This is a genomic window from Flavobacterium gelatinilyticum (assembly GCF_027111295.1).
Classification (GTDB): domain Bacteria; phylum Bacteroidota; class Bacteroidia; order Flavobacteriales; family Flavobacteriaceae; genus Flavobacterium; species Flavobacterium gelatinilyticum.
The window spans coordinates 2,537,545-2,595,215 of the sequence record NZ_CP114287.1; the positions used below are offsets into that span (position 1 = coordinate 2,537,545).

Here is a 57,671-nt window from a genome sequence, read left to right on the forward strand (position 1 = left end):
AACATGATAACAATTCTAAAAAGGTAAAATTATGATTAAAGTATGTCTTGCAGACAATCATCCTGTGACTCACTTTGGCGTTAAGTCTTATTTCAAAGACCACGATCAAATTTCAATTGTTGCTAACGTAGGCAATTTTTCAATGGTTAGAGATATCCTTCAAACAAAGGAGATCGACATCCTAATTTTAGATCTGGAATTAGAAGGTCTTTCAAGTATCTTTGAGGTTAAATCAATCTTGAAAAATTTCCCAAAAACAAAAATTGTAATTTTCAGTGATCTTGCTGAGCAAATGTACGCTCCAAATGCTATTAAAGCAGGAGTATCCGGGTATGTACACAAAACAGAAAAACTTGAAACTTTAGGTCTTTCTATTATTAAAGTACACGAAGGAAAAATTATCATCAACGAAACTGTACGTAAAAACATGGCGCTTATCGCTAAACAAAGCAAAAGCGAGCGTTTGTACAGAAAATTATCTAACCGTGAAATCGAGGTTTTACGTTATTTAAGTGATGGTAAGAAAAACAATGAAATTTCTAAGATCTTAAGTCTGAACGAAAAAACGATCAGTACTTACAAACTAAGGTTATTAACGAAATTAAATGTTACTAACTTAGTTGACTTAGTAAATAAAGCTAAGACTTTAGAAATTATTTAATTTGATGGTATCCTGATTTGTTCAACAGATCATCAACCATAAAAAAAGCTCTATATTGTAATCAGTATAGAGCTTTTTGATTTATTAGTGATAAGGAACTACTACCCTGCCCAGCTTTTTCGAGAAGTTATTCAGCAGTTTCGAATAATCTACAACCATAGACAGGACTTCTGAATTGTCGTCCTGCGGATCAGTCATCAAAGAATTTTTTAATTCGTGAATGATTTTAGAAACCAAAAACCATCTCATAGAAAATATCGTATCTGAAACATTTTGTTCGATTGTTACATTTTTATGTTTTGGAAAAATATTCTGCCCTTCCCAGTTATGAATGGTCAATCTTTCGTCTTCCATTAAAATATTGGTAACTTCCTGAGCAAATTCAGGTTCTAAATGCATTAAATATTTATCTAAACTAAATGTCTCATTCTGATTATAAAAATCAATAATATTATTATAAATGTTTTGAAATAAAGCATTAGACAATTCTACCTCATCTTCCTGAAGGCTTAAATATACTTTTTCGAATACTTTATATTCTCTTTTTTCTGACACTTCTTTTACATTTCCTTCTTCATCTGCTTTCAGGAAAACATCTTCAAAATTTTCAACTACACTGCCGTACAATAACAATATCTCAATAACTTTTCTTTCAAAGCCATATAAAATATCTACTTTTTGATTTTGTTCTTGCGGATAATATCCCGGATCTCCCGGATAATCATCCGGAGGTCCTGTTCTTGGGTCTTCCGGATCTCCGCCTGAAAACGTTCCTGCTTGCGGAGGCTGGTTCCTAACTACTTCAAAAGGTCTTTGTTCCTGTTTCTGCTTTTTATTCGCGTCAGCTATATCTTTCTGAATCAGCTGTGCTAAAGTACTCACCAAAACCTGCTCGGAAATATCCATAATACGGGCACATTCCTGAATATATACTTCACGCTGAATACGATCCGGTATTTTAGAAATACTCGTAACCATATCGCGAATCAGATCGGCTTTTTTGATTGGATCGTTTTTGGCTTCGTTCATCAAAATCGAAGCTTTAAACTGTATGAAATCTTTACTGTTGTTTTCTAAATACGCAACCAGATCATCATGCGAATTTTTTCGGGCGAAACTGTCCGGATCTTCTCCATCAGGAAAATTACAGACTCTTACATTCATGCCTTCTTCAAGAATCAAATCGATTCCGCGGATAGAAGCACGAAGTCCGGCCGCATCTCCATCAAAAAGAACGGTAATATTTCGTGTCAGACGGTTTATCAAACGAATCTGGTCCGGCGTTAAGGCAGTTCCGGATGAAGCTACAACATTCTCGATTCCGGCCTGATGAAACTGAATAACATCTGTATATCCTTCGACCAAATAACAGTTGTTTTGCTTGGCAATCGACTGTTTGGCATGATAGATTCCGTAAAGCACTTTACTTTTATGGTAAATATCACTTTCGGGAGAGTTTAAATATTTTGCCGCTTTTTTATCATTAGTTAAAATACGTCCTCCAAAGCCTAAAACCCTTCCGGACATACTTTGAATAGGAAACATGACACGACCTTTAAAACGGTCAAAAGGACGGTCCTCTCTGGCAATAGTTAAACCTGTACTTTCTAAAAATTCTAATTTATATCCTTTTCCCAGTGCTTCTTTGGTCAGGGCATCCCAGGTTTCGGGAGAATATCCTAAATTAAATTTTTTAATGGTTTCGAGAGTAAATCCTCTTTCTTTAAAATATGACAAACCAATTGCTTTTCCTTCTTCTGAATTTATAAGCACATCCTGAAAGTATTTTGCAGCAAACTCCGATACGAGATACATACTTTCCCGAACATCTGTCATTGCTTTTTCGGCATCTGTCTGCTCGGTTTCTTCGATTTCGATATTGTATTTTTTAGCCAGATAACGAATGGCTTCTGGATAGGTAAAATGAGAATGCTCCATTAAAAAGGCAACCGAGTTCCCTCCTTTTCCGGAGCTGAAATCTTTCCAGATTCCTTTGGCAGGCGAAACCATAAACGACGGCGAACGTTCATCTGAAAACGGACTCAGTCCTTTAAAGTTACTTCCGGCACGTTTTAAATTGACAAAATCACCAATAACCTCCTCGACACGAGCAGTTTCAAAAACAGCGTCTATTGTAGTTTGTGAAATCAAAACGTAAATTGTTTTTTTTAAAAATTAGAGCCTGTAAAAGTACACAAATCAAATCTTAATTTACAAAAAAAAGTACTCCTTTCGAAGCACTTTTTCTACTAACTAAACTTAAACTTTATTCTCAATTTATATCAAGACGTAATCCTAATGAAACATTGTTTTCTTTGATTAAATTATCCTGAAACAATGGATTCAAATCGTATTTAAAATACAAACTCAACTCTCTGTAACCTATATAGGAACTCAAACCGTATATAAAGTTATTTACATTGTAATCGCCTTTTATGGTGGTTTTGTATTTCAAATCTTCTTCTTCAAATTTTAAAATCTGTTTCGATTTTAAGTTGATTCCGGCATAACCTCCCACTCCAAAACGAAAACTTTTATGGGTTTTGAAATATCTTTTTCCGTTGTTTTCCTGCGGTTTTGTAAAATCAAATTCTAAATGCACAGGAAGCACCAGATATACATTTCTAAAGCGGGATTCGTTTAAATGAATGGGATTTACTTCCAGATTGGTCTGATCGCCGTTTACAACAAAACTTCTGTTTTCTGTGGGACGGATATTGTTGTACATTAACGAAAGTCCGTACTTGGCATGAAGCAGATTGTCGTTTTTCATTAATCTTGAATTATAGGTAAAACCCCATTCGTAGAAATGCGAACCTATAAAACTATAGTTGGAATCCTGCAGTTTTCCGTCAGCCATCATATTGTTTAGCCCCATGGCAAAAACAAACTGCGAAGTGGTCCTTTTCTCGCCGTGTATAGAATCTTTATCGCGTCTTTTATGATTAAAACGAATCATATAAACACGAGAGGAATCTTCCTTAATTTTACCGTCAACTTTTTGCTGTACAAGATCATTAAGTTCGTTTTGTGCCAAAGTCACTTTTTCTTCTATAATTACCGCCCTGGCCTCTGCAAGCTCTTTTTTGCGTTTGTCTGCCTGTTCCTGAGTAATTTTCCCTTCAGACAACTGAACGTTTATAACTTCTATTTCTTCTTTTAAAGCTGCTTTTTCTTCTTTGGTTATTTTTTCGATTTTATTGGCTATTCCTTTCGCCCTTGATTCGAAAGTTTCCTGTCCTAAAACCTTACTGACAAATAAGAAAACGAGGATTACGAGATAAATGGTAAAGTTTTTCATGATTGATTTTTTAATTGATTGTTGATTGATGATGATTTTTAAAATTTGCGAATTGTTATTTCTTTTCTTCCTGATTTCTGTTGGACAAAGCCACTTTAACCTCCTGAAGATTTTTGTTCACTTTTGTAATGACTTTTTCTCTAAAAGAAAGTTCCAATTCGCCATCGACCTGATTTAGTAAATCGGCTGCATTTATTCTTACTCTGGCTTTTTTGGTCTTCATTGAATTTTCGGCGATAACTTTATTCTCGGCAGTTTCTAATAATTGATCGGTGTTTTCTTTTTTTGGATTTTCGGTAATTACCGGCTGATTGGTTGTTGATTGATTTTCGGGATTGTTTTTGATGATGACTGAAGACTCCGCTATTGAATTGGATTTATTTTGAATGGTTTTATTTGAGATCTGGTTCTGATTTTCTTTTTTATTTGAAGTTTCTTTTGAAGAATTTTCTGAAACCGCGATTTGAGTTTTTACTGAATCAGCAATATTTCTAATTGTTTTTTCAACAGAATCTTTTCTGATTTCTTTTTCTGTCACAACATTTTCAGGTGATTCGATTGTATTTTCTTTTTGATTAAAAAAGAAAGTTCCTGCCAACAGAAAACCTATGAAACTTGCTGCGATATACAGCCATTTTCTGTTTTTCTTTGGTTTCTTTTCTTCGGCAACACTCAGCATAGCATCCAATCGATCCCAGGCTCTGCTGCTGGGCTCAATTTCTCGCTGATTTAGTTTTTCACGGAAATCCTTTTCAAAATTATTCGGTTCCATTCTCTTGTTTTTTTAAAATAGTAATTTGTGTTTGCAGCATCTTTCTGGCGTGCGATAACTGCGATTTCGATGTTCCTTCATTAATTCCTAACATCCTGGCAATTTCATTATGTTTGTATCCTTCTATTGCATATAAATTGAAAACCATTTTGTATCCGTCAGGCAAGGCATCAATTAAATATTGAATCTGTTCTACAGTAAACTGACTGTCGATTTCATTAAAGCTTTCTTCTGAAAAAAATTCATCTTCAGTAAATTGTACTTTCTTCTGAACTCTTAAATACGAAATGCATTCGTTTACCATAATTCGGCGGATCCAGCCTTCAAAACTTCCTTTGTGTTCAAATTTGCTCAGATTGGTAAATACTTTCATGAAAGCGGTTATCATTACATCTTCTGCCAGCTGAATGTCCTTTATATATTGACGGCATACGCTTAACATTTTCGAAGAATACTTACCATAAATCTGCTGCTGCGCCTGACGATTGTTCTCGACAGCCAGCTTTATGATTTTGGTTTCTTCCTGATGTAACTGAATAATTTTCATTAATAAGCGTTCGGTTTTGGTTTTAGAAACAGACTTCTATCAGCATAGACGATTGTCGATTCGAAATGGTTGCATGAACTTAAAAAAAATCCATTTTTTTTAATTCCAAACTTCAAAACACAGAAATACATAACTGATTTACAACAAAGTAAATCAATTACCTAATTAACAAATTTTCTAATTATTTAATTAAAGAAATTATTTCTTTCTCTCAATAACATAATTTACCATTAAGGTAAGCGCTGCCTTGAAATCAGAATCCGGGTAATTCTCTAAAAGAGAAAGGGCTTCCTGCTGGAATTCGACCATTTTGTTTTCGGCGTAAGCCAGACCATTGTTGTTTTTTACAAAGGCAATAACTTCTTTTACGCGTTTTTTATCTTTGTTGTGGTTTTTAATGGAGTTTATGAGCCACTTTTTTTCTTGCGGAGTACAAGTATTTAAAACGTGAATTAAAGGCAGAGTCATTTTTTGCTCTTTAATATCGATTCCGGTTGGTTTACCAATTGCTTCATCACTGTAATCGAATAAATCGTCTTTGATCTGGAAAGCCATTCCGATAAGTTCTCCAAATTTACGCATGTTTTCTACCTGCGTATCATCTTCGATTACGGCTTTCGCACCAAGCGCGCAACAAGCGGCAATAAGCGTTGCTGTTTTCTTTCTGATGATTTCGTAGTATACATCTTCGGTAATATCAAGTCGGCGGGCTTTTTCTATTTGAAGTAATTCGCCTTCGCTCATTTCGCGAACGGCTACCGAAATGATTCTTAAAAGGTCAAAATCGCCATTATCAATCGATAAAAGCAATCCTTTTGAAAGTAAATAATCTCCAACTAAAACGGCAATCTTATTTTTCCAGAGCGCATTGATAGAGAAGAATCCGCGGCGGCGATTACTGTCATCTACCACATCGTCGTGTACCAAAGTTGCTGTATGAATTAATTCGATTACCGAAGCGCCACGATAGGTCCTCTCGTTTACAGTACCGCCGGAAACCATTTTGGCCGTAAGAAATACAAACATCGGACGCATTTGTTTTCCTTTACGGTTTACAATATAATAGGTAATCCTGTTCAGTAATGCAACCTTAGAGGTCATCGATTCATGGAACTTTTTTTCAAAAAGTTCCATCTCGGCAATAATGGGCTGTTTTATTTGTGAAGTAATATTCATTTCGATTCCAAATATACTATTTTAAATAAAAAAACGTTGTCTATTTTATGTTAGTATATCAACAATTTCAATACTAATTAAAAAAATCCATCCAAAAACACCTCAATCTAATACTAATTTGAATTCAATAATTAAAAGTAAAACCAAAAAAACTATTTATTATGAAAACAAAATTTTTATTAATGGGAACGTGCATCGCTTTATCATTTTTTACAAGCTGTAATTCTGATGAAAGCACAAATGATGAAACTAGTAAAGTAATTACTAATGATGAGATAATTGCAAATGCTAAGATAGATGCTTCAATAGATGATGTTACAAATATCGCCGAAGACCAATTTAATTCACAATTAAACATAAACAGCAAACATTCAGGACCTGTAAAACACTTTTTACCAAGCTGCGCTGTTATTACAACTGTTTTAACCAATAATACTTTTACCAAAACAATAGATTTTGGTGTTGACGGCTGTACACTTGATAACGGAAATACAGTAAAAGGAAAAATGATGGTTTCTTTCGCCAATGACTTTTCGGCTTCTACTCAAACCATCAGTTATACTTTTGAAGGGTTTTATCATAATGGTAAAAAACTGCAGGGAAGTAAAAGCATCGAAAGAACAGTAAAAGCGACTGATTTATTAGCAGAAGAACATCCAGTTTCGACTGCTGCAATTGATCTGACCATTACTTTTGACGACGGGAGTGTGTACTCAAGAAAAGGTTCTCTTGTAAAAGAAATGACTGCAGGTTATGATACCTGGTTTAATTGGGAAGATAATGTATTTGTGGTTACCGGAAGCGGTTCTACAACTTTACCTAACGGAGATACTTTCGCTGCAAACATTACGACACCTTTAGAATTTAAAGCTTCATGCCGAAAATCTTTTGCTGTAAAAGGTGTTGTATCGATAACTAAAAACGGAGCTTCGGCTATTATTGATTATGGCAATGGAGATTGCGACACTCTGGCTTCTGTAACCAAAGACGGCGTAACGGAAGAAATAGACCTAAAAAAATAGAGTCCCTTTTTGCCCGAAAAAAAAGCATTAATAACAAGATTTCACCCTTGTTTTTAATGCTTTTTTGTTAGGATTCAATGTTCCTCCGGAACACTCCTCCTCCGGAGTATTTTTACGAAATCTTACGCTTCCTTATTCGCTAATTGTCCGCATGCGGCATCAATATCCTTGCCTCGGCTTCGTCTTACCTTAACCACAACACCAATATTCTCCAATGCTTTTATGTATGCCATAATCGATTCTTCTGAAGCCTGCTGGAACTCACCGTCATCAATTGGATTGTATTCGATTAAATTAACTTTACACGGCACATATTTGCAAAACTTTACCAACGCATCAACCGAAGCTTTATCGTCGTTTATTCCTTTCCATACCACATACTCGTATGAGATTTTACTTTTCGTTTTTCTGTACCAGTATTCTAATGCTTCTCTTAAATCTTTCAAAGGAAAGTTTTTGCTGAAAGGCATGATCTTCGCACGGATTTCATCAATTGCCGAATGCAGGGAAACAGCCAGTTTGAATTTCACATCATCATCGGCCATTTTTTTGATCATTTTCGGGATTCCCGATGTTGAGACCATAATACGTTTTGGAGACATTCCTAACCCTTCAGGCGAAGTAATCATATCGATTGCTTTAATGACATTATTATAGTTCATTAAAGGTTCGCCCATCCCCATAAAAACAATATTCGAAAGCGGATGATTGTAATATAAACGGCTTTCCTTATCAATAGCCAGAATCTGATCGTAGATTTCGCCCGGTTCCAGATTTCGCATACGCTTTAATCGGGCAGTAGCACAGAAATTACAATCTAAACTGCAGCCAACCTGACTGGACACGCAGGCGGTTGTTCTGGTTTCGGTAGGAATCAAAACCGATTCTACCACTAAACCATCATGCAGACGTACGGCATTTTTCACTGTTCCGTCACTGCTGCGCTGCATGGTATCTACCTTAATATGATTGATAACAAAATTTTCTTCAAGCATAGACCGTGTTGATTTCGCAACATTGGTCATATCATCAAAACTATGCGCCCCTTTATTCCATAGCCATTCATAAACCTGATTACCGCGAAATGCTTTGTCGTTGTTTGCGACAAAAAAATCACGTAACTGATCTTTTGATAAGGCTCTTATGTCTTTTTTCTCAATTTGCATGCTGCAAAGTTAATCACTTTTGTCATTTTTTTTATTTTTTACCTCTATTCTTAGATTAAAACCAAAAAAATCGAAAAAAAATATCGCGAATATTTCAACTTAGGGTATTGTTTAAATGCTTTGGATTCTGTTTTTTCAGATTTTTCAAACAAATTTAAAGTCTCAGTAAAAAAGAAATAACAAACTAACTTACAAATACTTAACACCGCCTATTTCTTGTCCTGAAACAATATTCGAAGCCTTTTTCGCTGACTTTTCTTTAATATATAACAATTTAATAAAACTTTCGCTATGATTTTTATCATCCCTGTTCCAGAGTGTGCAAAGTAATTTTGCTTCAGGAAATAGAGCCTGATAATTCTACCGACTAATCGAATTTTCAAACTGCCTATTTTAATGATTAACCTTTACTACATTCTTACCATGAAAACAATTAACTCAATTTTACTGACAGTGATTTTTACAACTATGTCATTACAGACAAATGCACAGAGAAACTACATTGTAAGCAGCAATTCGACTTTTGAAGTAGCAGGAACTTCTACAGTGCATGATTGGGTAATGAAATCGACAGAAGGAACAGGCAGTGCTAACTTAACCGTTAAAGATTCTAAGCTTGCCGGTATAAACAGTTTAAACATTACATTATTAGCCGAAAGTTTAAAAAGCTACAAAACAAGTATGGACCAGGTGGCTTATGAAGCCATGGATACTGAAAAAAACAAAAACATTGGATATGTATTAAAATCTGCTGAAAGGATAGACGACAATACCTGGTCGCTTACCGGAACTTTTACTATTGCAGGTGTAAGCAAAGAATATGTAACTCAGGTAAAAGTAACCTCTAATAAAGGTGCTTTTATTTTACAGGGTTCTAATCAGATTACTTTTGGTGATTTTGAGATGGCGCCTCCAAAAGCCGCTCTTGGTGTTGTAAAAGCCGGAAAAGATTTAACTATATTTTTTAACATCACTTTAAGTTAACAAAAACAATTGCGCGATTATGTGCAGCTTTTATTTTTTTTTTTGAAGAGGGACTTGCTAAGTCCCTTTTTTGTTTTATCCCCAGTAAAACTAAAAACCTGGATTTCATCCTGAATAAATACTTCTCAAAACAGCAATTTTAACAGTATTCCTACGCGCTCCTTTTATCAAAAGTTCAATATTTCGGGCAATAAATACGAAATGAAATAAAAAAAGTTAGAAATATAACAATTTGATAAAAAACAGGTGTCTTTTTTGCCATAATGACGATTTGACCCCAAAATGAAAACGTTATAGTAAATAAATAGCAATTTAATAAAATTTTAACAATGACTTTTATCATGTAACAAACTGATTTATAGGAGGACCTTTGATACAAGTTAAAACAACAATCTTAGTACTAAAAAATTGAATTAGCCGATTATCAACTTTTTATTAAAAACAAAAACATTACAAAAATGAAAGCCACAAAATTTAGATTATTCGCATTTGTAATTACATTCCTAGGTATTACCTCATTTGCTGTTGCACAAAAAACGTACACTTTAGATAACAAATCTACCTTTTCAGTTGCAGGTACTTCAACACTGCATGACTGGGAAATGAAATCAGCATCTGGAGCAGGAACAGCAAATTTAACGATAGCCAATTCTAAGCTTACTGATATCGAAGCATTGTCAATTACTCTTTTAGTTGAAACTATTAAAAGCGAGAAAAAAAGCATGGATAAAGTAGCTTACGAAACTTTAAAAACAGATAAAAACAAAAACATTAAATACGTTCTAAAATCTGCCGAAAAAGTAAACGAGACTACTTGGGAGTTAACAGGAACTTACACAATAGCCGGGGTTAGCAAAGTGTACAAAACAACTGTAAAAACAACTGTAACAAAAGATGGACTAAACTTACAGGGGTCAAACAAAATCACTTTTACAGACTTCGGAATGAAATCTCCAACTGCAATGCTGGGAACTATTAAAACAGGACAAGACTTAACAATCAAATTTAATTTAAATTTTAATTAATACTAAACCAATAGCCATGAACAGAATATATATATTATTCGCAATATTAATTAGTACGGTTGCTGTCAATGCACAGGTCAGCTTCGGAAATATGCAAAACCAGATCTCTAGAGGGAAAGATGGTATCAACGTTTTCGACGTACAAAAAGACGATAGAGAATTTAAAGGCCTAAGTATTGACCTTGGAGGTGCTTTCAACATGGATTTTCAGGCAACAAATTCATTTAACGACCAGCCTGTTGGTACTACGACTACAACTACTACTACAGCTGCCGGGACTACTGTTAGAACAATTACCGGATATCGTTTAATGAATACTGAAAACAATTTTACTCTTCCTGGAGCTGATATGTATCTTGGTGCTCAATTGTTTGACGGAGTAAGAGTAAATTTAGATATCTACTTAGCTTCAAGACACCACAATGATTCTTATGTAAAAGGCGGATACTTACAAATTGACAAATTAGACTTCATCAAAAAAGACTTCCTTGCTGATGTAATGAAATACGCTACAATTAAAATTGGACAAATGGAGAACAACTTTGGTGATGCTCACTTCAGAGGTTCTGATAATGGTAATACAATCCGAAATGCATTTGTTGGAAACAACATCATGTATTCTTTCACTACAGAAATGGGTATGGAGATTTACTACAACAGAAGCGGATGGGTAAGCATGTTAGGAGTTACAAATGGTAATTTAAATCAAAGTAATGAACAAGTTTTTTACACTGCCGGGCCAAACACTAATACAACACACAGCCCTTCAATCTTAGCTAAATTTGGTTACGATAAACAGCTTAATGACGATTTAAGAGTGAGATTAACCGGTTCTTTATACCATAATGCAAATCTTGGAAACGCAAACATCTATTCTGCTAACAGATCAGGATTTGGTTATTGGGGTATCTTAAATAATAACGCTTATAAAAATACTATTACTAAGACTGATGTTAATGGTGCTGTTATTTCTGAAACCACAACTGATGTTGCTACTAGTTTCAGTAAAACATCTACTCCGGAGGCAACATTCAACCCTGGTTTCAAAAACTGGGCTACTACATACATGATTAACCCTTTTGTAAAATACAAAGGACTTGAATTCTTCGGAACACTTGAATTAGCTTCAGGAGGAGATAAAGCAGGTACAGATGACAAACGTACTGCTAATCAATATGCATCAGAGCTTATTTACAGATTTGGAAAAACTGAACAATTCTATATCGGCGGAAAATACAACACAGTATCTGGAAAATTATCTAATGCTGATGCTAAAAAGGTTACAGTAGATAAATTTGAAGCAAGCGCTGGCTGGTTTATGACTAAAAATATTTTAGCAAAATTAAACTATGTTAATCAACAATATAAAGATTACTCACAATTTGTTGGAGATCCTGCTACCGGAAATTTTAACAACTTTTATGGAGGTAAATTTGAAGGTTTAGTATTTGAAGCAACAATTGCATTCTAATATAAAAAAAAATGAAAACGAGATTTTCAATATTAATAACGGGTTTAGTAGTTTTCTTTCTTTTAGGAAGTGCTAAACCCACTTTTTTAGCAGAAGATACAACCTTAGTAATAAACAAAATTAAAATAGAAATTACGGGACTATCAACTGTTGGCAAGTACAATTGCTCAAATACCTTTCCCACAACAGATACGGTATACATCAATTCGGCTAAAAAAAATGTTTTAAATACTGAAATAAAAATGTCAAAATTTGATTGTGGAAACAAAATCATGACAAAAGATTTACAAGGTACTGTAAAGGTAAAAGAATTCCCTAACAGTGTTGTTTCCATAACCGATATAAAGCCAAACGGCAAAAATTACAAGTGCAGACTTAACTTTTACATTACTGATAAAACCCTTAAATACAAAGACTTTATCCTATACAATACAGACGATAAACTTCACGGAACACTTAATTTAAAATTTTCCGATATCGAACTGGAACCGCCCGTAAAAATGGCTGGATTAATCAAAGTAAAAGATGATATCATAATTAATTTTAGTTTGTACAAAGACTAAACAAAAAACTAAAAACTAAAAAAAACCACTTTGTCTTAAATACACGTTCTTCTTCAAAAAAATCAGCCGGTATTTCAAAATTGAAAAATTTGGCATGAGAATTGTCTTGCTGTCAAAAGATAAATAATCTTACAAAGCGCGCGTAATTTTAAAATTTGTATTTTTATTATTCCACTTTATAACCTTTTAAATTTTTTGATAACCTAAAAAGACATTTCTTATGAAAAAACAAATTTTAAGTCTGGCCGCTATCGTTTTGTTAGCATTTGCAGTACAATCTTGCGATAAAAAAGAAAAAACTGCCGATGACAATTTAACTCTTGGAAACAGAGTTGACTCTCTGACAACCGACATTGAAGAAGTAAAAGACAGCGCTGTAATCAAAGCCGAAAATGCTGCCGCAAAAGCAAAAGAAGCTTCAAATAATGCAGTGCAGGATGTAAAAGATGCCACTAAAAAAACAGCTGATGACGTTGAAACCGCAGCAAAAAAAACAGCAAATGATGTTAAAGACGCTACTAAAAAAGGAGCCGAAAAAATAGAAAATGCTGCAAAAGCTGCCAAAGACGGAACTGTGAAAACAGCAAAAGATGTAAATGAGGCATTGAAAAAATAATTCTATTAAAAACAAAAAAACAAAGTTGAAAAACCATTCGCCGCAACGAATGGTTTTTTTATTCCCATAAACGAGATTATAATTTTGTATTTTTGCTTTTCAATCTTTAGAAGTACTACAACATGCATTTTATATCACAGGAATTAGAAGATTATATCGAGCAGCATTCTGAAAACGAACCGGAATTGTTAGCAAAACTGAACAAAGAAACGTATCAAAAAATTCTTCTTCCCAGAATGCTCAGCGGTCATTTTCAGGGTCGCGTATTAAGCATGTTATCTAAATTGATTCGTCCGGTAAATATTCTTGAAATCGGCACTTACACAGGCTATGCAGCTTTGTGTTTATGCGAAGGCATGCAGGAAAACGGACAATTGCATACCATTGATATAAAAGAAGAACTGGTTGATTTTCAGAGGAAGTATTTTGACGCCTCACCTTGGGGAAATCAGATTTTCCAGCATTTGGGTGAAGCCGTAGATATTATTCCGACTCTTGATTTAAAATTTGATTTGGTTTTTATTGATGCCGATAAAGAAAACTACTTAAACTATTGGGAAATGATTGTTCCTAAAATGAATAAAGGAGGTATTATTTTATCTGACAATGTTTTATGGAGCGGTAAAATCCTTGATCCGGTTCATCCAAATGACACCAGCACTAAAGTTCTTTTAGAATACAATAAACTTTTAAAAGAAGATCCCAGAGTCGAAACCGTTTTACTGCCAATTCGCGATGGATTAACAGTGAGCAGAGTTTTATAATTTATTGATGCTGAAATACTAAGTTTTTCCTGTTAAAAATCAATACATTTAATTATGCCGCGAACTGAAGAAATCCATTCTGAAGGTTTTTCGATAATCAACAATGTTTTTACCGAAAGTGAAATTGAGAATATCATTTCGCTGATTGAAAAAACAACCGGAAACAATCCTGAAAACAGCACTTTTAGAAAATCTCAGGATTTATTTGCTATCAGGCAGTTTCATAAAGAAGTTCCCGAAACTTTACCTTTTATATTCAACCAAAATGTACAGGACATTATTGAATCGAATTTTGGGAAAGGATATTTTATAACCAAATCTATTTACTTTGACAAACCGGAAAATTCAAACTGGTTTGTGGCTTATCATCAGGACTTAACCATTTCTGTTGACAAGAAAGCTGACGTACAAAATTTTGAGAACTGGACCGTAAAACAAAATCAATTTGCCGTACAGCCTCCGGCAGAAATCCTCGAAGACAATTTTACCATCAGGATTCATATTGACAAGACAACTAAAGACAATGGTGCTTTAAAAGTAATCAACAATTCACATTCAAAAGGAATAGTGAGAATTGAAAATTTTGATTTTAAAAATGAAAAAGAAACCATTTGCGAAGTTGAAAAAGGCGGTATTATGATTATGAAACCACTTTTGTTTCATGCATCAAACAAAACTACCAATAATGAACGCAGAAGGGTTATCCACATTGAATTCAGTAAAAAACAGCTTCCATCCGGATTAGAATGGAGCGAAAAAACAATTCTTCAGAATTAATCAAGAAAAGAAAAACTCAGAAACTTAGCGCCTCAGAACTTAGTAACTTTAAAAAACTATCCCGGAAAATAAAGCGGTTTTAACCTGCGGTACAGCAGATAAATAAGGAAACCGAAAAAGGCTCCAAAGAAATATCCGGCAAGAATATCACCAGGATAATGCAATCCTAAATAAATTCGGCTGTAAGCAAAAATTAAAGGCCATAAGAACAGGAATCCTAAATATTTAAAATAACGTCTTAAAACCAAAAATAAAAAGGTTGCTACAGCCATAGTATTGGCTGCGTGCCCTGAGAAAAAGCTGAATGATTTTCGAACCTGAACAATTCGTATAACAGATGCCAGATCCGGATTGTTACATGGACGTAAACGCTGAAAAGTGTGCTTAAACAAATTACAGGTCTGATCTGTAAAAGCAATCAGAACCGCTACAAAAAGCAGCAGATACAATGTTTGTTTTCCTCCTATTTTTTTATAGATAAGATAAAACAGAAATAAAAAAAAAGGTGTCCAATAAAACTGCTGAGTAATAATCAGCCACAATTTATCAAAAGTTTCAGAACCTAAACCATTTAGATATACCAATAAACGAATATCTAATTCCTGTATTTTTTCCAACATATTATCTTTGACGTTTTATAGGTCCTGAAAGTGAATCAATATCTTCTTTTACTTTATCAATCTCTGTTGCAGTATCGCCCAATAAATTGTTAGTATCACCTAATAAATTCGATTTAGCACTTTCAATCTCGGCATTGATATTACCTGTTAAGCTGTTCAAAGATTTAGCGTCAAGACCATTAGCCTCTGCTCCTTTCTGAATTTCGCTTTTAATATCGTTAGTTGCATTTTTTAACTGAGCCATAGCTTTTCCCATAGTACGGGCAATTTCCGGAACTTTATCAGATCCAAAAAGCATTAGCACTATAAACAGTATGAAAACTAATTCTCCTCCTCCTATACCGAACATATCTTTTATTTTTGTTTGGACACAAAGATATTAAATTTTGAAGCTTAGAACTTTAAAATTTCCTTAAAAAAACAAAGACTCCTTTTAGGAGTCTTTTAGTGTTTGTTCTAGTCAAATTTTGATTTTTGCTCAACTTTTGGCCATGAATTATTGGTTACATCAATATCTGCGGTTAATAATTTCGGATCGATCTGAATACTTTTTATTGCTTTTGAAGTCGCATAAACTTTCTTCGCAGATTCATTTCCTTTTCTCCAGATCTGAGCCGGATAGTGATAATTATCTTTTGTACCGTCTTCATATGTAATTTCAACCAGAATAGGCATAATCATCCCCCCTGGTTTATTGAATTCTACTTCATAAAAATATTTAGGCGATTTTATGCTTGCTTTTTCCTCTGCTGTAAAAGTCTGATTTACATAATCTGACAATGGTTTGAAATCTTCTACTTTCAGGGCTTTTTTCTTAGAAGCATTCACTTCTGCATTATCACCGGAAACCAGATATACAAAAGGTCCTTTTTCGTATCCAAATCTTCCCTTTCTTACTTTGATATCTTTAATATCTGTCGTAGGCGTATCAGAAACATAATATTGCTTTACATCTTTAATTCCGATATCTACAAAATCAGTTGAATAAAACCATCCTCTAAAAAACCAGTCCAGATCTACTGCCGAAGCATCTTCCATCGTTCTAAAGAAATCTTCCGGAGTCGGGTGCTTGAACTTCCATCTGTTTGCATACGTTTTAAACGCATAATCAAACAATTCTTTCCCCATTACCACTTCTCTTAAAATATTAAGACCTGTTGCCGGTTTTCCGTACGCATTGTTTCCAAATTGGTGAATGGTTTCAGAATTAGACATAATAGGCTCTAAAAATTTCTGGTCACCACTCATATAAGGAACAATATTTTTTGCAGGTCCGCGTCTTGAAGGGAAAGTTGGATCCAATTCCTGCTCTGCTAAATATTCCAGAAAGGAATTCAGACCTTCGTCCATCCATGTCCACTGACGCTCATCTGAGTTTACAATCATCGGGAAGAAATTATGTCCCACCTCGTGAATTACAACCCCTATCATTCCGTTTTTAACCTCTCTGCTTGTTACTCCGTTTGCATCCGGGCGGCCATAATTCCAGCATATCATTGGATATTCCATTCCCTGATCTTCTGCCGAAACAGAAACTGCTTTTGGATACGGATAATCAAAAGTATGAGAAGAATAACTTTTTAAAGTATGCGCTACTGTCATTGTCGAAGTTTCTCCCCAAAGCGGATTGGCTTCTTTTGGATAAACAGATTCTGCCATCACAGTTTTATTGCTCAATTTTACGGCCATAGCATCGTAAATGAATTTTCTTGATGAAGCAATACCAAAATCTCGAACGTTTTTAGCGCTGAATTTCCATGTTTTTTTCTTTTCAGAAAATCCTTTTTCAGCCGCTTCAGCTTCTGCCTGAGTCACAATCACAACCGGTTTGTCAAATGATTTTTGAGCCTGTTCGTAACGTTTAACTTGTTCTGCTGTAAAAACTTCACTTCTGTTTGTCAGCTCTCCGGTTGCATCTACAACATGATCTGCAGGAACCGTGATGTTCACATCAAAATTCCCAAACGGGAGCGCAAACTCCCCGCTTCCCCAAAACTGCATATTCTGCCATCCTTCAACATCATTATAAACTGCCATTCTTGGATAGAATTGAGCAATAACATATAATTTGTTACCGTCTTTTTCGAAAAATTCATACCCAGAACGTCCGCCTTCTTTTTGGTAATTATTAATATTGTACCACCATTTTATTGAGAATGAAATTTTCTCTCCCGGTTTTAATGGCGAAACCAGATTAATACGCATCATGGTTTCGTTGATTGTGTAAGACAACGGATTCCCTTTAGCATCTTTAACCTGCTCGATATTAAAACCGCGCTCTAAATCTTTCTTTAGATATTTACTCGAAAAACCTTCGAGCGGCAATACCTGATTTATTTTTTCTCCTTCTGCCAAAGAAGTCTGTCCGTTTGCTCTCGCCTGATTTTGATCTAACTGAATCCATAAGTACTCTAAACTATCCGGAGAATTATTAGAATACGTGATGGTTTCAGAACCACTTAATCTTGAATTTTTATCGTCTAATTCAATATCAATTTTATAATCTGCCTGCTGTTGATAGTATGCCGGCCCCGGTGCTCCCGAAGCAGTACGAAACATATTGGGAGTTGCCAGCAAATCATACATCTGGCTGAATTTATTCGTATCGTATTTACCCTGCTGGCGCGGTGCTGTTGTTTTTTCCTGAGCAGCCAGCATTGCAGGAAAAAGTAACAATAATGAAAGCTTTTTCATAAAATTTTAATGGTAATTTTAGTCAGAGTGTGAAAATACTAATTAATATAGTAATTCAAATTATTAATTAATACTTTAACAATTCTTTCCTTGAAGATTGTGTAAAGAGAACTGTCTTTTTGGTGCCGAATACTGAAACATGTGTAATATTCTGCTGATCTGAATTCCAGTCAACCAGTATTGTATTTGAGATTTCGATGTTTTTAAATTTGTCAACATCCTTTATTCGGGAATAACAAACCAGAACATCGCCTTCTGTCTCTTTAGACAAAAAAGTAATCGCTTTTACCTGACCATTAATTTTAATAGTGAAATTTTCTGCAAGGTATTTTCTCAGCAGATCAAGATCTTCCGAGGTCTCTCTTTCGGTCCCGACAAATGTTTTTTTGTGATATTTCTTCTCAAGTCCATTGTTCAGATCATCAATAAAAATACGCGATGTAATCTGGATCATCTTTTTTTCGGATGCATATTCAACCTGAAAAACACCCACATAAAATTTATGAAACGCAAAAGCCGAAAGCGATAAGAACAATATCCCGATTACAGAATAAATCAACATTTTTTTCATTACTGCTGGGCATTCACAAGTTTAAATTCTTTGTTTTTATTGATTAAAAAATCGATCAGTTCAAATTTCTGATCCGGATTAAGATGTCTTTTTGATTCCGGGTCGTTTGAACAGTACATTAAAAACAAATCGATTTCATCTTCTTTTAAACCAAGTGTTTTGGTGTAAAAATCTGTTTTAAAATTCGCTTTAGAATATTCAACAAAAGCAATATCTGTAATCACCTCTTCTTTTACATCGTTTTTTGAAAGCAGTTTTTTGACATCCTTAAAAATTCGGACAAAATCTGTTCCGTATTTAATCGTCTGATCAGAATACATCACTGTATTTTTTGCTACGGATTGCTTATCATCTTCAAACTGCATATCCACATATTTCTGTGTATTCTTGTCCAGCGATTTTACTTTTAGGTCTTTTTTTACCAAAACCTCCTTCAATTCATTGCTGACCAATTCTAAAGACACTGAAAAAAGTATCTGAGAACAATCTTTCTCTGTTAAAACTATTTTTTTTGACTGAAATGCCAAACCTGTAAACAACAAGGTATCTTTTGGCTGTGCCAGAATATCAAAAAGCCCGCCCGGACCAATAAAAGTTCTTGATTTGGCATTAATATTCAATACATATCCGCTTTCTATAGACAGCGATTTATTTGTAACCTGACCGTGCAGCGGCTTTCTCAAATTATTTTGTCCAAAAGTAATTTGACAAAACAAGCAAACAACGAATACTCCTAATTTATTTTTCATTTTCTAGAATTATTAGATATTTTCTGGCTAAATCTGTGATCAAAAACATACTCATTGTTTTGTTCTTTGTATTCAAAGATACGGCAAAATCGGGATCATCCACACAATATAATTGAAATCCTTTGATATCATCGACCGGAATTTTCAATCTTTCTGTATAATAATTCTCTTCAAATAGATATTCTATTTTTCTAAAAAGAGCTTCTTTTTTCTCGACATTTACTTCTTTTTTCAGCATTGTGGTACGTCCTGAAATTTTATTCAGAATCTTATCAATCGAAGTAGAAGTTGCCGTATACACTTTTCTTTCTGCCGGCGTGTAGGTTTTCTGTCCGTGGGGCACAATTCCTAAATTCTCAGCCGTAATACCCAGATTATCATTTACTACGACTTCTTTCAACTCAATTTCTTTGGGTGTCATTTTAATTACAAGCGAAGTCATATTAAGATCTTCAGCAGAAATCCGCCTTTTAAGAGGCTCGAGATTTACCGACGAAAAAACCAAAACATCACCTTCTTTTGCCACAATAGAAAATCGTCCCTGAGCATCTGAAATTGTCGAAACCTGTGTATTGTTATTAATAATATTTACCGCGTCAACCGAAGTAGATTTTTCGAAAATTTGTCCTGAAATTTCTTTGGAAACGGCATTTTGCCCCGCACAAAACTGAGCAAAAACCAAAAATGCGATGATATTTAAAGCTTTATTTAACCTCACCTGCAATCATTTCTTTGTATTTTACTGCCAGTTCACCCAGTAAAAATTCAGTGGAAGTTTTATTTTTTGAATTCAGTATAGCTGTAAATTTATCGTTTTCAACCGCATAATATTCGAATCCTTTTACATATTCAAGAGGAATCTGCAAGCGCTCAACAAAATGCTCAAGGCTGAACATTTTTTCAAGAAGTTTCATAAAAAATTCTTTTTTCTCTACTTCAACCTCTTTTTTCAGCATAGCGGTACGTCCCGAAAAAAAGTTAAACATTGGATCTGCCGAAATAGAACCGCCAGCCATACCACTTGTACTTGCTTCAGGATTTAAAGCCGTTCCTGTATGCAGTTTTCTTTCGGCTTCTGTGTATGTTTTTTGTCCCGCAGGCACGATTCCCAAAGAAACCGCATTTATATTATCATATCTGCGCACCACCACTTCCTGCAGCTGATGCATAACCAGACTGAGTTTTACGGTAAAATTTAAATCAGTAAAATTTTCTGCAGCCAGCAATACCCTGCTTTCTTTAAACTGAATCGAAGAAAAAACCAAAGTATCATCCGGCTTTGCTAAGATCGAAAAAGCTCCGGAAGCGTCTGTAGTCGTCATTTCCTCCGTCTTAGCATTTACAACATATACCCCTTCTAAATCGTTAGTATTTGCTTTTATTTTTCCATTGATAACAGAGCGCTCCTGATTTTGAGCCCAGGAATTCTGACTCAAAACGGCAACCAAAAAAAACACAATATTCTTTGTCAAAATGAAAAAATTAGAAAATTATTTAAAAGGTAAAAATATCCTAATGTATTGCAAATTTAATACTAAGGAGTTGGTAAAAATATGTTAATTAAAACTCCTGCCATACATTTCAAAATAGACTTTTTTAATATCTTTAGCACAAAGAATATGAGTTTAAAAAAATTATGAAAAGCATCATTATAGCAAGCACTTCTACCTTGCATGGCGGCAATTATTTAGAATATTTACTGCCGGTTTTAAAAGAACATTTTAAAAACTGCAAAAACATTTTATTCATTCCGTATGCTCGTCCGGGCGGTATTTCACACGATGATTATACCAAAAAAGCAGCAGAAGCTTTTGCATCCATTAATCTGAATCTTCAGGGAATTCATGAATTTAAAAATACTGAAGAAGCTGTACAAAATGCTGAAGGAATATTTACCGGAGGAGGCAATACTTTTGTTCTGGTAACTCAGTTATACAAAAACAAAATCATGCAGCTGCTTTCTGAAAAAGTTAAGAACGGCACTCCGTATCTTGGAACCAGTGCAGGAAGTAATATCTGCGGTTTGTCTATGCAGACAACAAACGACATGCCGATTGTTTATCCGCCAAGTTTTCAGACTTTAGGATTAATTCCATTCAACTTAAATCCGCATTATCTGGATCCTGATGCTAATTCTAAACACATGGGCGAAACCCGCGAAACCAGAATTAAAGAATTTCATGCTTTTAATTCAATTCCCGTTCTAGGCTTAAGAGAAGGAAGCTGGCTCGAAGTTAAAGGGGAAAAAATTACTTTAAAAGGAAACTTAACAGCACGTTTATTTAAACAAAACGAAACGCCGGCAGAATTAGAAACCGAAAGCGATTTGAGTAGTCTAAAATAATTTTTAAACCATATAAGTAATAACAAGTTTATTGATTCACTAAACTTTTCTTATATGGTTTAAAAAAAATAAAAAGATATAAAAACAAAAAAGCCTCAAACAATGTTTGAGGCTTTTGAAGAGCGAAAGACGAGGCTCGAACTCGCGACAACCAGCTTGGAAGGCTGGAGCTCTACCAACTGAGCTACTTTCGCATTAACAGGGTGCAAATATAAATAATTAATTCTTTTTAAAAAACAAAAATCAAAAATTATTTACTTTTGACAAAAAAACCAAAACGATGAAGTTTTGTTTTCTTAGAGCGAAAGACGAGGCTCGAACTCGCGACAACCAGCTTGGAAGGCTGGAGCTCTACCAACTGAGCTACTTTCGCATTGGTGGTGCAAATATAGAAAGAAAGTTCAGTTCAAAACAAGCTTTTGGTCAAAAAAAATTAATAAAAATCAACATTATTTTATAACCTATTTAAAATTAAAAAGTTATAAAAGCAATTATTTTTCAAAAATCATGAATACAATCAAAGAAATCCCGTCAAAAGAAACTTATATTGTCCGTCAGCCCGTACTTAGAAAAGGAAAACCTATAGAATCCTGCATCTTTGAAGGTGATGATCTCGATACGACACATCACTTTGGCTTGTACAAAAATGAAGATTTAACAGGAATTATTTCGTTATTTAAACAAACGAACCCTATATTTGCCGAAAAAAATCAGAGACAGATTCGCGGTATGGCTATTCTCGAAAACCATCAGAAAAAAGGATTTGGAGACGCTTTAGTAAAACATTGCGAAAAATATTGCAAAGACAATAAAACGGAACTTATTTGGTTTAATGCCAGAACCGCAGCAACTGGTTTTTACAAAAAGCTGGGATACCAGATTATGGGTGATCCCTTTGAAATTAAAGATGTAGGCGAACATTATCTAATGTTTAAAAAATTATAGAATGAAGAAATTTTACTTTTTTTTATTGATATGCAGTATAATAAGCTGTAAAAAAGAAACACCAAAACCCATTCCTGTCCAAGTTAAAAAAGCTCCTCCTATTATCCTTACAGATGAGAGAAAAGTAGAAGTAGACACGGCTTTATTAAGCACTTTTAAAAGCGAGACGCTTAAACAGTTTTACAGCGCTTCTGAAAATAAATCGGTTTGGGGAAACTTAAAAAAAAGAAAATACGTTTTATCTCAATTAGAAAAAGCCGCAGAACTAGGATTAGATCCGGAAGACTATAAAACTTCGCAATTACTAAAATTAGAAAGCAGAATCAGCAAACTAAACGATACTGAATTAGCCACTTACGATATTCTGCTGACATATAATTTCGAGAAATACCTAAAACATTTGTACCAGGGAAAACTCGATCCCAAAAAACTTTATACAGACTGGGATCTCGATGAAAAAACATTCGATGCCAATACTATTTTAATAAAGGCTTTCAACAAAAATAAACTGGATAGTGTTGTCGAAAACATCCAGCCAAAATCAGAAACGTATAAGCAATTATTAAAATCACTGGAACTAATCAATTCGTTTCCTGATGAAGACATAGAGGCCGCAAACATTGGATCGCTCAAGAAAATTACGGTAAAAGACACAAATACCGCTCTTATAACAATTAAGAAAAAACTACTGTTCTGGAAAGATATGTCCGGAAAAGACAGCCTTACTAATATATATGATCAAAAAACATTTGAATCGATCAAAAAATTTCAGGCCAGACATGGCTTAGCTGATGACGGGGTTATTGGCCAGGGAACCATTAATGCCTTAAATTACTCTAAAGAAAGAAGAAAACAGCAGATTATTGCCAATTTGGAACGCTGGAGATGGTACCCTAATGAGTTAGCAGAAAACTATTTCATCATTAATATTCCGGATTACAGTTTAAATGTAGTTGAAAACCAAGACACTACTTTGGTTCGAAATGTTGTAGTGGGAACCAGCAAAAGAAAAACACCAATTATAACATCTGTTTTAAAAACAGTTGTTTTCAACCCAACCTGGACTGTCCCGCCTACTATTTTAAAAGAAGATGTGGTTCCAGCCATGAAAAAAAACAGGAATTATTTAGCTAAAAAGAATATTACGATTTACGACAGTTCCGGAAATGTCGTGGAACCATCGGCGTGGAACGAAAACAGACCTAACAGCTACAGATACGTGCAAAGTCCGGGCTATAATAATTCATTGGGTTTAATGAAAATCTTATTCCCTAATCATCACAGCGTGTATCTGCACGACACCAATCACAGGAGTAATTTTGTCCGAACCAACCGTTCTTTAAGCTCCGGCTGCGTGCGTGTGGAAAATCCGCTTGAACTGGCAGAACATATTCTGGATGATTCTGAAAGATTTTCTAAAGTTAAGATCGACACTATAATTGCTTCAAAAAAAACAACCAGTATCAGAATTACAAAAAAATATGCTTTATACCAGTGGTACTGGACAGCATGGAGCAAAAAAAATCAGCTCATTTTCAGAGCTGATATATATAATTTAGATTCCGAATTGTATAATAATCTACGAAATTAATTTTTCTTCCATCGTAAAAGTTCTTGACGGATGGTAGATATACAAACATGATTTATCTTTAATTGTTTCGATTATCTCATCTGTCAATTCCACCGGAACTGCTGGACAACCCTGGCTTCTGCCTAATCTTTTGTGATCTCTGATGAACGATTCAGAAACATAATCGGCACCGTGCATTACAACACCTCTTTCGCGGGCATTACTGTTCAGACCTTTTTCTAAACCGTCTAAACGTAATGAAGCACCATGTTTTCCCTGATAGATTTCGCCGGTAGTATAAAAACCTAAGCTGCTTTTAAAAGAAGAATTTAAGTTTGAAAAAGCGGTTGCAAATTCTTCACCCGTATTTCTTCCGTGAGCCACCAAAGAATTAAATAAAATAGTATTTGTAGTCATATCGATTACCCAAAGACGTTTTGTATTGGATGACAGACTAAAATCAATTAAAGTCAAAATGTTTTTCTGAATAATTCCTCTTTCTTTCAAAAGATAAAAGCCTTTCATAGCTTCAGAAAAAGTTTTTAACTCAGGAAGTTTGTAATTGTTCGAATTTAATGAGTTATAAATACTCTCAATTTTTGATTCAACAGTCAGTTTATTTTCAACTTTTGCAATTGTTTTTGTTACTGTTGTTTTTACGTCGGCTGTGCTTTTTGAATCTTTACCAAAAGATAATAATAAAAACACAAGTAGCGGATAAATTTTGTAAATCATTGAATTTCTTTAGGTTAATAATAAATTTGGGTAGGACAAAAGTAGAAAAAATTCGAGCCTCGACAAATACAAGCCTGAAAATCAGGCCTTTTTTGTTTAAAATTTAACATTATTAACATAATCCTGCTGTTTATGTAAGATTTTATCTTATGCTTAAAACGCTAATATTTAGGCTTTATTTCTTAAAAAAAACCAAACAAAATGGAAATTATGAAACGAAAACTGTAACAAGTAGAAAAAATTACGGTCTATTATCTCTATATTAAAGTACATTTACAGTAATTTTTCTATTTAAAATTTCAATGAAAACCACCGTTTTATTTGTTTTTCTATTCTGCACTTTCTGTAATTACGGACAAAAAAAAGTATTACAGGCACAGTCTGTTTTGCAGAGCATTACTATTGATGGAAAACTAAATGAAGCAGCATGGAAAAATGCTCCGGCAGCCTCGGACTTTATCACTCTTGAACCTGATAACGGAAAACCTGCTCCTGAAGGTAAAAAAACAGAAGTCAGAATTGTATATGATAATGATGCCATATATATAGGAGCAAAAATGTACGATGATGAACCCAATAAAATTCTAAAAGAGATTTCGCAGCGTGATAATTTTGGAACCGCCGATCTTTTTGGGGTTTTCATTAATGGTTTTAATGACGGACAACAGGATTTCATGTTTTATGTCTCGGCAGCAGATGTTCAGGGTGACTGTATTATGACTGATGCCACCGGCGAAGATTATTCCTGGGATGCAGTCTGGATTAGCAAAGCGCTGCTGACAGAGGACGGATGGGTTGTAGAAATGAAAATCCCATATTCGGCACTGCGTTTTTCGACTGAAAACAAACAAACCTGGGGGATTAATTTTTTCAGGGAAATAAAAAGAACGCGCTATAAGTATACCTGGAACTTTGTTGATCAGAAAGTGGGAACCTTTACACAGCAAGCCGGAATTTTAACCGGAATCGAAAACATCAAACCTCCTACCCGTTTGTTTTTTATGCCTTATGCTTCGTATTATTTAAATGCCGGTGAGGGACAAAAAACTTACGGAACGATAAAAGGCGGCATGGACATTAAATACGGAATCAACGATGCTTTTACTATTGACGCTATTTTGATTCCTGATTTTGGGCAGACCAAATACGATGACCAGATTTTAAATTTAGGCCCGTTTGAACAGCAGTTTAACGAAAACAGGGCTTTTTTTACCGAAGGAACCGATTTATTTAATAAAGGTAAAATGTTTTATTCCAGAAGAATTGGCGGCAGACCACCGGAACCGGAACTGAATGATAATGAAGAAATAATTGAACAGGTTCAAAACGTCAATTTAATTAATGCCCTAAAACTTTCAGGAAGAACCAAAAACGGCTTAGGCATTGGAATCCTTAATGCTGTTACCGAAAAAACATTTGCCACTATAAAAGACACTATTACAGGTGCAGAAAGACGTGTCGTGGCAGAACCGCTTGCTAATTACAATGTTTTGGTTCTTGACCAGCGTTTTAGAAAAACTTCATCGGTTACTTTTATAAATACAAATGTTACCAGAAACAGTCATTTTAGAGATGCAAATGTAACTGGTCTGGTTTGGGATTTAAATACAAAGGCCAATACGTATAATTTATCAGGAAATGTAAAATACAGCACCATAAATGCCGAAGAGGACAAAAAAGGAATGTATGCAACGATTGGTTTTGCAGAAACGAGCGGCAAATACCGTTATAGTTTTGGATCAGATTTTGTCACCAAAGATTTTAATCCTAACGACTTGGGGATTAATTTCTATACCAATTATTATAACTTCTTCAATAATGTCAATTACAGAATTCTAAACCCAACGAAACTTTTCAACAGCTTTAGAATTAACCTTAATAATTATATTGAATTCAACAAAGATTCCGGAAAAACACAGGATGCCAATATTAATGTCAATGTAAATTTAACAACCGTAAAAAACAATTATTACGGAATGGGAATTACCGTTTTCCCTATAGAAATGTATGACTACTATGAACCCAGAACCGATGGACGATATGTTTTGATGCCAAGAAAAGTTGATTTCTGGGCAAGTGTTTCAACCAATTACAACCATAAATTCGCTTTAGATTTAAACCCTTCTATTTCGGTTACCGATGAAAAAGGAAGAGCCGCTTACGGTGTGGATATTGGACCGAGATACCGTTTTAACGACAAACTTTTACTGACTTATACTTTTAGTTTTCTAAAAAGAAACAACAACAAAGGTTACATCGACAGTTATGATGATGACGATTATGAAGAAACTCCGGAAACTATTGTTTTTGCAAACCGCGATGTTATTACCTACGCCAATACTTTAAACGGCAAATATGCCATTAACAGTGCGATGACACTTAATCTGGCAGTTCGCCAATATTGGTCTTCTGCCGAAAATAAAAATATTCTAAAATTGGATTCAGACGGAAATTTAGATCCGTACCCGCAGTATACCGAAAACAAAAATTCGAGTTTTTATTCCTGGAATGCAGATCTGTCGTATTCCTGGTGGTTCGCGCCCGGCAGCCAGCTGTCTGCCTTGTACAGAAATAACGCATCTAACTTTGAACGCATTATCGATAAAGATTTCAAGCGTAACGTAACCAATCTGCTGACTAACGATGCTTTAAAACATATTTTTTCGATCAGCGTAAAATATTTTATAGACTACAACGCTGTCAAAAATAAGCTCAGAAAGAAAGCTTAGCGTGAATTAATTTTAAAAAATGCAGACATATTCAAGAAAATAAGTATTTTTTGTTATAGTTCATTTTATTAAATATAAATGTAACATTTCTCAGGTTTCAAATTTTAGAAATGCCTTATATTTGTAGAAAACAAAAATGTAATGAACAAAAAAGTTATCCTTATGATTTTAGACGGTTGGGGAAAATCTCCCGACCCTAAAGTATCTGCAATAGACAATGCAAATGTTCCTTTTATAAATAGTCTTTACAAAAATTACCCAAGTGCACAGCTTCGTACTGATGGATTAAACGTTGGTTTACCTGAAGGGCAGATGGGAAACAGCGAGGTTGGTCATATGAACCTTGGTGCGGGAAGAATTGTATATCAGGATTTGGCAAAAATTAATTTAGCAGTAGCCCACAAAACTCTGGCTAAAGAACAAGTTTTAATTGATGCTTTTACATACGCAAAAGAAAACAACAAAAAAGTACACTTTTTAGGACTGGTTTCTGATGGAGGTGTTCACTCACATACCTCTCACCTGCGCGGGTTAATTGACGCTTCTCAGGAGTATGGTTTAGATCAGGTTTATGTTCACGCTTTTACAGACGGACGTGACGTTGACCCAAAATCCGGCGCAAAATACATTCACGATTTAGAAGATTATATTAAAGATACTCCTGTAAAAATCGCTTCAATCGTGGGACGTTATTATGCGATGGATCGTGACAAACGATGGGAACGTGTAAAACTGGCTTACGATTTAGTAGCTAACGGAATTGGAACTCCATCTACAAACCCGGTTTCAAGTGTTCTTGAAAGCTACGAAAAAGAGGTAACCGATGAATTTATCGAGCCTGTTGTTATGGTTGATGAAAATGCAAAACCGCTTGCAACAATTGTTGAAGGTGATGTGGTTATCTTCTTTAACTTTAGAACAGACAGAGGCCGTGAACTTACAGAAGCACTTTCGCAGCACGATTTCCACGAGCAGAACATGCACAAAATAAACTTGTATTATGTTACGCTTACTAACTACGACGAAACGTACCAAAACGTAAAAGTAGTTTACAACAAAGATAATATTACAGAAACTCTTGGTGAAGTTTTAGAAAAAGCGGGTAAAAAACAAATACGCATTGCCGAAACTGAGAAATATCCTCACGTAACCTTCTTCTTCTCAGGAGGAAGAGAAGTTCCGTTTGAAGGCGAATCAAGAATCCTAAGAAACTCTCCAAAAGTAGCGACTTACGATTTAAAACCTGAAATGAGTGCTTACGAATTGGCAGATGCCCTTGTTCCTGAATTAAACAAAGGTGAAGTTGATTTCGTTTGCTTAAACTTCGCAAACGGCGACATGGTTGGACATACCGGAATTATGGAAGCAGCAATTAAGGCCTGTGAAGCGGTTGATGCCTGTGCAAAACAAGTTATCGATGCAGCTCTTGCCAACGATTACACCACAATTGTAATTGCTGACCACGGAAACTGCGAAACCATGATTAATCCTGACGGAAGCCCGAATACTGCACACACAACAAACCCGGTGCCGATTATTTTAGTTGACAAACAATTAAAAAGCATAAACGATGGTGTTTTAGGCGATATTGCTCCAACTATTTTGGAATTAATGGGAGTACAGCAGCCAAATGCTATGACTTGTCATTCACTTTTGTAAAAGGTTTTAACCATATAAGTGATATAAGTTCATTTAAATAGAGCTGACAAAAGAGAGGCGAATTCTTAGGAATTTGCCTCTCTTTTTGCGCTTATTTGTCATTGCAGATATCACATTATAAAAAAATGATACAATTGTTCTACTCCATAAATTATAAGTCCAATAACACCGCCTACTAACGTTCCGTTGATTCGGATATATTGAAGGTCTTTTCCAATTTCCAATTCCAGTTTTTCTGAAACTTCTTTTCCGTCCCAGCTTTTTACGGTTGATGAAATCAAATCGCCAATCACTTTTTTATTATTCAAAAGCACAGATAAAAGATCGTTTTTAATGAAGTTATTGATTTTATCGATCATAACAGGATCTTCCTTGATTCCGGTTCCAAAACCCTGAATCAGACTGGCGATATTATTTTTGATAGAAGATTCATCACCTTTATTTAAATCATTTTTAATCGACAGTTTTATTTCGTCCCAAATTCCGTTGATATAATCCTGAACTTCTTTTTTCCCAACGAAACCTAAGATCATATCGTTAATTTTAATTCGCATTTCTTCGGAGTTTTTTACTTTTTCTAAAAAGTTAAAAATATACTCATCAATTTTTAAGCGAACGGTACTTTCCGGATTTTTAGCTTCATTTAAAAAATCCTGCAAACCATTAAAAACCCCTTCGGTTATACTTTTATCCGCCAGTCCGAAACTTAAAAAAGGCGTTGATGCTTTTACCTTCTTCCTGATTAAATCTTTATTGTTAGTTAATTCACTGCTCATCACTTCAAGAAGATTCGTCAGCATTTGATTTTTCAGATTTCCTTTTTGCAGCGGTTCCAAAGCCAGTGCAACCCAGTTTCCAAAATTTATCCCTTCGAGTTTTTCCTTAAACTGAACCTGAATAAATCGTCGTACATCTTCATCTTTTATTGTTTTTAAAATTCCGGGAATAAGATTTACTGCAACAACATTGGCAATTTTATTGGCATTTTCTTCCTGCGAAAGCCAGTCAGAAGCCTTTACGGCAAAATTGAATTCTTCGAGTTTCATTTCCATTTTTTCGCGGTTCAGAAATTCTTCTGAAACAAAATTCCCAAGATTCTCCCCTATTTCATTTTTTTTGGTCGGAATAATAGCCGTATGCCAGATTGGAATTCCCATAGGATGACGAAACAAAGCCACAACAGCAAACCAGTCGGCAATACCGCCCACCATTGCCGCTTCGCTGAAAGCCTGCAGCATTGGAATTTTAAAGTAAATGGCAATTATAAACAGGAGCACCGCCACTCCCAAAAGCGCCAAAGCATTTCGCTTCATTTTTCTAAGCGCTTTTACTTTAACAATATCTTGATCTATAGTAGTTTTCATGATTACAAAACGTTTTTACTACTAATTTATGGCTTTTTTCTCAAACACTTTAACTCTATCGATTGTTTAATCGCTGCGAATTCACGAACTATTTTAAACTTCATCTTTAAATTTTTTAATAATGAAGTTTGTGAGATTCGATTTTTAAAGTTTTTTATTTGAGATAATCGTGAATTTGCGACGAAAAAATCACTTAAAAAATGAGATAAAAATTGTATTTTTGCCAACTGAAAATCTGAAAAATATGATTATCCAAAAAACCAGAGAAGAAATCGAATTAATGCGCGAAAGTGCTTTGATCGTATCAAAAACACTAGGAATGATTGCTTCTGAAATTAAAGAAGGAGTTACTACATTATATCTAGATAAATTAGCCGAAGAATTCATTCGCGATCACGGTGCAGTTCCCAGCTTTTTAGGATTGTACGGTTTCCCGAATTCGCTTTGTATGAGCCCGAATTCGCAGGTTGTTCACGGAATTCCAAACAATACGCCTTTACAAAGCGGTGATGTAATATCTGTAGACTGTGGTGCTTTTAAAAACGGCTATCACGGAGATCACGCGTACAGTTTCGAAATTGGAGAAGTTGCTCCTGAAGTTAAAAAACTTCTGCAGGTGACTAAGGAATCTCTTTACGTTGGAATTAGAGAGTTTAAAGCGGGAAACCGCGTTGAAGATGTTGGAAACGCAATCCAAAAATATACTGAAGCTCACGGTTATGGAGTAGTCCGCGAATTGGTTGGGCACGGTGTTGGGCAAAAAATGCACGAAGAACCGGAAATGCCAAACTACGGAAAACGCGGCCGGGGAAAACTTTTTGTTGAAGGAATGGTTGTAGCAATTGAGCCAATGATTAACCTTGGAACAAAAAATATCAAACAGCATAAAGACGGCTGGACAATTACAACTGCCGATGGAAAAGCAAGTGCGCATTTCGAACATGATGTAGCTCTTGTCGATGGCAAACCTGAATTATTATCGACTTTTCAATACATCTATAAAGCTTTAGGAATCGAAAGCAATGAAGAAGATGAATTCCGAAAAGTGCCGTTGGTTCTATAATAAAAACAACCCGAATCTAAACTTGTGAAAAAATTATTTAAACTTGTACTTAATACAATACCGCGTCCATTATTAATTCGTTTGAGTTATGTGGCTCGTCCTATTTTAGCCTTTTCATTAAAAGGAGATAAATTTACAGATCCTATTGATGGAAAAAGCTTTAGATCGTTTTTACCTTACGGATACGGAAAACAACGTAACAATGTACTTTCACCAAGTACACTTTCGTTAGAAAGACACCGTTTGCTTTGGCTGTATTTAAACGATCAGACTGATTTTTTCACAGCACCCAAAAAAGTATTGCATTTTGCTCCGGAACAAGCTTTTTACAAAAGATTCCGCAAGCAGAAAAACCTTGATTATACGACAACTGATTTGTTTTCGCCATTGGCCGATGTAAAAGCAGATATCTGCAATTTACCTTTCAAGGACAACGAATACGACGTTATTTTATGCAATCACGTTTTAGAACATATTCCGGATGATACGAAAGCCATGCAGGAATTATTCCGTGTTTTAAAACCGGGCGGTATGGCTGTTTTACAAATTCCGCAGGATTTATCACGTGAAGTTACATTTGCTGATGATTCGATTACAGACCAAAAAGAACGTGCGAGAATCTTTGGCCAGTACGATCACGTTCGTATTTACGGACGCGATTATTTTGATAAATTAAGAAGCATCGGTTTTATTGTAATCGAAGAGGATTACACCAATAAAATTGCACCTGAACTGGTTGAAAAATACTGTTTGGCAAAAGGCGAAATTATTCCGCTTTGCTTTAAACAGGAAAACTAATTTTTCACCCTATAAGTGATATAGTTCATTTAAAAAAGAGTTTTCAAAGTATTAATATTTTGAAAACTCTTTATTTTTTTAGCCCAATCCCCAAATACAAGCCTAACCAAATCCCTAAACCTTGCAACCTACAAATTCATTTCAGTTCTGCTTTGACATCAGTTTCGAAAAAAATCTGAATGTCTTCATCCCAACAGCCTATATTGTTGAGAACACCAAAGAAATTAAATATTTAAACAAAAAAGCCAGTAACGATGTACTGGAAAGCTTTGGAATCGTTTTTGAAAATTTAGATTCCAATACCAAAAGAATACTGACTGCCTGCGAATCCTTAAAGCCCGAATTTATCTTCAAAAAATTCAGTGCTAAAATCAAATCGGCTAAAACTATTGCAGATTTGTACAAAGATTCAAAGATTGATTTTGCCATTCGCCAGCATTTAAAACTCAATTTAAGTTCCTTTTACGACATAATAGTTAAAGATCAGTTTCCATTATCTATTAATATGGGAATTGAAAAAGATTTTTACCGCTCCAGAGTAAGTATCGATCCTCTTGATTTTGAACCTCAGATTCAGTTTGACAAACATGAAGAAGGTATTACTTATACCCTTTCGTTAAAAGAAAACGAAACTTCATTTCTGCCCATGGAAAATCATGTTGAAATTCTTCTGGACGAACCTGGCTGGCTGATTGTCAACAAAAAATTAGGACAGTTGAAAGAACTGAATTCTAAAAAACTGACTCCTTTTTTAAAAAAGAAATCAATCGAAATACCTTCTAAATTAGTTGATAATTATTTTAAAAATTTCATTCCCGAAATAGCTAAAAAAATCGACATTGAAGCTACAGGTTTTGAAGTCGAACTTCGTGATACTATTGTTTCCTGCACGATTCAGCCCGTTTTTGATTTCTTTAAAAACTGCTATTACCTCAACCTGTATTTTGATTATAACGGTTATGTATTTGATGCCAATAAAACTAAAAAAACACATTCATTTGTTGATTTCAGCGTTGCCAATGAACCTAAAATAATTCAGTTTAAACGAAATACTGCAGAAAATTTATATACCGAAAAACTATACGAAACTGGCTTAATAAAAATCAAAAATGAGTTATTCGGATTAGATTCAGAAGAAGAAAACGCAGATCCTTATACCAACATTCAATTAATTATTGATAACAAAGAAAAACTGGAAAAACTCGGTTTTACTATTCAAAATTTAAAACTCGAAAGCAAAGAAATCATAACCGGAAGCCATACTATTTCGGCTTCAAAAGAAACCAAAGAAGACTGGTTTGATATTAAAATCATCATTACGATTGGCAATTACACCATTAATTTCAGCGAAATTATTCCAAATATCAAAAGTAAAGAAAGACTCTTTATGCTCACGGACGGGAATTATTTTTTAATTCCGCTGGAATGGTTCAGCAAATACAGTTCTCTGGCAAAACTGGCTAATACCGAAAACGGAGCGCTTCTTTTACGAAAAAGTAATTTTACTGCTCTGGACGGAATTGCCGAAATAGACAGCGATATTATCACAAAAGCCGAATATATTGCTTCGGATTTACTGAAAGCGACTTTAAGACCGTATCAGATTGATGGGGTAAAATGGCTTTTGGGGCATTTCAATTCTAATTTAGGTGCGTGTCTGGCCGATGATATGGGTCTTGGAAAAACACTGCAGACTCTGGCTGTTCTGGTTTCGGTACAGGAACAATTGGGCTTTACAACCAAAACTACCAATTTTGATTTATTTTCTAACGAAACCACAACCGAAAGAGAACCATTAAAAGCGTTGATTGTTCTGCCGTCGTCATTGGTTTTTAACTGGTTTAACGAGGCCGGAAAATTTACACCTCACTTCTCGAAAGTGCAATATGTAGGCAATGACAGAAAATCTGTAGTGAGCCGGTTAGAAACATCTGATTTAATTTTTACAAGTTACAGCATCATCCATCGAGATATATCGATTCTTGAAAAATACAATTTCCGTTATTTGATTCTGGACGAAAGCCAGTACATCAAAAACAAAAATTCTAAGATTTTCAAAGCAATAAACAAAATCAGTACAGGACATAAAATTGCTTTAAGCGGTACGCCAATCGAAAATTCGCTTGACGATTTGTGGTCGCAGATGCAGTTTATAAATCCGGATATTTTAGGAAGTTATGCTTTTTTTATGGAAAATTTTAAAAATCCAATTGAGAAAAAGCAGAACGAGGATGTTTTAGCTGAATTAAAAAATCTGGTGCAGCCTTATATTTTAAGAAGAACTAAAGAGCAGGTTTTAAAAGATTTACCGGAATTAACAGAACAGATTTATTATTGCGATATGGATCCTGAGCAGGAAAAATTATATGAGCAGGAAAAATCTAAAGCGCGTAACTTCCTGCTTAAAACAGATGGTTCAAGCCCGGATAAAATCAGCATTATCAATACTTTGATGAAACTAAGACAACTGAGCAACCATCCTAAAATGGTCGATATGGAGTCTGAAATTGATTCAGGGAAATTTATTGCAGTTACCAATTATCTTGAAAACTTAGTAAAAGCAAAACAAAAAGTAATCATTTTCAGTTCGTTTGTTACCAATTTGAATTTCTACACAGATTGGTGCAAAGAAAATAAAATAGCATTCTGCGAAATTACCGGAGAAACTCCTTCGGCAAAAAGAGAACAACAGGTAAAACTGTTTCAGGAAAATGAAAACCCGTTGTTGTTTTTTATTTCACTTAAAGCCGGTGGTGTTGGGTTAAATATTACCAAAGCATCTTATGTTTTATTCCTTGACCCGTGGTGGAATCCTTTTGCTGAAAAGCAGGGCGTGGGACGAGCGCATAGAATTGGGCAGTTGAATAAAGTAAACGTAATTCGATTTATTTCGAAAAATACGGTAGAAGAAAAGATCATCAAACTGCAGGAAAATAAAAAACTGTTATCGGATTCGCTTTTGGAAGAAAGTTATATTAACGACGAAATCGAAGCTAATTTAGAGTACATTTTAAATTCTTAACAAAAACTAATAATACGGCATCTTACTACGTTTAATAAAATTCTTATATTTACAATCTTACAACGTAATAAGATGCCGAAATTTTTATATACAAGCTTTATTTTTCTTTTTGTTTTCACTTTTGCAAAAGCCCAGGAAAAAGAAATAGATCCCCCTTATAATATCAAAACCGTCACTTTTATTCAAAATGGCAGTAACGCCGTTCCAATATTTGAATTGGGATCTACGATTGATTTTCAATTTGATGATTTGTTTGGCAGCGAAGCCAATTATTACTTTGAACTCGTACACTGCGATTACAACTGGAAACCAAGTGATATCCCTAAAACCGATTATATCCGTGGTTTTGACGGCCAGAGAATAACAGAATATTCGAATTCGTTTAATACGCTTCAGGTATATTCGCATTACAGACTTTCGTTTCCCAATCAGTTTACAACTCAGATTCGTTTGTCCGGAAATTATATGCTGAAAATTCTAAATGAAGACAAAGAGGTTGTTTTTTCGAGAAAGTTTATTTTATATGAAAGCCGCTGCACTGTTGCTGCTCAGGTAAAAAGAAGCCGTAATTTAAGCAACATAGAACAGAAACAGAATTTAGATTTTGCAATTTCATCCAATGACATTACGTTTCAGACGCCTACACAGAATGTAAAAGTACTTTTACTGCAAAACGGAAACTTTAATACTGCCATAAAAAACATTGTTCCGCAATATACAATCGGGAATCAGCTGGTGTATAAATACGATGGGGAAACACAATTTTGGGGCGGCAATGAGTTTTTATATTTTGAAAACAAAGACATTCGTGCAGCCAATAACAATGTAGGCCGTGTAGGGGCTAATAATGATATTTATAATGCTTATTTGTACACGAATGCCGCGAGAGGAAATCAAATTTACACCAATTATCAGGATATAAACGGAAATTTTGTTGTAAAAAACATTAATGGTTCAGACAACAGTATCGAAGCCGATTATGCGTGGGTATATTTCACGTTATCAGCTCCGGCTTTCAGGCTAAACAAAGACATTTACATTACCGGAATGTTCAATAATTACAGTTTATCACCAGAATACAAAATGGATTATAATTCTGAAAAAGGTGTTTACGAAAAAGCTGTAATGATTAAACAGGGTTTCACTAATTTTCAATATACGATTGCTGATAAAAAAGGAAATATTGATAATGAAAATGCAGTCGACGGCAATTTCTATCAGACAGAAAACGAGTACACTATCCTGGTTTATTACAGAGAAAGTGTCGATCGTTACCAAAGAGTGATAGGAAAAGGAAATGCAAACTCCTTAAATATCGTTAATTAAAACATTGTTAAGGTTTTAGGTTTCATAGTTTTTTTTCGTAGCTTTGCACTTATAACGCACACAGATTTACTAGGTTAGTATGGTTTCTCAAATTACAAGAGGCATAAAAATATCGGTTTTAACTAGTTTTGAAGGGACTTACTTCAAGAACTACAAGATTCACTTTGCGTTTAGTTATGTCGTTACAATCGAAAATCACAGTAAAGATTCTGTACAATTAACTTCGCGCCACTGGGAAATTTACGACTCCTTAAACGACTTAGATGTTGTTGACGGTGAAGGTGTTATTGGTAAAAAACCCGTTTTAAAACCAGGTGAAAACCACACATACAGTTCTGGTTGTTTATTATCATCTCCTTATGGTGCCATGAAAGGTCATTTTAATATGATCAATTTCACAACGACCAAAACATTCAAAGTGATTGTTCCTACTTTTAGAATGTGTGCTCCATTTGCCCTGAACTAATTCAGCGTTTTATTTCGATTACCTCATCTTTTGCAAGCACATATACTTTGTCGTTTTCTTCAGGAATCAGATAAAAATTGCCTGTGAATTCGCCAAATGCCGGAAAAATTAACTGATCCGGTTTTCTAAAAAAACAAGACAAACTCAAAAATTGTTTCCCCATTCCTTTCAGTTTAATGCCGGGGTGAATGTGTCCGCATAAATTAAAAAAGTTCTCTCTTTTTGACGGATGATGCGTCAGCAGAAAATCATCAAGTATAATTTCAGTATGAATTTCAATATTCAAATCGGCATAATATTTTTTAGAAATGATGTCGTGATTGCCTTCTACCAGGATAAGCTGCTGTGTAACGGTTTTAGTCCAGTCTGCAAAAAAATCCCACTCGTTATTGATTTTACTGTGAAATAAATCCCCCAGAAAAATAATCGTTTCTGCATCAAACAAATGCAAAACATTATTTAATCTGGTAAAGTTTTCTTGTACCGCTTTTTCGGGAATTGCCATTCCGTGTTTTCTAAAATGCGCTATTTTCCCCAGGTGCAGGTCAGAGATTAATAGAATTTTCTTTTCTTCCCAAAATGACGCACCGCACGGATGTAAAACAAAATTTTGATTATGGATTGTAATTTTCATGTTGTCATTATTTCATGTAACTCGCTGTCATTTTTTTAATTCTTTCTTCTAAAGTTTCACTCGATAATTTTTCTCTCAAACGATCTGTAATAATAGGGAAACTAAACGGTGTTGGTTTTAAACATTGTTTCCAGACAATTCCCTGATTGTTTATTCTTTCCATTGCCTGAATCAAACGTCCTTCTTCCAACTGATGTTCGAATGTTTCGGTAAAAGCCTGTTGTAACAATAAATTATCTGGTTCATAATCTCTGAAAACCTCAAAAATCAATTGAGAACCGCTTTGCAGATGTTTTGTTTTAACTGGTTTTCCAGGCATTCCGGTAAATACTAAACCGGCAATAACGGCAATATCGCGAAACTTTCTTCTGGCCATTTCGGTTGAGTTGAGACTTTTCTGCAAATCGTGATGAACGTAAGATATTGAAAATAAATCATTATCAAAAACGGCCTGCATATCAATTTCCTGATCCGAAAGCAGTTCAAAACCATAATCATTATAGGCCAGTGAAAATGTTATTGGCGAAAGCAGACTTATCCGATACGAAATTAAACTGGCCAAAGCTTCGTGCACATAACGACCTTCAAAAGGATAAAAAATAGCATGAAATCCTTCTCGGGTTTTAAAAGTTTCGATTAGAAATTCATCATTATCAGGAACAATGCTTTCCTTGCGCTGTCTGTCAAAAATAGGTTTTAATGCCTTTAATTCAGGAGATAAATTTTCAGTATTTGCAGCATATAATTCTTCCCGAAGCAATTTACTCATTTGTGCCGATAATGTCATTCGTCCGCCCATCCAGCTGACGGTTTTTGATGTTTTTTTAGGATCGGCTTTTCGAACGAGAACCTGCATGTTTTTAATCTGAAATAATTCCAGCCTTCTTCCTGCAAAAGTAAAAACATCACCTCGCTGTAATTTCGAAGCAAACCATTCTTCGATAGTTCCAATAAAGCCACCGCTTAAAAATTTCACATTCAAAACCGCATCACCCACAATAGTTCCAATCTGCATTCGGTGATGCATGGCAATAAATCTACTGTTGATTTTAAAACGTCCGTCTTCTTCAATTTCTACTTTTTTAAATTCGTCGTAAGCCTGCAAACTCTGACTTCCGTTTGTAATAAAATTGAGAATCCAGTTCCAGTTTTCTTTGGTCATATTTTGATAACAGAAAGTCGTTTTTACTTCTTCAAAAATTTCATTTGGAAAAAATCCGTCAGAAACTGCGAGCGTATTTAAATATTGCACCAGAACATCCCAACTGTTTAAATACGGCATTCTATCTTCGACAACGGTTTTGGCAACTGCTTTTTTTAATGCCGAAGCTTCGATTAATTCCATGGCGTGCGTCGCCAGAAAATAAATCACACTTTCTTTTCCCGGCTGATGTCCGCTTCGTCCGGCTCTTTGTAAAAAACGTGCAACACCTTTTGGCCCGCCAATTTGAATAATAGTTTCAACCGGCGCAAAATCAACGCCGAGATCCAGACTCGAAGTACAAACCACGACTTTTAATTCTTCATGACGAATCGCGCTTTCAACCCATAACCGAATTTCTCTGCTGATACTTCCGTGATGCATGGCCATTTCTCCGGCAAATTCAGGATATTTTTCTAAAATTGCCTGATACCAGATTTCGCAGGCAGAACGGACATTGGTAAAAATTAAAGTGGTTTTGCTTTTTCTGATGATTTTAGCCACCTCATCGATTAAATGCAATCCCATGTGTCCGCGCCACGGATAAGTTTCCATTTTCTCAGGAAGAATCGATTCGATTTTTATTTTTTTATTGATATGTGCTTTTATCAAAACCGAATTTTGATATCCTTCAGTATTATGCCCTAATAAAACCTGCTGCGCTAATTCGAGATTTCCAATTGTGGCTGAAATTCCCCAAATACGCATTTTTGGCGCAATTGTTTTTAATCTCGAAAGTGCCAATTCCATTTGTACACCTCGTTTGGTTCCCAGCAATTCGTGCCATTCGTCTACAATTATGGCATTACAATTTGCAAAAGTTTTGGGATATCCTTTTGCCGCCAGAAGGAGCTGTAAACTTTCTGGCGTAGTAATCAAAAGATCGGGCATTTTATTTTTCTGTTTCACCCTTTCGCTTTGAGGAGTGTCTCCGGAACGAATTCCAACGGTTAGTGGCAAATCTAAATCGGTAATAATTCGTTCTGCTGCTTGTTTTATTTCTACAGAAAGCGCGCGTAAAGGTGTAATCCAGATAGCTTTTAATCCGGGTTTATGTTTGGTTTTATAATCGGGATTTTTTTTGATGTAATCGAGAACTACAGGAAACCACAAAGCATAGGTTTTTCCGCTTCCGGTTGGCGCGTTCAATAAACCATTTTTGCCTTGCAGAAAAGCTGTCCATGTTTGATTTTGGAACGGAAAAGCTTTCCATCCCTGACTTTTAAACCAATTTTCGGCAATTGTATATAGTTTTTCTCGATTCATTTAAATAATTAATTTTAACACATAGAAACATAGATTTTCTTTGTGTTTAAAGGTGTTTCACTTGTTTCAATTCACATAGCTATGTGTGGAAACTTGTTTCTTTTATATTCTTTTTACAAACATTTTAGTCTATGTTTCTATGTGTTTAAAAATTACGAAATCATATTTTTTAAATCTTCAATAGAATTCGCGTCTTCGATTTTTTTGTCGTGCCGCCATCTTAAAATCCTCGGAAATCGTGTTGCCACACCGCTTTTATGTCTTTTTGAAAGTGAAATTCCTTCGAAACCAATTTCAAAAACCAATTCAGGAGTTACACTTCGAACTGGGCCAAAACGTTCTAAAGTATTCTTTTTTATAAAGTCGTCTACACGTCTAAATTCGGCATCGGTTAAACCGGAATAGGCTTTCGCAAAAGTTACGAGTTCTTTTTCTCCATTTTCATTGGTCTGCCAAAGCGCAAAAGTATAATCGGTAAACAAATTCGAACGTCGTCCGTGTCCGCGCATGGCGTAGGTTAAAACCGCATCAATTACAAGAGGTTCGATTTTCCATTTCCACCAATCTCCTTTTTTTCTTCCGACTTGATAAGGCGACGTATTTCGTTTTAGCATCAAACCTTCGCTTTTCATTTCGCGGGCGCGCATTCGTTCATTCGCCACATCTTCCCAGGTTTTTAGCGAAACTCTTTCTGAAAGTCGAAAAGGTGTATTTAAATCTTTGATATCTTCATATAAATCTTCGAGTAAAGCTCTTCTTTCGCTGTAAGCGAGATTTCGAATATCTTTACCTTCCCATTCTAAAATATCGTATGCTTTTAAAATAACGGGGACTTTTTCCAACAGGTTTGCCGATATGGTTTTTCGTCCGATTCGGGCTTGAAGATCATTAAAAGTTCCGATTTGATTTTCTGGAAAAGCCAAAATTTCGGCATCAATAACAGTTCCGTTTGGAATTAAGCCAACCAAATTATGAAATTCCGGATATTTATCGGTAACCAGCTCCTCGCCTCTTGACCAAACGTAAATTTCGTTATCCCGAATAATAGTCTGCGAGCGAATACCGTCCCATTTATGTTCTATCGACCAGTCTTCGGGATTTCCTAAATCTTCAATTTCTCCTTCAATTGGATACGCGAGATAAAATGGATATGGCTTTGAGAGATAATCTGAACTTTTTTCGTCCAAAATCAATTCCTGAAATGTAATTTCATTCGGATTCCAATTTCCCATTAATTTGTAAGCCAAAGCATCTTCATCTACATTTTCTGCTTTTGATAAAGCTCTTGTCATTAATTTTTGGCTTACGCCGATTCTGAAACTTCCGGTTATTAGTTTGGTAAAAACAAAACGTTCGTAATAATTGAGTGCTTTCCAGTTTTCGTGCAGGTATTCTTTTTTTTCAGAATCAGGTTTCTTTTTCAAAGCAATAATTTCCTGCAGAAATTCGGTTAAACTTTTATCAGAATGTTCGTTTGTTGTTGGAATTATCAATGCTATAGTTTCAGCCAAATCGCCTACAATATGATAACTTTCTTCAAACAGCCACAACGGAATATTTGCCAGTTCATTTGCCCAAAGTCGTAACAAAGTCGTATTGACAGGTCTTGGCGGACGACGATGCGAAAGAATCGCAATGGTCCAGACTTTATCCTCAGGCGATGCATTTTTAAAATACATCGTTAGCGCATCGACTTTTACGTTCGTTTTATTGGAACTGTCCAGCGTTTTTATAAGTTGGGCAAAATTTTTCATTTACATCTACTAATTTTAAACTCTTTGTCTATAATTGTTAAACACATAGAAACATAGTTTTTCTTTGTGAGTATAGGCGTTTCACTTGCTTCAATGCACATAGACTATGTGTGAAAACTAGTTTTTTCTTTTCCCTTTTTATTTCAATTTTAATCTATGTTTCTATGTGTTAAAATTAATTTAGTTCAAATGATTAATTTTCAGAAACAATAGACGTTTCCTGATCGAGTTCGGCTTTTTCCATTTCTGCAGTTTCACCTTCATATTGTGTTTTTTCGGTTCTGGCGTCGTAACCTAATTCTCTTAAATATTTAGCAAAAATATCGGTGTAACCGTGTGTACAAATTACTTTTTCGGCTCCGGTTGCTTTTATACTTTCTAATAAAGAATGCCAGTCGCAGTGATCGCTTAATACAAAACCTTTATCAATGGCGCGTCTTCGTCTTGCTCCACGAAAAGCCATCCATCCGCTTGCTGCCCCGGTTACAAAAGGTGTCATTTTCCTTATCCAGATACTTCCGTGTGCGCTTGGCGGCGCGAGAACAATATTTCCTAAAAGTGCTTCTCTTTTGGTTTCTCTTGTAATTAATTCGGTTGGAGGAAAATATACCATCGGTCGTAAAACATTCGTCATATTTTCAATTGCACCGTGTGCGTAGATTTTTCCAATATCGGTATCGAGGTATTTTAAAAGCCTTTGTGCTTTTCCTAAAGAATAGCCAAACAGGATTGAAGTTCTGCCTTCTGCTTTATTTTCTGCCCACCAATTATTGATTTCTGAAATTACTTCGGCTTGCGGTGTCCAATTAAATGCCGGAAGTCCAAAAGTACATTCGGTTATAAAAGTGTCGCATTTTACGGTTTCATATGGCGTAGAAATTCCATCGTCTTCGGTTTTGTAATCGCCTGTAAAAACCCAGACTTCGCCTTTGTGTTCCACCCTTATTTGTGAACTTCCAATAATATGTCCGGCGGGATGAAGCGAAAATTTTACATTGTTGATTACAAAGGTTTCTCCCCATTCTTTTCCCGTCACATTTATTTCGCCCAATCGATGGCGAATGATTGGAACATTATAATGATGTGTAATATAATTTTGATGTCCCCAACGCGAATGGTCGGCATGTCCGTGGGTAATTATGGCGTTTTTTACCGGACGCCACGGATCGAGATAAACATCTGCCTGCTGGCAGTAAATACCTTTGTCGTTAAAAGCTAAAAGCGGTATTTTCATAGTAACAGAATTAAGACATTCTTTTAGAAGTAACTCAAATTTAAAGCTTTATAAAATCTTCTGTTTTACAACTTCGTGAAATTAGTTTATCAAATTACAACTTTTTAATATTGTATTGTGATATAATCAAATTATCATTTGTACTTTTGTAAAAAATTAAACAATTCGTAAATTTTAAAACAATTTATCCCATGTTAAAAGGATTCTTTCATGTACCAAAAGCGGTAAACGAGCCTGTAAAAAGTTACGCACCGAACTCACCAGAAAAAGCAGCTGTTCAGGCAGCTTATACCACAATGTGGAATTCTCAAATTGACGTTCCTTTACATATTGGAAGCGAAGAAATTAGAACTGGAAACACAAGAAATATTACAGCTCCTCACGATCACCAACACGTAGTTGGAAAATATCATTTAGCTGAAAAACAACATATCGAAAAAGCAATTGCTAATGCACTTGAATCAAGAAAAGCATGGGCAAATATGGCATGGGAACAACGTGCTGCTATTTTCTTAAAAGCTGCTGAACTTATCGCAGGACCATACAGAGCCCGTATTAACGCCGCTACAATGATTGGTCAGTCTAAAAATATTCATCAGGCAGAAATCGATGCTTCTTGCGAGCTAATCGACTTTTTACGTTACAATGTTGAGTTCATGACTCAAATCTATAACGATCAGCCAAAATCTGATTCTACTGTTTGGAACCGTGTAGAATACAGACCGTTAGAAGGTTTTGTATACGCAATTACTCCTTTTAACTTTACTGCTATCGCTGCAAACCTTCCTGCAAGTGCTGCCATGATGGGTAACGTTGTCGTTTGGAAACCAAGTGACAGCCAGGTATTTTCTACTAAAATTATTTTAGATGTTTTCAAAGAAGCTGGAGTTCCGGACGGTGTTATCAACGTAGTTTTTGGAGACGCTTTAATGATTACTGATACTGTTTTAGCAAGCCGTGATTTTGCCGGTGTTCACTTTACAGGATCAACTCATGTATTTAAAGATATCTGGGCAAAAATTGGTGCAAACATCCACAATTACAAAACATACCCAAGAATCGTTGGTGAAACTGGAGGTAAAGATTTTATCATTGCTCACCCAAGCGCAAACGTAAAACAAGTAGTTACTGGAATTACTCGTGGTGCTTTTGAATTTCAGGGACAAAAATGTTCTGCAGCTTCCAGAGCTTATATTCCACAAAGTTTATGGCCGGCTGTAAAAGAACAGTTGATTACTGATGTTAAATCTATGAAAATGGGTTCTCCAGAAGATTTTGGAAACTTTATTACAGCAGTTATTCACGAAGGATCTTTTGACAAATTAGCAAGTTATATTGATCAGGCTAAAAAAGATGCTGATGCTGAAATCATCATTGGAGGAAATTATGATAAATCTGTAGGATACTTTATTGAGCCAACGGTTATTGTAACTACTAATCCTAAATATACTACAATGGAAACTGAGTTGTTTGGACCAGTTATCACGATTTATGTTTACGAAGATGCTAAATGGGAAGAAACTCTTGAATTAGTTGATACTACTTCTGAGTATGCTTTAACAGGAGCAGTTTTCAGCCAGGATCGTTATGCAATTGAAGTAGCTACAACTAAATTGCAAAATTCTGCTGGTAACTTCTACATTAACGACAAACCAACTGGAGCTGTTGTAGGAATGCAGCCATTTGGCGGCGCAAGAGCTTCTGGAACTAACGATAAAGCAGGTTCTGCATTGAACTTATTACGTTGGGCTTCTCCAAGAACTATCAAAGAAACGTTTGTAACTCCGGAAGATTACAGATATCCATTCTTAGGTTAATCTGCTTTTAGAGTTGAGATTATACAAAGCCAGGGTCGTTCGAAACCCTGGCTTTTCAGTTTAATATCGCATCAGTTTGAATGATTTATTTTTTTGTAATACTTTTCTTATAATACTGAAATTCAATACATTAAGAATAGAAAAAGCCTATTTTAATACTTTAAAACCTTCTTGTTCCTGATTAAAAACTGCCTCTGTTTTACTTTTGTCTCATAAAAAATACTGTATTTAATTTTAAGCGAATAAATTAACTTATGAGAAATTTAAACAACATTCCAAAAGTAATTTCTGAATCTAAAAGCATTGGCTATCCTATTAATTTTAAATGGACAAAAAGAAAAATCGATCAATTACTGGATCCTCTTGAAGGAAATGAAGATCTTGAAAATACTTTAATGCAAATTAATCACAAGGGATCTATGGGGCTTACAGCTGCCTTGCTTGAATGGGTTTACTGGCGTTTTAACGGCTATACAAAGCATATAAATGATACCAAAAAACGTATAGAAGCCCTTTGGTGTTCGATAGAAAATAGAGAACAGACGAATCCTTTGTTATTTGACACTGATCTTGATATGCCGGCAACAGGGTCTGTAAACGGAGCTTTATGGATTGCCTTAATGGATGTAAGGCTAATCGATGTACATTATAGAAAAGGCTCTTATTTTTTACAAAATGAATTAACAGGATTGGTGTTATTAGCACGTCATATTATCCCAAAGAAGAAAAAATTTGATCAATGGCTTAGTGAAACGTTAACAAAACTGATTCTTCAGTATCCTTGTCCATATAAAAATCATGAGTTAAGCAATACTGATAAGAAAGTTTATGACTCATCGCATGAACCTGCAATTTCACGAGAATTTTTCTTTGATTCAGAGTTTGTATGCACTAGCGAAACATCACAAGATGCATTACATAACTTTATTGACAATTTAGATCTTAAGGCTAACCCTTTTGTAAATTATTCTCAAGGTATCTTAGTCAAATAAGATTAAGTCAAAAAAAGCCGGTCGAAATTTTGACCGGCTTTTTTTTATGTTCATTATACTAGCAGGATATTCTAAAAAGCTCTTGTCTACTCCTATTATTTTAAAAACTTTAGCACACAAAATCGTTATAATTAAGAAGTTTTTTCTTTTCAAACAGATCAGCAGTAATTCATAAAATACTTTAATTCAAATTAAAAAGCCGAATCTTTAATTTTAGACTCGGCTTTGTTATTGTTATGCTTTAAATTTCAAAGGAAGATGAACAACTTTCTTAGTTTCAAAAAATTCATCTTCAAAAAAATCTGCCAGATCGTATAAAGCAGCATTTGGAAAATCTTTTAATTCTTCGGCTAAATCGCCTCCTTTTAAATATAAGATTCCGTTTTTTAAAGTGTGTTTATGCTGTTTTTTGATTTTATCTTTTATCCATGAAACAAAATCAGGCATATTGGTTACGGCACGGCTTACAATAAAATCGAAGTCGCCTTTTACCAGTTCAGCACGTTTTTGTTCTGCCTTTACGTTCTTTAATTCTAACGAGTCAACAACTCCCTGAACCACTTTTATTTTTTTGGCAATTACATCAATCAGATAAAAACGCGTCTCCGGAAAAAGAATCGCTAAAGGAATTCCCGGAAAACCTCCGCCCGTTCCAACATCTAAAACGGTAGTTCCCGGTACGAATTTCATAACCTTGGCAATTCCTAACGAATGTAAAATATGTTTTGTATATAAAGAATCGATGTCTTTGCGTGAAATAACATTGATTTTCTCGTTCCAGTCGTGGTATAAAAAGTCTAATTTTTGAAATTGTTCGATTTGAAGATCAGTCAAATCAGGAAAATATTTCAATATCTCATCCATTGCTCTAAATTTTTAACAAAAGTACTACTTTACGATTGAAATATTTAACTCAATTTTGCAAATTGAAAATTTATAATAATTACCTTTGAAATCTATTTAAAATAATTATGAATAACAACGCACCTACTTTTGCAAGGCAAGACAATTTAAAGTTCTTCAGAACGCTTAATTCTCGTGTAAACAATTATTTCAAAGAAAACAACATCAAAAAAACCGGAAACTGGCAGCTGCATTTAAAAGCAGTTATTCTATTTGCCGTTTTTTTAACTCCATATTTTTTAATTCTGACTCTTGACATGCCTTTTTGGGTAATGCTGCTTTTATCTATCGTAATTGGTATAGGAATGGCCGGCGTGGGAATGAACGTCATGCACGACGGAAACCACGGATCGTATTCAACCAAAAACTGGATTAATAAATTTATGGGAGGAACTATCTATGTACTGGCAGGAAATGTTTACAACTGGCAGGTACAGCATAATGTACTTCACCACACATATACGAACATTCCGGGACATGACGAAGATCTGGATGCCGGACGTATTATTCGTTTTACTGAACATGCAGAATGGCATAGTTTTCACCGTTTTCAGCATTATTATTCTGTTTTCCTGTACGGATTATTAACTTTTAACTGGGCGCTTACAACAGATTTTAAACAGATGCGCAATTACATCAAAAGAAAATTATCGTACGGAGAACCAAAAAGCCCAAAAATTCTCTGGACAACTCTAATCATCACAAAAGTAATTTATTTGTCTATCTGGATTATTCTTCCAATACTTATTGGTATTACATGGTGGAAGGTCCTTCTTGGATTTTTCGTAATGCATTATACTGCCGGATTAATCTTAAGCGTGGTTTTCCAATTGGCACATGTTGTAGATCACACTACAAATCCAACACCAAATGATTTAGGAGAAATGGACAATACATGGGCTGTTCACCAATTGTTTACTACCACTAACTTTGCTCCAAAAAATGCCATTGTGAACTGGTACACAGGCGGATTAAACCATCAAATCGAACATCATATTTTCCCAAATATCAGTCATATTCATTATGGTAAGATTGCAAAAATTGTAAAAGAAACGGCAAAAGAATGCAACCTGCCTTATTATGAATACAAAACAATGCGAAGTGCCATTATTGCTCACTTTAAGCATTTACGTGATTTGGGAATGAAACCAGAATTATCCGTAAACTAAAAAAAATCTATTAATAATAACCTTCCTTAATCAACACAACAAATTGAGGACATCAAAATTTTTATAATGAACCATATTCTTTCGGACAGAATCAACAATCTAGCTACTTCGCAAACATTAGCCATGGCTGCTTTAGCCCGCGAATTAAAGGCACAAGGAAAAGACATTATCAGTTTAAGTTTAGGCGAGCCTGACTTTAATACGCCTGACTTCATTAAAGAAGCGGCTAAAAAAGCAATCGACGAAAACTACAGTACATATTCTCCTGTTGACGGATATCAGGATTTAAAAGAAGCTATCTGCAGAAAATTCAAAAGAGATAATGATTTAGAATACAAACCTTCTCAAATCGTAGTTTCTACAGGAGCAAAACAATCTTTATACAACATTGCTCAGGTAATGCTAAATGATGGTGATGAGGTAATCTTACCGGCGCCATACTGGGTTTCGTATTTCGAAATCGTAAAACTTTCAGGCGGAGTTCCTGTTGAGGTTCCAACTTCTGTTGATACTGATTTCAAAATTACTCCGGAACAATTAGAAGCGGCAATCACGCCAAAAACAAAAATGATGTGGTTCTCTTCTCCTTGTAATCCTTCTGGATCTGTTTACAGCAGAGAAGAATTAACCGCTTTGGCTAAAGTTTTAGAAAAACACCCAAATATTTACGTTGTGGCTGACGAAATTTATGAGCACATTAATTTCTCAGGAACTTTCTGCAGCATCGGTTCTATTCCGGGAATGTTAGAAAAAACAATCACTGTAAACGGAGTTGCAAAAGCATTTGCCATGACAGGATACAGAATTGGTTATATTGGAGCTCCGGAATTCATCGCAAAAGCGTGTACAAAAATTCAGGGACAAGTAACTTCTGGCGCTAATTCTGTTGCGCAAAGAGCTACAATCACAGCAGTAGATGCAGATCCAAGCGTATTAAACGAAATGGTAAAAGCTTTCCACGGACGAAGAGATTTAGTAGTTGGGTTATTAAAAGAAATTCCAGGTGTGAAAATCAACGTTCCTGAAGGTGCTTTCTATGTATTCCCGGATGTTTCTTCTTTCTTCGGAAAAACTTTAAAAGGAACTGAAATTAAAGATGCAAACGATGTATCGATGTATCTTTTAGCAGAAGCAAACGTTGCAACAGTAACCGGAGACGCTTTTGGAAATCCAAACTGTATTCGTTTCTCTTACGCAACAAGCGAAGATTTATTAAAAGAAGCTCTACGCAGAATCAAAGAAGCGCTGGCTGCATAACAATATTCTAAGTTTATTAAAACGGCTTAAGGTTCAAAAGTTTCATCACTTTTATACTTTAAGCTGTTTTTTTATGACATTAATTTAGGCGTGTTTCGCTTCTGTAAACCGACTTCCTCCGTCAGTCTCCGGGCTTTTGAATCTTCTCCTCAAACAAAACGGCACAAAAGAAGCATCAGTTCAGAAAGAAAAAATCTTCCCTTAATCAATTTAAATCTTCGTGAAATTTTTCCGAAACTTTCAAAATTCCCATTCCACAATATTATAAAACCCCGTACATAATCCTATAAAACACAACAGCTTATAAATAACAAACTTTGTAACATATTAATTTCAAAAATTATATGTCATGACAAATACAGATGAAACCACAAAAGAAGCAGTTAAAACTCTTGAAGGATTAATTTCAATTCTTGAAGATGGGAAACTAGGATATACAGATGCGGCACTGCATGTAGAAAATCCGGCCATGAAAACCGATTTTCTGGAATATGCCCGTGAAAGAGATTTATTTATTGTAGAATTACAAGACCAGATCAACAAATTAGGAAAATCGACAGATAATTCAGGCGGAGGTCCGCTTGGAGCCTTACATCGTACCTGGATTGACATAAAATCCGCTTTTACAGGAGGCGATACAGAAGCAATTATCAATGCCTGCATTACAGGTGAAGAAGCTGCTATCGAAAAATACAAAAAAGCTCTTGAAGAAAATCATTTAGAACACGATCAGGTTTACATTGTTTCTAAACAATTAAACAGTATTCAAAATACTTTATCGCAAATAAAAATGAGAGCAAACTAATCGATCGATCGATTCATGCTTTTTTTGAAAACCGCTTCAATCTTCGGACTGGGACGGTTTTTTTTATTTTGTTTAGATTGAAAATTAAATCTTACATTCGCCACGATCAAATTCTAACTTACAAATCATATTTAATGAAAATAACTTTAAACCTCTTTTTTATTCTTTTTACGATTTTCTTTACAAGTCAAACTCAAGCTCAAACCACAGGTAATTTTATAAAAGGCTCCATAGGTTACGGAGCAAGCAGTTCGTATTACATAGAAGATTATGGCAGTCAAGAGGACGTTGATGTTATGGGAGGAGGACTTTATCTCCAAGCTGAATATGTTATGGGAATAAAATCATGGTTTAGTGTAAGACCCTATGCCGGTGCCATTTTTGAATCTGTTGATAAAAATCAAAATATACAGAATCAGCCTCAGTATAAAGTAACGACAAATGCTTTTTTAATAGGTGGAAAAGTTCGTTTGTGCGCACCAATTCCTTGGGTTGCACCATTTGTTGAAGGCGGTATTGGAGCTTCAATTGGTAAATTTGAGACCCTGACCCCTTATGTTAATTTTAATAAAAGTGATGCTTTACTACATATTCCATTTAATTTTGGATTAGCTGTAGGCAGACATAATAGTCTGGAAATTGGTTTTTCAGGTTATTTCCATCCAGCTGCGAAACAATCAACTGGAGTTTTTGCTGTTGGATATAGTTTTCCATTAGATTAATTCAAAAAAAATGATGAGCAAGAAAAGACTTTTAACTTTGGCCTTACCATTAGCGCTTATCTTATTTATACTTTTTACAAAATGGTGGATTGTCGATGTTATTGACGGTTCTGATTGTGTTACGTATGGATTTCCCTTAATTTATAAAGCTCCGGCATTTCATACTTCTCTGGCACAACAGTTTTTTATACTAGAGTTCTTAGTTGATTTTATTACCTATTTTTTTATCGTCTTTACGCTGTTATTTTTGATAGATAAGTTTGGACTAAAAATAAAATTAAACAAAAAACCACTTATAATCATCTATACAATAGCAATAATACTATTCGGAATTGAAGCATCATTTGCAACGGTATTTGAAACCAGTTTTTCTATCCGACGAAATTTTGACATAGAGGTAAAACAAACCGGATTTAAATTTTACTTCTCTGAGGAAGAAAGAAACATATATCATAAGTTACATCAATAAATAAAGATCTTCATCCCCTATTAAGTTAACAATTTCAAAAAAAATCACTTCATTTCTAGCAATCTCAAATAATTTATAAGACCTTTGCAAACTTTTTTCCGTGAATACCACAAAGGCTAAAGTTTTAGAAATGAAGAAGAAAATAGAAATATTAGCTCCAGCAAGAGATTTAATCGGCGGAATGGCAGCTATTAACAGCGGTGCCGATGCAGTATATATTGGTGCGCCGCAATTTGGAGCACGTTCTAATGCCAACAACTCTATTGAAGATGTTGCCGCATTGGTAAAATATGCGCATTTATTTAATGCTCAGGTTTTTGTGGTAATGAATACCATTTTGTACGACAACGAATTAGAAACGTGTCGTGCCATGATTTGGGAATTATACGATATTGGTGTTGATGCCTTGATTATTCAGGATATGGCGATTATGGAAATGGACTTGCCTCCTATCGTACTTCACGCCAGCACACAAGCCAATAATCGTGATGCCGATAAAATTAAATTTTTGAAAGATGCCGGAATCAAACGTGTGGTTTTAGCACGTGAGTTAAACCTGCATCAAATCAAAACTATTTATGATCACGCTGATGTTGAACTAGAATTCTTCGTAACTGGAGCGCTTTGTGTTTCATTCAGTGGAAACTGTTATATGAGTGTAGCAAACGGAGAACGCAGCGCGAACCGTGGTTCTTGTGCTCAAAACTGTCGTTTACCATATAACTTAATCGACGGAAACGGAGATACTTTAATCAGAAACAGTCACTTGCTTTCGATTAAAGATTTAGATGTTTCAGATCAAATTCCGAATTTGATCGAAGCTGGAATTGTTTCTTTCAAAATTGAAGGACGTCTTAAAGATGTTGCTTACGTTAAAAACAACGTATCTTATTTACGTCAAAAATTAGATAGTTTCTTAGAAGGAAGTGATAAATACATCAAAGCTTCTTCTGGAAAATGTACTTATACTTTCGATTCTACTTTAAGCAGAACTTTCAACCGTGGTTATACAGATTATTTCGTAAACGAAAGACACGCTAGTATTGGTTCTTGGGAAAGTCCAAAATCAAAAGGGCAATATATTGGTAAATTAATCCGAACTATTGGAGACGCTTACGAAATCGAAAACGGTGAATTATTAAACAACGGAGACGGACTTTGTTTCATCAACGAAAACAACGAAGCCGACGGAATTTATGTAAACAAAGCCGAAAACGGAAAAGTGTATCCAAACGTTTTAAAAGAAATCAAAGACGGAACTTTCATTTACCGTAACAACGATACTGCTTTCATCAAAATTGTTGAAAGAGAAGATAGTGCGATCCGTAAAATTGGAACGACTTTATTGCTTACCGAAAACGAAAATGGTTTCGAATTAATCTCAACCGACGAAGACGGAAACGTGAGCACTGTAAAATTAGAACACGCAAAAGAGCCTACTAAAACTGGTGAATCAATCGAAGAAAATATTAAAGTCCAATTGGCAAAAACAGGTTTTACACCTTACAGCGCCGATGAAATCAATGTAATGTTCTCTCAAAACTGGTTCCTTCCTATTTCGAAAATCAACGAAATGAGAAGAAATGTTTTCGAACAATTATCAGAAATTCGTTTGGCAAACTATAAACGCGAAGAACATCAATTGGTAAAAACGTCACATCCTTATCCAGAAACGAAACTGGATTTTATGTACAACGTTTCGAACAAAACGGCTCGTAAATTCTACGAACGCCACGGTGTTACCGAAATCGAAAAAGCATTCGAATTACAATGGGATCCGGGAAAATCTCGTGTAATGACAACCAAATATTGCATCAAATACGAATTAAAAAAATGTCCGATTCACCAAAAAGATATTGTTGGTGTTAAGGTAAAAGAACCTTTGGTTTTAAAACAGGGCGAGTTAGAATACAAACTAAAATTCAACTGCAAACCCTGCGAAATGGAAATCTGGGAAAAAGATGCCGAATTTGAGATTGAAGAAGATCATTTTCATTAATATAAAAAAAGCGATACCTAATCAAGTATCGCTTTTTTATTTATTTCTTCTTTGTAGTTTTTGCTTTTGGTTCAGGCGGTGTAACCTTAATTTTTGTCGCCTTCAGTGCTGATTTTGGTTCGGCTTTTTTCTCTCGTTTTACATTATATAATTCTACAACCTTCTCAATATCATCATATTTAAATTCTTTATCTTCAATTTTTTTAGCAATTTCAGGACTATCGCTAAAATAGTAAACTCCGTATTCCTTAAAAAAAGCATTATATCCAGCAGAAAGAGCGTTTGAGCTCACAGAAACTAGCACAGGATAATCTTCATTGCTTCTCTTTAAATAATGATTGATCTCTTTAGAAACAACCTGCATTTTCTTTACCTTAATCTTTTCTTTCGTTTTCTCATCCTCAACCTTTACATCCTTTATTCCGTATTCTTCACCACCTAAATATAGAGAAGCTTTACCTGTCATAATTTTACAAATCCAGTTTTCATCAATAACTTTAAATTCCGTTCCCTTCTTTTTGTAAACCTTTGTTTTGGTTCTTACAAAAGTATAAGACAGCTTTTTATTATCATCAAAAATCTGAATTGAATCTATATCAGCACTAGCATACTTTTCATTCTGCTCACCAACTTTAATTTTTACTTTTTTATCCGCAAATGAAGGAAAGTTGACAATACCACTGATTTTTTGCTGATCTTTTTTAAAAATTACAGCATTAGCTTTTTGTTCTCCCATTCCAAAATTAAATGTAAGTCCTGCTGATTGTGAATGTACTAATGATGTCATGCATAAAGCACTCATTATTAAAATAAATTTTATTCTCATCTTATGATTATTTGTTTTGCGCGCAAATATAAAAATATAGTAAGGCTTACCTTGGAAATTACTGGATTAATTTAACCTGAATTTTCTACAAACACCTGTAGACGTTATTCATAAATAAAAGTATCTGAATTAGGGCGTGTTTCTGGTACGATTTCAACTTTGTGATTGTATAACTACCAAATCTTTAAAATCTGCGAAAGAACCATTCATAACCATTCTTTTAACTTAAAAAACAAAAACTTAGCGTTCCTTGCGTAAATCTTCGCGCTCTTTGCGGTTAAAAAAAGCTTTTTTTCCTACTTTTACTTTTCCAACAATACAACACTCCAAAATGAAAATACTACTTCTAGGTTCAGGCGAATTAGGCAAAGAATTTGCCATCGCTGCACAACGAATCGGACAAACTATAATCGCAGTTGACAGTTACAAAAATGCACCAGCCATGCAGGTTGCACACGGTTTTGAAGTCATTAATATGCTAGATGGCGAAGCACTTGACCGAATCGTAGCCAAACACAAACCGGATTTTATCGTTCCCGAAATCGAAGCCATCCGCACCGAACGTTTTTACGATTACGAAAAACAAGGCATTACGGTTGTTCCTTCTGCAAAAGCCGCTAACTTTACTATGAATCGTAAAGCAATCCGCGATTTAGCAGCAAAAGAACTCGGATTACGAACTGCAAAATATCAATACGCAACATCGGCAGAAGAACTTCAAAAAGCCGTTCAGGAAGTCGGAATTCCGTGTGTTGTAAAACCATTGATGTCTTCTTCCGGAAAAGGGCAATCGACAATTAAAACCGAAAGTGATATCGAAAAAGCCTGGCAGTATGCTGTTGCAGGTTCACGTGGTGATGTTATCGAAGTAATTGTAGAAGCTTTTGTAGATTTCCATTCAGAAATTACGCTTTTAACGATTACTCAAAACGGTAATCCAACTTTATTCTGTTCACCAATTGGTCACAGACAAGAAAGAGGTGATTATCAGGAAAGCTGGCAGCCTGCTTTAGTTTCAGAAAAAGATTTGTACGAAGCTCAGGATATGGCCGAAAAAATTACTGAAGCGCTTGGAGGCGCCGGACTTTTTGGTGTTGAATTTTTCCTGACAAACGAAGGCGTTTATTTCTCTGAACTTTCGCCGCGTCCGCATGATACCGGAATGGTGACTTTGGCAGGAACACAGAACTTCAACGAATTCGAATTGCATTTAAGAGCAATTCTAAGTCTTCCAATTTTCGAAATCACTTTAGAAAAAGCCGGAGCAAGTGCTGTAATTTTAGCTTCGGAAGATTCGACAAATCCAACTTTTACCGGAATTGAAAAAGCAGCGGCTTTACCTAAAACCGATTTCAGGATTTTCGGAAAACCAACCTCAAGACCTTACCGAAGAATGGGTGTCGTTTTAAGTCACGATACACTTTCAACCCCAATCAATGAAGTAACAGAACGCGCCAAAGAAACGGCGAAATTAATAACTGTAAATTCTTAATTATGAAAAATATAGTATTAGCAGCATTTCTTTTTATTGGAATCGCTGTACAGGCACAAAGCAAAAAGAAATTTGACAAACCAACAGTAGTTGAAGCTTCCTGCGGAGAATGTCAATTTGGAATGAAAGGCAAAAGCTGTGATTTAGCTGTCCGTATTGACGGAAAAACCTATTTTGTTGACGGAACATCCATTCACGATCATGGAGATGCACATTCAGATAAAGGTTTTTGCAACGCCGTTAGAAAAGCTTCTGTTACAGGAGAAATTGTAGGCAATAGATTCAAAGCAACTTCATTTACTTTAATTGACGATAAAAAATAATGGCATTAATTCTTGAAAACATTGCCAAACACGTTTCGCTGACCCCGGAAGAACAGGCGCTTTTTTTATCTAAATTAGAAACAAACACATACAAAGCCAAAACGCTTTTATTAAATGCCGGCGAAGTTTGTAAACATTCGTATTTTGTAAATTCCGGCATTTTAAGAAGTTTTAATATCAATGATAATATTGTTGAACATGTCCTTTCTTTTGCCTGCGAAGGCTGGTGGATGAGTGATATGTACAGTTTTTTTTCGCAGAAACCGGGACAGCTTTTTATTGAAGTTCTCGAAGAAGCCGAAGTGGTTTCATTATCCAAAGAAAATCAGGAACAATTGTATCTTGAAATCCCAAAACTGGAACGTTTTTTCAGGATTTTAATTGAAAATTCATTAGTAGCGAATCAACAGCGATTAATGGACAACTTAAGTTTACCAGCCGAAGAACGCTTCGAAAAATTCACTAAAAAATACGGAACATTAGTTCACAAAGTTCCTCAAAAACAAATTGCTTCTTTTATTGGGGTAACACCTGAATTTTTCAGCAAAATGAAAGCCCGGCTTTTGAAGAAATAGATTTTTCCGCCGCGAACCGAACGAAAGTAAACCTACGAAGTAATGCACTCATTTTTATTTTCAATAATTACAGGGAAAAAATTTATGAATTCGCGGCGGAAAAAATTTAAAATTTAAAACATCAATAGCAATTATGAAATATTTCGCTTCAGTACTAATTTTGTTATTAATTCCCTTAAGCCAGAAAACAGACAAACTTAATGGCCGCTACAATTATTTAATTGAAAACGAAAATGTTTACATTCAAAAAGATAAAATTACTTTTAAGGATAGTGTTTTTATTTTTGACAACAAGTTCATGCCGAAAGGAAAGATTTCTTATGGCAATATTATACTATTAGAAAACTTCATAAATACTGATCTAATTATAACTATTTCAAAAGATCAAATTCAAAAAGATACCATTGAATTTTATATGCATGATAAGAGTGGCGGCGGTAATTACCTGGATATAACAAGTGGAAAAGGGAGATTAATTAAGATAAAATAGTTTCTTTTATTTCTTGCCGCGCTTTTTTTGTCATTCCTGTAAAGGTTACTTATTTCGGTAACGGATTTATCATTTCAATTGGTTTTTTTCCATCAATTCCCTGATGTGGTCTTTCATGATTGTAATAATACAAATATTGTAATAATTCCTCTTTCAGTTCTTCTTGCGAATCAAAATCAGTATCCCGTAATAAATCCTCTTCGAGAGTTCTCCAAAAACGTTCAACCTTGCCATTTGTCTGCG

The 57,671-nt window shown here is 35.0% G+C and carries 53 protein-coding genes and 2 tRNA genes (1 of these 55 running past the window's edge); 31 read left to right on the plus strand and 24 right to left on the minus strand.

The genetic code is table 11. From position 1 onward, the window contains the following. Positions 1-31: 31 nt before the first annotated feature. Positions 32-661 carry a response regulator transcription factor gene (locus OZP11_RS10725; RefSeq protein ID WP_121362197.1) on the plus strand — a complete coding sequence of 210 codons (630 nt, stop codon included), beginning with the start codon at positions 32-34 and terminating at the stop codon, positions 659-661. Positions 662-745: 84 nt separating this feature from the next. On the opposite strand, the gene dnaG is transcribed toward OZP11_RS10725, so the two are convergent. The 5 genes from dnaG to OZP11_RS10750 all read right to left on the minus strand — a co-directional run bounded on the left by dnaG (position 746) and on the right by OZP11_RS10750 (position 6,457). Then, a complete protein-coding gene (dnaG, locus tag OZP11_RS10730) occupies positions 746-2,812 on the minus strand; it encodes a DNA primase (RefSeq protein ID WP_281235197.1) in 2,067 nt (688 codons plus the stop codon). A gap of 121 nt (positions 2,813-2,933) precedes the next feature. Further along, complete coding sequence (locus OZP11_RS10735) at positions 2,934-3,962, minus strand: hypothetical protein (RefSeq protein WP_281235198.1); 1,029 nt, start codon at positions 3,960-3,962, stop codon at positions 2,934-2,936. A 55-nt stretch (positions 3,963-4,017) separates the two neighbouring features. Next, complete coding sequence (locus tag OZP11_RS10740) at positions 4,018-4,734, minus strand: hypothetical protein (RefSeq protein ID WP_281235199.1); 717 nt, start codon at positions 4,732-4,734, stop codon at positions 4,018-4,020. Continuing rightward, positions 4,721-5,281 carry an RNA polymerase sigma factor gene (locus tag OZP11_RS10745; RefSeq protein ID WP_281235200.1) on the minus strand — a complete coding sequence of 187 codons (561 nt, stop codon included), beginning with the start codon at positions 5,279-5,281 and terminating at the stop codon, positions 4,721-4,723. Before OZP11_RS10745 ends, OZP11_RS10740 begins: the two co-directional genes overlap by 14 nt. 198 nt (positions 5,282-5,479) lie before the next feature. Next, positions 5,480-6,457: a polyprenyl synthetase family protein gene (locus OZP11_RS10750; protein WP_281235201.1), complete on the minus strand. Its 978-nt coding sequence runs from the start codon at positions 6,455-6,457 to the stop codon at positions 5,480-5,482. A 161-nt stretch (positions 6,458-6,618) separates the two neighbouring features. Here OZP11_RS10750 and OZP11_RS10755 point away from each other — a divergent pair, with 161 nt between their 5' ends. Next, complete coding sequence (locus tag OZP11_RS10755; protein WP_281235202.1) at positions 6,619-7,479, plus strand: hypothetical protein; 861 nt, start codon at positions 6,619-6,621, stop codon at positions 7,477-7,479. 122 nt (positions 7,480-7,601) lie between these two features. Here the strand turns inward: OZP11_RS10755 and rlmN are convergent, their stop codons facing one another. Beyond that, the gene (gene rlmN / locus OZP11_RS10760; protein WP_281235203.1) at positions 7,602-8,645 is read right to left on the minus strand and encodes a dual-specificity RNA methyltransferase RlmN; all 1,044 of its coding nucleotides are present in this window, start codon (positions 8,643-8,645) and stop codon (positions 7,602-7,604) included. 396 nt (positions 8,646-9,041) lie between these two features. Here rlmN and OZP11_RS10765 point away from each other — a divergent pair, with 396 nt between their 5' ends. The 7 genes from OZP11_RS10765 to OZP11_RS10795 all read left to right on the plus strand — a co-directional run bounded on the left by OZP11_RS10765 (position 9,042) and on the right by OZP11_RS10795 (position 14,845). After that, entirely contained in the window at positions 9,042-9,629 is a 588-nt protein-coding gene (locus OZP11_RS10765) for a YceI family protein (protein WP_281235204.1), read from the plus strand. 458 nt (positions 9,630-10,087) lie between these two features. Next, entirely contained in the window at positions 10,088-10,654 is a 567-nt protein-coding gene (locus OZP11_RS10770) for a YceI family protein (RefSeq protein ID WP_281235205.1), read from the plus strand. A 16-nt stretch (positions 10,655-10,670) separates the two neighbouring features. Continuing rightward, entirely contained in the window at positions 10,671-12,125 is a 1,455-nt protein-coding gene (locus OZP11_RS10775; protein WP_281235206.1) for a hypothetical protein, read from the plus strand. Positions 12,126-12,136: 11 nt separating this feature from the next. Beyond that, the gene (locus tag OZP11_RS10780; protein ID WP_281235207.1) at positions 12,137-12,688 is read left to right on the plus strand and encodes a hypothetical protein; all 552 of its coding nucleotides are present in this window, start codon (positions 12,137-12,139) and stop codon (positions 12,686-12,688) included. Between the two features lie 220 nt (positions 12,689-12,908). Further along, the gene (locus OZP11_RS10785; RefSeq protein ID WP_281235208.1) at positions 12,909-13,304 is read left to right on the plus strand and encodes a hypothetical protein; all 396 of its coding nucleotides are present in this window, start codon (positions 12,909-12,911) and stop codon (positions 13,302-13,304) included. Between the two features lie 122 nt (positions 13,305-13,426). Further along, complete coding sequence (locus tag OZP11_RS10790; protein WP_281235209.1) at positions 13,427-14,068, plus strand: O-methyltransferase; 642 nt, start codon at positions 13,427-13,429, stop codon at positions 14,066-14,068. Positions 14,069-14,122: 54 nt separating this feature from the next. After that, positions 14,123-14,845 (plus strand): phytanoyl-CoA dioxygenase family protein, encoded by a 723-nt coding sequence (locus tag OZP11_RS10795; protein WP_281235210.1) that lies wholly within the window; start codon positions 14,123-14,125, stop codon positions 14,843-14,845. A gap of 56 nt (positions 14,846-14,901) precedes the next feature. Here OZP11_RS10795 and OZP11_RS10800 read toward each other — a convergent pair whose 3' ends face one another. The 7 genes from OZP11_RS10800 to OZP11_RS10830 all read right to left on the minus strand — a co-directional run bounded on the left by OZP11_RS10800 (position 14,902) and on the right by OZP11_RS10830 (position 20,951). Next, the gene (locus OZP11_RS10800; protein ID WP_281235211.1) at positions 14,902-15,465 is read right to left on the minus strand and encodes a phosphatase PAP2 family protein; all 564 of its coding nucleotides are present in this window, start codon (positions 15,463-15,465) and stop codon (positions 14,902-14,904) included. A 1-nt stretch (position 15,466) separates the two neighbouring features. Further along, on the minus strand, positions 15,467-15,814 hold the full coding sequence (locus OZP11_RS10805; RefSeq protein ID WP_281235212.1) for a Sec-independent protein translocase subunit TatA/TatB: 348 nt from the start codon (positions 15,812-15,814) through the stop codon (positions 15,467-15,469). 107 nt (positions 15,815-15,921) lie between these two features. Beyond that, complete coding sequence (locus tag OZP11_RS10810; RefSeq protein ID WP_281235213.1) at positions 15,922-18,159, minus strand: M1 family metallopeptidase; 2,238 nt, start codon at positions 18,157-18,159, stop codon at positions 15,922-15,924. Between the two features lie 67 nt (positions 18,160-18,226). Beyond that, a complete protein-coding gene (locus tag OZP11_RS10815) occupies positions 18,227-18,721 on the minus strand; it encodes a DUF6702 family protein (RefSeq protein WP_349293777.1) in 495 nt (164 codons plus the stop codon). Between the two features lie 8 nt (positions 18,722-18,729). Next, positions 18,730-19,479, minus strand: a complete 750-nt coding sequence (bamP, locus tag OZP11_RS10820) for a BamP family beta-barrel-assembly machinery protein (RefSeq protein ID WP_281235215.1) — start codon at positions 19,477-19,479, stop codon at positions 18,730-18,732. Beyond that, on the minus strand, positions 19,469-20,197 hold the full coding sequence (locus OZP11_RS10825; protein ID WP_281235216.1) for a carboxypeptidase-like regulatory domain-containing protein: 729 nt from the start codon (positions 20,195-20,197) through the stop codon (positions 19,469-19,471). Before OZP11_RS10825 ends, bamP begins: the two co-directional genes overlap by 11 nt. Further along, the gene (locus OZP11_RS10830; RefSeq protein ID WP_281235217.1) at positions 20,184-20,951 is read right to left on the minus strand and encodes a carboxypeptidase-like regulatory domain-containing protein; all 768 of its coding nucleotides are present in this window, start codon (positions 20,949-20,951) and stop codon (positions 20,184-20,186) included. The genes OZP11_RS10825 and OZP11_RS10830 overlap by 14 nt, the downstream gene beginning before the upstream one ends. Before the next feature lie 164 nt (positions 20,952-21,115). Here OZP11_RS10830 and pepE point away from each other — a divergent pair, with 164 nt between their 5' ends. Beyond that, on the plus strand, positions 21,116-21,823 hold the full coding sequence (gene pepE / locus OZP11_RS10835; RefSeq protein ID WP_281235218.1) for a dipeptidase PepE: 708 nt from the start codon (positions 21,116-21,118) through the stop codon (positions 21,821-21,823). Positions 21,824-21,944: 121 nt separating this feature from the next. On the opposite strand, the gene OZP11_RS10840 is transcribed toward pepE, so the two are convergent. Further along, a tRNA-Gly gene (locus OZP11_RS10840) sits at positions 21,945-22,017 on the minus strand. 106 nt (positions 22,018-22,123) lie between these two features. Next, a tRNA-Gly gene (locus tag OZP11_RS10845) sits at positions 22,124-22,196 on the minus strand. 134 nt (positions 22,197-22,330) lie between these two features. Here OZP11_RS10845 and OZP11_RS10850 point away from each other — a divergent pair. Both OZP11_RS10850 and OZP11_RS10855 read left to right on the plus strand, forming a co-directional pair. Continuing rightward, positions 22,331-22,768, plus strand: coding sequence for a GNAT family N-acetyltransferase (locus tag OZP11_RS10850; RefSeq protein ID WP_281235219.1), 438 nt, complete (start codon positions 22,331-22,333; stop codon positions 22,766-22,768). 1 nt (position 22,769) lies between these two features. Continuing rightward, on the plus strand, positions 22,770-24,359 hold the full coding sequence (locus OZP11_RS10855; RefSeq protein WP_281235220.1) for a L,D-transpeptidase family protein: 1,590 nt from the start codon (positions 22,770-22,772) through the stop codon (positions 24,357-24,359). Here OZP11_RS10855 and OZP11_RS10860 read toward each other — a convergent pair. Next, on the minus strand, positions 24,348-25,073 hold the full coding sequence (locus OZP11_RS10860) for a murein L,D-transpeptidase catalytic domain family protein (protein ID WP_281235221.1): 726 nt from the start codon (positions 25,071-25,073) through the stop codon (positions 24,348-24,350). The two genes, OZP11_RS10855 and OZP11_RS10860, sit on opposite strands and share 12 nt — an antisense overlap. 302 nt (positions 25,074-25,375) lie before the next feature. Between OZP11_RS10860 and OZP11_RS10865 the strand changes: the two genes are divergently transcribed. After that, complete coding sequence (locus tag OZP11_RS10865) at positions 25,376-27,802, plus strand: DUF5916 domain-containing protein (protein ID WP_281235222.1); 2,427 nt, start codon at positions 25,376-25,378, stop codon at positions 27,800-27,802. Between the two features lie 141 nt (positions 27,803-27,943). Then, entirely contained in the window at positions 27,944-29,461 is a 1,518-nt protein-coding gene (gene gpmI / locus OZP11_RS10870; protein WP_281235223.1) for a 2,3-bisphosphoglycerate-independent phosphoglycerate mutase, read from the plus strand. A 110-nt stretch (positions 29,462-29,571) separates the two neighbouring features. On the opposite strand, the gene OZP11_RS10875 is transcribed toward gpmI, so the two are convergent. Next, a complete protein-coding gene (locus tag OZP11_RS10875; RefSeq protein ID WP_281235224.1) occupies positions 29,572-30,825 on the minus strand; it encodes a DUF445 domain-containing protein in 1,254 nt (417 codons plus the stop codon). Between the two features lie 244 nt (positions 30,826-31,069). Here OZP11_RS10875 and map point away from each other — a divergent pair, with 244 nt between their 5' ends. From map to apaG, 5 genes are all read left to right on the plus strand, one after another. Beyond that, positions 31,070-31,888 (plus strand): type I methionyl aminopeptidase, encoded by an 819-nt coding sequence (map, locus tag OZP11_RS10880; protein WP_281235225.1) that lies wholly within the window; start codon positions 31,070-31,072, stop codon positions 31,886-31,888. A gap of 24 nt (positions 31,889-31,912) precedes the next feature. Next, a complete protein-coding gene (locus OZP11_RS10885; protein ID WP_281235226.1) occupies positions 31,913-32,686 on the plus strand; it encodes a class I SAM-dependent methyltransferase in 774 nt (257 codons plus the stop codon). Between the two features lie 121 nt (positions 32,687-32,807). Beyond that, on the plus strand, positions 32,808-35,708 hold the full coding sequence (locus tag OZP11_RS10890; protein ID WP_281235227.1) for a DEAD/DEAH box helicase: 2,901 nt from the start codon (positions 32,808-32,810) through the stop codon (positions 35,706-35,708). A 72-nt stretch (positions 35,709-35,780) separates the two neighbouring features. Beyond that, positions 35,781-37,034, plus strand: a complete 1,254-nt coding sequence (locus OZP11_RS10895) for a type IX secretion system plug protein (RefSeq protein ID WP_281235228.1) — start codon at positions 35,781-35,783, stop codon at positions 37,032-37,034. A 79-nt stretch (positions 37,035-37,113) separates the two neighbouring features. After that, positions 37,114-37,500 (plus strand): Co2+/Mg2+ efflux protein ApaG, encoded by a 387-nt coding sequence (apaG, locus tag OZP11_RS10900; RefSeq protein ID WP_281235229.1) that lies wholly within the window; start codon positions 37,114-37,116, stop codon positions 37,498-37,500. 1 nt (position 37,501) lies between these two features. Here the strand turns inward: apaG and pdeM are convergent, their stop codons facing one another. The 4 genes from pdeM to OZP11_RS10920 all read right to left on the minus strand — a co-directional run bounded on the left by pdeM (position 37,502) and on the right by OZP11_RS10920 (position 43,589). Continuing rightward, complete coding sequence (gene pdeM, locus OZP11_RS10905; protein ID WP_281235230.1) at positions 37,502-38,134, minus strand: ligase-associated DNA damage response endonuclease PdeM; 633 nt, start codon at positions 38,132-38,134, stop codon at positions 37,502-37,504. Positions 38,135-38,141: 7 nt separating this feature from the next. After that, positions 38,142-40,601: a ligase-associated DNA damage response DEXH box helicase gene (locus tag OZP11_RS10910; protein ID WP_281235231.1), complete on the minus strand. Its 2,460-nt coding sequence runs from the start codon at positions 40,599-40,601 to the stop codon at positions 38,142-38,144. A gap of 152 nt (positions 40,602-40,753) precedes the next feature. After that, positions 40,754-42,355: an ATP-dependent DNA ligase gene (locus tag OZP11_RS10915; RefSeq protein WP_281235232.1), complete on the minus strand. Its 1,602-nt coding sequence runs from the start codon at positions 42,353-42,355 to the stop codon at positions 40,754-40,756. A gap of 193 nt (positions 42,356-42,548) precedes the next feature. Next, the gene (locus OZP11_RS10920; protein ID WP_281235233.1) at positions 42,549-43,589 is read right to left on the minus strand and encodes a ligase-associated DNA damage response exonuclease; all 1,041 of its coding nucleotides are present in this window, start codon (positions 43,587-43,589) and stop codon (positions 42,549-42,551) included. Positions 43,590-43,780: 191 nt separating this feature from the next. On the opposite strand from OZP11_RS10920, the gene pruA reads away from it, so the two are divergent. Together pruA and OZP11_RS10930 are read left to right on the plus strand one after the other, a co-directional pair. After that, positions 43,781-45,406 carry an L-glutamate gamma-semialdehyde dehydrogenase gene (gene pruA, locus OZP11_RS10925; RefSeq protein WP_281235234.1) on the plus strand — a complete coding sequence of 542 codons (1,626 nt, stop codon included), beginning with the start codon at positions 43,781-43,783 and terminating at the stop codon, positions 45,404-45,406. A gap of 254 nt (positions 45,407-45,660) precedes the next feature. Beyond that, positions 45,661-46,398, plus strand: a complete 738-nt coding sequence (locus OZP11_RS10930; protein WP_281235235.1) for a hypothetical protein — start codon at positions 45,661-45,663, stop codon at positions 46,396-46,398. Between the two features lie 234 nt (positions 46,399-46,632). Here OZP11_RS10930 and rsmG read toward each other — a convergent pair whose 3' ends face one another. Further along, positions 46,633-47,262: a 16S rRNA (guanine(527)-N(7))-methyltransferase RsmG gene (rsmG, locus tag OZP11_RS10935; protein ID WP_281235236.1), complete on the minus strand. Its 630-nt coding sequence runs from the start codon at positions 47,260-47,262 to the stop codon at positions 46,633-46,635. 107 nt (positions 47,263-47,369) lie between these two features. Here rsmG and OZP11_RS10940 point away from each other — a divergent pair, with 107 nt between their 5' ends. From OZP11_RS10940 to OZP11_RS10965, 6 genes are all read left to right on the plus strand, one after another. Continuing rightward, positions 47,370-48,470: a fatty acid desaturase family protein gene (locus OZP11_RS10940; protein ID WP_281235237.1), complete on the plus strand. Its 1,101-nt coding sequence runs from the start codon at positions 47,370-47,372 to the stop codon at positions 48,468-48,470. Between the two features lie 66 nt (positions 48,471-48,536). Further along, entirely contained in the window at positions 48,537-49,727 is a 1,191-nt protein-coding gene (locus OZP11_RS10945; protein ID WP_281235238.1) for a pyridoxal phosphate-dependent aminotransferase, read from the plus strand. Positions 49,728-50,076: 349 nt separating this feature from the next. Further along, positions 50,077-50,532 carry a ferritin-like domain-containing protein gene (locus OZP11_RS10950; RefSeq protein WP_281235239.1) on the plus strand — a complete coding sequence of 152 codons (456 nt, stop codon included), beginning with the start codon at positions 50,077-50,079 and terminating at the stop codon, positions 50,530-50,532. 134 nt (positions 50,533-50,666) lie between these two features. Then, positions 50,667-51,254, plus strand: a complete 588-nt coding sequence (locus OZP11_RS10955) for a hypothetical protein (protein WP_281235240.1) — start codon at positions 50,667-50,669, stop codon at positions 51,252-51,254. 10 nt (positions 51,255-51,264) lie between these two features. Continuing rightward, positions 51,265-51,723 (plus strand): hypothetical protein, encoded by a 459-nt coding sequence (locus tag OZP11_RS10960; protein ID WP_281235241.1) that lies wholly within the window; start codon positions 51,265-51,267, stop codon positions 51,721-51,723. A gap of 130 nt (positions 51,724-51,853) precedes the next feature. After that, positions 51,854-53,722 (plus strand): peptidase U32 family protein, encoded by a 1,869-nt coding sequence (locus OZP11_RS10965; protein ID WP_281235242.1) that lies wholly within the window; start codon positions 51,854-51,856, stop codon positions 53,720-53,722. Between the two features lie 40 nt (positions 53,723-53,762). Here the strand turns inward: OZP11_RS10965 and OZP11_RS10970 are convergent, their stop codons facing one another. Further along, positions 53,763-54,548, minus strand: a complete 786-nt coding sequence (locus OZP11_RS10970) for a hypothetical protein (protein WP_281235243.1) — start codon at positions 54,546-54,548, stop codon at positions 53,763-53,765. 331 nt (positions 54,549-54,879) lie between these two features. Between OZP11_RS10970 and purT the strand changes: the two genes are divergently transcribed. From purT to OZP11_RS10990, 4 genes are all read left to right on the plus strand, one after another. After that, a complete protein-coding gene (gene purT, locus OZP11_RS10975) occupies positions 54,880-56,040 on the plus strand; it encodes a formate-dependent phosphoribosylglycinamide formyltransferase (RefSeq protein WP_432419656.1) in 1,161 nt (386 codons plus the stop codon). A gap of 2 nt (positions 56,041-56,042) precedes the next feature. Further along, complete coding sequence (locus OZP11_RS10980) at positions 56,043-56,363, plus strand: DUF6370 family protein (protein ID WP_281235244.1); 321 nt, start codon at positions 56,043-56,045, stop codon at positions 56,361-56,363. Further along, positions 56,363-56,938: a Crp/Fnr family transcriptional regulator gene (locus OZP11_RS10985; RefSeq protein WP_073407828.1), complete on the plus strand. Its 576-nt coding sequence runs from the start codon at positions 56,363-56,365 to the stop codon at positions 56,936-56,938. Before OZP11_RS10980 ends, OZP11_RS10985 begins: the two co-directional genes overlap by 1 nt. Before the next feature lie 133 nt (positions 56,939-57,071). Continuing rightward, positions 57,072-57,428: a hypothetical protein gene (locus OZP11_RS10990; RefSeq protein WP_281235245.1), complete on the plus strand. Its 357-nt coding sequence runs from the start codon at positions 57,072-57,074 to the stop codon at positions 57,426-57,428. A gap of 49 nt (positions 57,429-57,477) precedes the next feature. On the opposite strand, the gene OZP11_RS10995 is transcribed toward OZP11_RS10990, so the two are convergent. After that, positions 57,478-57,671 carry the 3' portion of an integrase core domain-containing protein gene (locus OZP11_RS10995; RefSeq protein WP_281231038.1) on the minus strand. The gene runs 781 nt beyond the window's last position, so the window shows 194 of its 975 coding nt (coding positions 782-975); its start codon lies beyond the right edge, outside the window; it ends in the stop codon at positions 57,478-57,480.

Bases quoted from the DNA above. Each gene is read 5' to 3' on its own strand.
- OZP11_RS10725 (WP_121362197.1), top strand. From the start codon at position 32: ATGATTAAAGTATGTCTTGCAGACAATCATCCTGTGACTCACTTTGGC.
- OZP11_RS10850 (WP_281235219.1), top strand. From the start codon at position 22,331: ATGAATACAATCAAAGAAATCCCGTCAAAAGAAACTTATATTGTCCGT.
- OZP11_RS10985 (WP_073407828.1), top strand. From the start codon at position 56,363: ATGGCATTAATTCTTGAAAACATTGCCAAACACGTTTCGCTGACCCCG.
- OZP11_RS10810 (WP_281235213.1), bottom strand. From the start codon at position 18,159: ATGAAAAAGCTTTCATTATTGTTACTTTTTCCTGCAATGCTGGCTGCT.
- OZP11_RS10860 (WP_281235221.1), bottom strand. From the start codon at position 25,073: ATGATTTACAAAATTTATCCGCTACTTGTGTTTTTATTATTATCTTTT.
- map (WP_281235225.1), top strand. From the start codon at position 31,070: ATGATTATCCAAAAAACCAGAGAAGAAATCGAATTAATGCGCGAAAGT.
- OZP11_RS10970 (WP_281235243.1), bottom strand. From the start codon at position 54,548: ATGAGAATAAAATTTATTTTAATAATGAGTGCTTTATGCATGACATCA.
- OZP11_RS10755 (WP_281235202.1), top strand. From the start codon at position 6,619: ATGAAAACAAAATTTTTATTAATGGGAACGTGCATCGCTTTATCATTT.
- OZP11_RS10795 (WP_281235210.1), top strand. From the start codon at position 14,123: ATGCCGCGAACTGAAGAAATCCATTCTGAAGGTTTTTCGATAATCAAC.
- OZP11_RS10770 (WP_281235205.1), top strand. From the start codon at position 10,088: ATGAAAGCCACAAAATTTAGATTATTCGCATTTGTAATTACATTCCTA.
- OZP11_RS10800 (WP_281235211.1), bottom strand. From the start codon at position 15,465: ATGTTGGAAAAAATACAGGAATTAGATATTCGTTTATTGGTATATCTA.
- OZP11_RS10950 (WP_281235239.1), top strand. From the start codon at position 50,077: ATGACAAATACAGATGAAACCACAAAAGAAGCAGTTAAAACTCTTGAA.
- bamP (WP_281235215.1), bottom strand. From the start codon at position 19,479: ATGAAAAATAAATTAGGAGTATTCGTTGTTTGCTTGTTTTGTCAAATT.
- purT (WP_432419656.1), top strand. From the start codon at position 54,880: ATGAAAATACTACTTCTAGGTTCAGGCGAATTAGGCAAAGAATTTGCC.
- OZP11_RS10740 (WP_281235199.1), bottom strand. From the start codon at position 4,734: ATGGAACCGAATAATTTTGAAAAGGATTTCCGTGAAAAACTAAATCAG.
- pruA (WP_281235234.1), top strand. From the start codon at position 43,781: ATGTTAAAAGGATTCTTTCATGTACCAAAAGCGGTAAACGAGCCTGTA.
- OZP11_RS10865 (WP_281235222.1), top strand. From the start codon at position 25,376: ATGAAAACCACCGTTTTATTTGTTTTTCTATTCTGCACTTTCTGTAAT.
- OZP11_RS10815 (WP_349293777.1), bottom strand. From the start codon at position 18,721: ATGTTGATTTATTCTGTAATCGGGATATTGTTCTTATCGCTTTCGGCT.
- OZP11_RS10940 (WP_281235237.1), top strand. From the start codon at position 47,370: ATGAATAACAACGCACCTACTTTTGCAAGGCAAGACAATTTAAAGTTC.
- OZP11_RS10930 (WP_281235235.1), top strand. From the start codon at position 45,661: ATGAGAAATTTAAACAACATTCCAAAAGTAATTTCTGAATCTAAAAGC.
- OZP11_RS10855 (WP_281235220.1), top strand. From the start codon at position 22,770: ATGAAGAAATTTTACTTTTTTTTATTGATATGCAGTATAATAAGCTGT.
- OZP11_RS10765 (WP_281235204.1), top strand. From the start codon at position 9,042: ATGATTAACCTTTACTACATTCTTACCATGAAAACAATTAACTCAATT.
- OZP11_RS10910 (WP_281235231.1), bottom strand. From the start codon at position 40,601: ATGAATCGAGAAAAACTATATACAATTGCCGAAAATTGGTTTAAAAGT.
- gpmI (WP_281235223.1), top strand. From the start codon at position 27,944: ATGAACAAAAAAGTTATCCTTATGATTTTAGACGGTTGGGGAAAATCT.
- OZP11_RS10805 (WP_281235212.1), bottom strand. From the start codon at position 15,814: ATGTTCGGTATAGGAGGAGGAGAATTAGTTTTCATACTGTTTATAGTG.
- OZP11_RS10775 (WP_281235206.1), top strand. From the start codon at position 10,671: ATGAACAGAATATATATATTATTCGCAATATTAATTAGTACGGTTGCT.
- OZP11_RS10990 (WP_281235245.1), top strand. From the start codon at position 57,072: ATGAAATATTTCGCTTCAGTACTAATTTTGTTATTAATTCCCTTAAGC.
- OZP11_RS10785 (WP_281235208.1), top strand. From the start codon at position 12,909: ATGAAAAAACAAATTTTAAGTCTGGCCGCTATCGTTTTGTTAGCATTT.
- OZP11_RS10780 (WP_281235207.1), top strand. From the start codon at position 12,137: ATGAAAACGAGATTTTCAATATTAATAACGGGTTTAGTAGTTTTCTTT.
- rlmN (WP_281235203.1), bottom strand. From the start codon at position 8,645: ATGCAAATTGAGAAAAAAGACATAAGAGCCTTATCAAAAGATCAGTTA.
- OZP11_RS10895 (WP_281235228.1), top strand. From the start codon at position 35,781: ATGCCGAAATTTTTATATACAAGCTTTATTTTTCTTTTTGTTTTCACT.
- OZP11_RS10920 (WP_281235233.1), bottom strand. From the start codon at position 43,589: ATGAAAATACCGCTTTTAGCTTTTAACGACAAAGGTATTTACTGCCAG.
- pdeM (WP_281235230.1), bottom strand. From the start codon at position 38,134: ATGAAAATTACAATCCATAATCAAAATTTTGTTTTACATCCGTGCGGT.
- OZP11_RS10945 (WP_281235238.1), top strand. From the start codon at position 48,537: ATGAACCATATTCTTTCGGACAGAATCAACAATCTAGCTACTTCGCAA.
- OZP11_RS10955 (WP_281235240.1), top strand. From the start codon at position 50,667: ATGAAAATAACTTTAAACCTCTTTTTTATTCTTTTTACGATTTTCTTT.
- OZP11_RS10875 (WP_281235224.1), bottom strand. From the start codon at position 30,825: ATGAAAACTACTATAGATCAAGATATTGTTAAAGTAAAAGCGCTTAGA.
- OZP11_RS10960 (WP_281235241.1), top strand. From the start codon at position 51,265: ATGATGAGCAAGAAAAGACTTTTAACTTTGGCCTTACCATTAGCGCTT.
- OZP11_RS10980 (WP_281235244.1), top strand. From the start codon at position 56,043: ATGAAAAATATAGTATTAGCAGCATTTCTTTTTATTGGAATCGCTGTA.
- rsmG (WP_281235236.1), bottom strand. From the start codon at position 47,262: ATGGATGAGATATTGAAATATTTTCCTGATTTGACTGATCTTCAAATC.
- OZP11_RS10735 (WP_281235198.1), bottom strand. From the start codon at position 3,962: ATGAAAAACTTTACCATTTATCTCGTAATCCTCGTTTTCTTATTTGTC.
- OZP11_RS10790 (WP_281235209.1), top strand. From the start codon at position 13,427: ATGCATTTTATATCACAGGAATTAGAAGATTATATCGAGCAGCATTCT.
- apaG (WP_281235229.1), top strand. From the start codon at position 37,114: ATGGTTTCTCAAATTACAAGAGGCATAAAAATATCGGTTTTAACTAGT.
- OZP11_RS10915 (WP_281235232.1), bottom strand. From the start codon at position 42,355: ATGAAAAATTTTGCCCAACTTATAAAAACGCTGGACAGTTCCAATAAA.
- OZP11_RS10745 (WP_281235200.1), bottom strand. From the start codon at position 5,281: ATGAAAATTATTCAGTTACATCAGGAAGAAACCAAAATCATAAAGCTG.
- OZP11_RS10750 (WP_281235201.1), bottom strand. From the start codon at position 6,457: ATGAATATTACTTCACAAATAAAACAGCCCATTATTGCCGAGATGGAA.
- pepE (WP_281235218.1), top strand. From the start codon at position 21,116: ATGAAAAGCATCATTATAGCAAGCACTTCTACCTTGCATGGCGGCAAT.
- OZP11_RS10965 (WP_281235242.1), top strand. From the start codon at position 51,854: ATGAAGAAGAAAATAGAAATATTAGCTCCAGCAAGAGATTTAATCGGC.